General features: G+C 60.5%; 51 protein-coding genes (1 of these 51 running past the window's edge). 34 read left to right on the forward strand and 17 right to left on the reverse strand.

Going from position 1 to position 56,981, the window contains the following annotated elements; genetic code table 11:
- Positions 1-167: 167 nt before the first annotated feature.
- Entirely contained in the window at positions 168-1,514 is a 1,347-nt protein-coding gene (locus K0H48_RS29045) for an MFS transporter (RefSeq protein WP_219337694.1), read from the reverse strand.
- Positions 1,515-1,765: 251 nt separating this feature from the next.
- Between K0H48_RS29045 and K0H48_RS29050 the strand changes: the two genes are divergently transcribed.
- The 3 genes from K0H48_RS29050 (at position 1,766) to K0H48_RS29060 (ending at position 6,915) form a co-directional block, all read left to right on the forward strand.
- Positions 1,766-2,131, forward strand: coding sequence for a YkgJ family cysteine cluster protein (locus tag K0H48_RS29050; protein WP_138816404.1), 366 nt, complete (start codon positions 1,766-1,768; stop codon positions 2,129-2,131).
- A gap of 138 nt (positions 2,132-2,269) precedes the next feature.
- On the forward strand, positions 2,270-4,534 hold the full coding sequence (locus K0H48_RS29055) for a bifunctional diguanylate cyclase/phosphodiesterase (RefSeq protein WP_219337695.1): 2,265 nt from the start codon (positions 2,270-2,272) through the stop codon (positions 4,532-4,534).
- Positions 4,535-4,737: 203 nt separating this feature from the next.
- Positions 4,738-6,915 (forward strand): hypothetical protein, encoded by a 2,178-nt coding sequence (locus tag K0H48_RS29060; protein ID WP_219337696.1) that lies wholly within the window; start codon positions 4,738-4,740, stop codon positions 6,913-6,915.
- 303 nt (positions 6,916-7,218) lie between these two features.
- On the opposite strand, the gene K0H48_RS29065 is transcribed toward K0H48_RS29060, so the two are convergent.
- Positions 7,219-7,521, reverse strand: a complete 303-nt coding sequence (locus K0H48_RS29065; RefSeq protein WP_219337697.1) for a DUF2288 domain-containing protein — start codon at positions 7,519-7,521, stop codon at positions 7,219-7,221.
- A gap of 341 nt (positions 7,522-7,862) precedes the next feature.
- Here K0H48_RS29065 and K0H48_RS29070 point away from each other — a divergent pair, with 341 nt between their 5' ends.
- The 5 genes from K0H48_RS29070 (at position 7,863) to K0H48_RS29090 (ending at position 12,858) form a co-directional block, all read left to right on the forward strand.
- Complete coding sequence (locus K0H48_RS29070) at positions 7,863-8,990, forward strand: branched-chain amino acid ABC transporter substrate-binding protein (protein WP_219337698.1); 1,128 nt, start codon at positions 7,863-7,865, stop codon at positions 8,988-8,990.
- A 227-nt stretch (positions 8,991-9,217) separates the two neighbouring features.
- Positions 9,218-10,141, forward strand: coding sequence for a high-affinity branched-chain amino acid ABC transporter permease LivH (livH, locus tag K0H48_RS29075; protein ID WP_017479358.1), 924 nt, complete (start codon positions 9,218-9,220; stop codon positions 10,139-10,141).
- Positions 10,138-11,391 carry a high-affinity branched-chain amino acid ABC transporter permease LivM gene (locus K0H48_RS29080; protein ID WP_099548585.1) on the forward strand — a complete coding sequence of 418 codons (1,254 nt, stop codon included), beginning with the start codon at positions 10,138-10,140 and terminating at the stop codon, positions 11,389-11,391. Before livH ends, K0H48_RS29080 begins: the two co-directional genes overlap by 4 nt.
- Positions 11,388-12,155 carry a high-affinity branched-chain amino acid ABC transporter ATP-binding protein LivG gene (livG, locus tag K0H48_RS29085; RefSeq protein ID WP_003193538.1) on the forward strand — a complete coding sequence of 256 codons (768 nt, stop codon included), beginning with the start codon at positions 11,388-11,390 and terminating at the stop codon, positions 12,153-12,155. The genes K0H48_RS29080 and livG overlap by 4 nt, the downstream gene beginning before the upstream one ends.
- A 1-nt stretch (position 12,156) precedes the next feature.
- On the forward strand, positions 12,157-12,858 hold the full coding sequence (locus tag K0H48_RS29090; protein ID WP_017137209.1) for an ABC transporter ATP-binding protein: 702 nt from the start codon (positions 12,157-12,159) through the stop codon (positions 12,856-12,858).
- A 50-nt stretch (positions 12,859-12,908) separates the two neighbouring features.
- Here K0H48_RS29090 and K0H48_RS29095 read toward each other — a convergent pair whose 3' ends face one another.
- Positions 12,909-14,201, reverse strand: a complete 1,293-nt coding sequence (locus K0H48_RS29095; protein ID WP_219337699.1) for an MFS transporter — start codon at positions 14,199-14,201, stop codon at positions 12,909-12,911.
- Positions 14,202-14,426: 225 nt separating this feature from the next.
- Here K0H48_RS29095 and K0H48_RS29100 point away from each other — a divergent pair, with 225 nt between their 5' ends.
- The 4 genes from K0H48_RS29100 to K0H48_RS29115 are packed head-to-tail and all read left to right on the forward strand — an operon-like array spanning position 14,427 to position 16,901.
- A complete protein-coding gene (locus K0H48_RS29100) occupies positions 14,427-14,735 on the forward strand; it encodes a DUF2282 domain-containing protein (protein WP_200433455.1) in 309 nt (102 codons plus the stop codon).
- Positions 14,736-14,758: 23 nt separating this feature from the next.
- Positions 14,759-15,646 carry a DUF692 domain-containing protein gene (locus tag K0H48_RS29105; protein ID WP_219337700.1) on the forward strand — a complete coding sequence of 296 codons (888 nt, stop codon included), beginning with the start codon at positions 14,759-14,761 and terminating at the stop codon, positions 15,644-15,646.
- Entirely contained in the window at positions 15,643-16,419 is a 777-nt protein-coding gene (locus tag K0H48_RS29110; RefSeq protein WP_219337701.1) for a DNA-binding domain-containing protein, read from the forward strand. The genes K0H48_RS29105 and K0H48_RS29110 overlap by 4 nt, the downstream gene beginning before the upstream one ends.
- Positions 16,416-16,901 (forward strand): DoxX family protein, encoded by a 486-nt coding sequence (locus tag K0H48_RS29115; RefSeq protein WP_219337702.1) that lies wholly within the window; start codon positions 16,416-16,418, stop codon positions 16,899-16,901. Before K0H48_RS29110 ends, K0H48_RS29115 begins: the two co-directional genes overlap by 4 nt.
- Here the strand turns inward: K0H48_RS29115 and K0H48_RS29120 are convergent.
- The gene (locus tag K0H48_RS29120) at positions 16,892-17,806 is read right to left on the reverse strand and encodes a LysR family transcriptional regulator (RefSeq protein ID WP_056857487.1); all 915 of its coding nucleotides are present in this window, start codon (positions 17,804-17,806) and stop codon (positions 16,892-16,894) included. The two genes, K0H48_RS29115 and K0H48_RS29120, sit on opposite strands and share 10 nt — an antisense overlap.
- Positions 17,807-17,911: 105 nt before the next feature.
- Here K0H48_RS29120 and K0H48_RS29125 point away from each other — a divergent pair, with 105 nt between their 5' ends.
- Positions 17,912-18,511 (forward strand): short chain dehydrogenase, encoded by a 600-nt coding sequence (locus K0H48_RS29125; protein WP_219337703.1) that lies wholly within the window; start codon positions 17,912-17,914, stop codon positions 18,509-18,511.
- Here K0H48_RS29125 and K0H48_RS29130 read toward each other — a convergent pair.
- Positions 18,496-18,876, reverse strand: coding sequence for a hypothetical protein (locus K0H48_RS29130; RefSeq protein ID WP_219337704.1), 381 nt, complete (start codon positions 18,874-18,876; stop codon positions 18,496-18,498). The two genes, K0H48_RS29125 and K0H48_RS29130, sit on opposite strands and share 16 nt — an antisense overlap.
- Positions 18,877-19,058: 182 nt before the next feature.
- Between K0H48_RS29130 and K0H48_RS29135 the strand changes: the two genes are divergently transcribed.
- Positions 19,059-19,730, forward strand: coding sequence for a COG3650 family protein (locus tag K0H48_RS29135; RefSeq protein ID WP_138816415.1), 672 nt, complete (start codon positions 19,059-19,061; stop codon positions 19,728-19,730).
- Between the two features lie 106 nt (positions 19,731-19,836).
- Complete coding sequence (locus tag K0H48_RS29140) at positions 19,837-21,450, forward strand: NAD(P)/FAD-dependent oxidoreductase (protein WP_219337705.1); 1,614 nt, start codon at positions 19,837-19,839, stop codon at positions 21,448-21,450.
- A gap of 135 nt (positions 21,451-21,585) precedes the next feature.
- Here K0H48_RS29140 and K0H48_RS29145 read toward each other — a convergent pair whose 3' ends face one another.
- Positions 21,586-22,680, reverse strand: a complete 1,095-nt coding sequence (locus tag K0H48_RS29145) for a PLP-dependent cysteine synthase family protein (protein WP_219337706.1) — start codon at positions 22,678-22,680, stop codon at positions 21,586-21,588.
- 216 nt (positions 22,681-22,896) lie between these two features.
- Here K0H48_RS29145 and nhaA point away from each other — a divergent pair, with 216 nt between their 5' ends.
- Together nhaA and K0H48_RS29155 are read left to right on the forward strand one after the other, a co-directional pair.
- Entirely contained in the window at positions 22,897-24,072 is a 1,176-nt protein-coding gene (gene nhaA / locus K0H48_RS29150; protein ID WP_200433446.1) for a Na+/H+ antiporter NhaA, read from the forward strand.
- A 195-nt stretch (positions 24,073-24,267) separates the two neighbouring features.
- Positions 24,268-25,890, forward strand: coding sequence for a methyl-accepting chemotaxis protein (locus K0H48_RS29155; protein ID WP_219337707.1), 1,623 nt, complete (start codon positions 24,268-24,270; stop codon positions 25,888-25,890).
- A 708-nt stretch (positions 25,891-26,598) separates the two neighbouring features.
- Here the strand turns inward: K0H48_RS29155 and K0H48_RS29160 are convergent.
- The 6 genes from K0H48_RS29160 to dinG form a co-directional block, all read right to left on the reverse strand.
- Positions 26,599-27,063, reverse strand: a complete 465-nt coding sequence (locus K0H48_RS29160; RefSeq protein ID WP_010176704.1) for a glycine zipper 2TM domain-containing protein — start codon at positions 27,061-27,063, stop codon at positions 26,599-26,601.
- Positions 27,064-27,325: 262 nt separating this feature from the next.
- Entirely contained in the window at positions 27,326-27,973 is a 648-nt protein-coding gene (gene pdxH, locus K0H48_RS29165; protein ID WP_094950011.1) for a pyridoxamine 5'-phosphate oxidase, read from the reverse strand.
- A 27-nt stretch (positions 27,974-28,000) separates the two neighbouring features.
- Positions 28,001-29,161 carry an OmpA family protein gene (locus tag K0H48_RS29170; RefSeq protein WP_219337708.1) on the reverse strand — a complete coding sequence of 387 codons (1,161 nt, stop codon included), beginning with the start codon at positions 29,159-29,161 and terminating at the stop codon, positions 28,001-28,003.
- Between the two features lie 143 nt (positions 29,162-29,304).
- Positions 29,305-30,450, reverse strand: coding sequence for a serine hydrolase domain-containing protein (locus tag K0H48_RS29175; RefSeq protein ID WP_219337709.1), 1,146 nt, complete (start codon positions 30,448-30,450; stop codon positions 29,305-29,307).
- Between the two features lie 82 nt (positions 30,451-30,532).
- Positions 30,533-32,830, reverse strand: a complete 2,298-nt coding sequence (locus K0H48_RS29180) for a beta-galactosidase (protein ID WP_219337710.1) — start codon at positions 32,828-32,830, stop codon at positions 30,533-30,535.
- A 114-nt stretch (positions 32,831-32,944) separates the two neighbouring features.
- Complete coding sequence (gene dinG / locus K0H48_RS29185) at positions 32,945-35,089, reverse strand: ATP-dependent DNA helicase DinG (protein ID WP_138816424.1); 2,145 nt, start codon at positions 35,087-35,089, stop codon at positions 32,945-32,947.
- A 99-nt stretch (positions 35,090-35,188) separates the two neighbouring features.
- Between dinG and K0H48_RS29190 the strand changes: the two genes are divergently transcribed.
- Complete coding sequence (locus K0H48_RS29190) at positions 35,189-35,653, forward strand: CopD family protein (RefSeq protein ID WP_219337711.1); 465 nt, start codon at positions 35,189-35,191, stop codon at positions 35,651-35,653.
- A 189-nt stretch (positions 35,654-35,842) separates the two neighbouring features.
- Here K0H48_RS29190 and K0H48_RS29195 read toward each other — a convergent pair whose 3' ends face one another.
- The 3 genes from K0H48_RS29195 to K0H48_RS29205 all read right to left on the reverse strand — a co-directional run bounded on the left by K0H48_RS29195 (position 35,843) and on the right by K0H48_RS29205 (position 37,715).
- Positions 35,843-36,601: a collagen-like protein gene (locus K0H48_RS29195; protein ID WP_200434587.1), complete on the reverse strand. Its 759-nt coding sequence runs from the start codon at positions 36,599-36,601 to the stop codon at positions 35,843-35,845.
- The gene (locus K0H48_RS29200; protein WP_065929006.1) at positions 36,594-36,887 is read right to left on the reverse strand and encodes a DUF1145 domain-containing protein; all 294 of its coding nucleotides are present in this window, start codon (positions 36,885-36,887) and stop codon (positions 36,594-36,596) included. The genes K0H48_RS29195 and K0H48_RS29200 overlap by 8 nt, the downstream gene beginning before the upstream one ends.
- A gap of 132 nt (positions 36,888-37,019) precedes the next feature.
- Positions 37,020-37,715, reverse strand: coding sequence for an OmpA family protein (locus K0H48_RS29205; protein ID WP_219337712.1), 696 nt, complete (start codon positions 37,713-37,715; stop codon positions 37,020-37,022).
- A 190-nt stretch (positions 37,716-37,905) separates the two neighbouring features.
- Between K0H48_RS29205 and K0H48_RS29210 the strand changes: the two genes are divergently transcribed.
- The 4 genes from K0H48_RS29210 to K0H48_RS29225 are packed head-to-tail and all read left to right on the forward strand — an operon-like array spanning position 37,906 to position 39,590.
- A complete protein-coding gene (locus K0H48_RS29210) occupies positions 37,906-38,403 on the forward strand; it encodes a DUF6231 family protein (RefSeq protein WP_219337713.1) in 498 nt (165 codons plus the stop codon).
- A 4-nt stretch (positions 38,404-38,407) separates the two neighbouring features.
- Positions 38,408-38,878 carry a YchJ family protein gene (locus K0H48_RS29215; RefSeq protein WP_056857503.1) on the forward strand — a complete coding sequence of 157 codons (471 nt, stop codon included), beginning with the start codon at positions 38,408-38,410 and terminating at the stop codon, positions 38,876-38,878.
- A gap of 20 nt (positions 38,879-38,898) precedes the next feature.
- Positions 38,899-39,381, forward strand: coding sequence for an LEA type 2 family protein (locus K0H48_RS29220; RefSeq protein WP_219337714.1), 483 nt, complete (start codon positions 38,899-38,901; stop codon positions 39,379-39,381).
- Entirely contained in the window at positions 39,378-39,590 is a 213-nt protein-coding gene (locus tag K0H48_RS29225) for an SEC-C metal-binding domain-containing protein (RefSeq protein ID WP_017137184.1), read from the forward strand. The genes K0H48_RS29220 and K0H48_RS29225 overlap by 4 nt, the downstream gene beginning before the upstream one ends.
- A gap of 124 nt (positions 39,591-39,714) precedes the next feature.
- On the opposite strand, the gene K0H48_RS29230 is transcribed toward K0H48_RS29225, so the two are convergent.
- Together K0H48_RS29230 and K0H48_RS29235 are read right to left on the reverse strand one after the other, a co-directional pair.
- A complete protein-coding gene (locus K0H48_RS29230) occupies positions 39,715-41,100 on the reverse strand; it encodes an ATP-binding protein (RefSeq protein ID WP_219337715.1) in 1,386 nt (461 codons plus the stop codon).
- Positions 41,097-41,807 (reverse strand): response regulator, encoded by a 711-nt coding sequence (locus K0H48_RS29235; RefSeq protein WP_219337716.1) that lies wholly within the window; start codon positions 41,805-41,807, stop codon positions 41,097-41,099. The genes K0H48_RS29230 and K0H48_RS29235 overlap by 4 nt, the downstream gene beginning before the upstream one ends.
- Positions 41,808-42,004: 197 nt before the next feature.
- Here K0H48_RS29235 and K0H48_RS29240 point away from each other — a divergent pair, with 197 nt between their 5' ends.
- From K0H48_RS29240 to K0H48_RS29295, 12 genes are all read left to right on the forward strand, one after another.
- The gene (locus tag K0H48_RS29240; protein ID WP_219337717.1) at positions 42,005-44,389 is read left to right on the forward strand and encodes a TonB-dependent siderophore receptor; all 2,385 of its coding nucleotides are present in this window, start codon (positions 42,005-42,007) and stop codon (positions 44,387-44,389) included.
- Between the two features lie 25 nt (positions 44,390-44,414).
- On the forward strand, positions 44,415-45,530 hold the full coding sequence (locus K0H48_RS29245) for an ABC transporter substrate-binding protein (protein ID WP_219337718.1): 1,116 nt from the start codon (positions 44,415-44,417) through the stop codon (positions 45,528-45,530).
- A gap of 94 nt (positions 45,531-45,624) precedes the next feature.
- The gene (locus K0H48_RS29250) at positions 45,625-46,683 is read left to right on the forward strand and encodes an iron ABC transporter permease (RefSeq protein ID WP_017137179.1); all 1,059 of its coding nucleotides are present in this window, start codon (positions 45,625-45,627) and stop codon (positions 46,681-46,683) included.
- Entirely contained in the window at positions 46,680-47,465 is a 786-nt protein-coding gene (locus K0H48_RS29255) for an ABC transporter ATP-binding protein (RefSeq protein WP_219337719.1), read from the forward strand. The genes K0H48_RS29250 and K0H48_RS29255 overlap by 4 nt, the downstream gene beginning before the upstream one ends.
- Positions 47,466-47,558: 93 nt before the next feature.
- A complete protein-coding gene (locus K0H48_RS29260) occupies positions 47,559-48,203 on the forward strand; it encodes a glutathione binding-like protein (protein WP_219337720.1) in 645 nt (214 codons plus the stop codon).
- A 195-nt stretch (positions 48,204-48,398) separates the two neighbouring features.
- Positions 48,399-50,840 carry a penicillin acylase family protein gene (locus K0H48_RS29265; RefSeq protein WP_219337721.1) on the forward strand — a complete coding sequence of 814 codons (2,442 nt, stop codon included), beginning with the start codon at positions 48,399-48,401 and terminating at the stop codon, positions 50,838-50,840.
- A gap of 200 nt (positions 50,841-51,040) precedes the next feature.
- Positions 51,041-52,045 (forward strand): ligase-associated DNA damage response exonuclease, encoded by a 1,005-nt coding sequence (locus K0H48_RS29270; protein WP_219337722.1) that lies wholly within the window; start codon positions 51,041-51,043, stop codon positions 52,043-52,045.
- Positions 52,042-53,676 (forward strand): ATP-dependent DNA ligase, encoded by a 1,635-nt coding sequence (locus K0H48_RS29275; RefSeq protein ID WP_219337723.1) that lies wholly within the window; start codon positions 52,042-52,044, stop codon positions 53,674-53,676. Before K0H48_RS29270 ends, K0H48_RS29275 begins: the two co-directional genes overlap by 4 nt.
- Positions 53,677-53,986: 310 nt before the next feature.
- Entirely contained in the window at positions 53,987-54,766 is a 780-nt protein-coding gene (locus tag K0H48_RS29280) for a transporter substrate-binding domain-containing protein (RefSeq protein WP_138816434.1), read from the forward strand.
- 60 nt (positions 54,767-54,826) lie between these two features.
- Positions 54,827-55,555, forward strand: coding sequence for an ABC transporter permease (locus K0H48_RS29285; RefSeq protein WP_219337724.1), 729 nt, complete (start codon positions 54,827-54,829; stop codon positions 55,553-55,555).
- Complete coding sequence (locus K0H48_RS29290) at positions 55,552-56,262, forward strand: ABC transporter permease (protein WP_017137171.1); 711 nt, start codon at positions 55,552-55,554, stop codon at positions 56,260-56,262. Before K0H48_RS29285 ends, K0H48_RS29290 begins: the two co-directional genes overlap by 4 nt.
- Before the next feature lie 9 nt (positions 56,263-56,271).
- Positions 56,272-56,981, forward strand: the 5' portion of a protein-coding gene (locus K0H48_RS29295) for a succinylglutamate desuccinylase/aspartoacylase family protein (RefSeq protein WP_219337725.1). The gene runs 409 nt beyond the window's last position; only the first 710 of its 1,119 coding nucleotides appear in the window; the start codon lies at positions 56,272-56,274; the stop codon falls past the right edge of the window.

The following is a 56,981-nucleotide window of genomic DNA, read 5'->3' on the forward strand; positions in this document are numbered from 1 at the left end:
TTCGCAGCCCAACGCAGGGCAAGCCTGCTCGCCACAGGAGAAATTGGCTGCCTTTAAAAGTTGTGTTGATACCTATGCTCATCGCAGGCAAGCCAGCTCCCACATTTGAAGGTATTCACACATCAACATGTGGGAGCTGGCTTGCCTGCGATGGCGTCACCTCGGTCTCATGCTGTGGCCGCCCCAGCCGGTACCTCTACCGCCCCCAACCCATCCTTCATCTTCTTGGCATCGCGCACAAAACTGCGCGAGGCCTGGAACAGAAACAGCATGGTCAGGAACAGCGCCACCGGAATCAGGTACATGGCGTCGTGCAACCCCACCGCTTTATACGCCTCGGTCATCTGCGCAGCGCCATCGGCATACATCGCCGAATGGGCAAAATGATCGGACAAGCCGCCCACCACCACCGGCCCCATGCCACCGCCGAGCAAGTACAAGCCGGCAAAAAACAGCGCCATCGCCGTGGCGCGCAGGCGTGGCTCAACCACGTCCTGAATCGCCGTGTACACGCAGGTGTAGAAGTTATAGGCGAACAACCAGCCCACACTGAACAGCGCCACAAACACGCCAATCTCAATGCGTCCGGCATGCAAGGCCCAGGCAGTGGTGATGGTCGAGATAATCAAGCTGCACGCGGCAAACAGCAGCCGGCCGTTGGCGACCCGCTGATGGATCTTGTCGGCAATCCAGCCGCCCAGGGTCAGGCCCACCAGCCCGGTGATGCCGACGATCACGCCGGTGGCCACCGCCGCGTCCTGCAACGGCATCAGGAAGTAGCGCTGCAACATCGGCACCAGGAACGAGTTGCACGCATAAGTGGCGAAGTTAAAGCACAACCCGGCCAGCACCAGCCACAGGAAGGTCGGCACCGCCAGAACGCGACGAATCGGGCGATCGACGCGCTCTTGGGAGACTTGCACGGTTTCCGCTGCGCCGCGCTTGGGTTCCTTGATATAGAACATGAAGATCGCGAGGATCAGCCCCGGCACGGCGGCGATAAAGAACGGGGCGCGCCAGCTGTCGAACGCCTTGACCATCGCGCCAATGGTGAAAAACGCCAGCAGCAGGCCCAACGGCAGGCCCAGCATGAAGATGCCCATGGCCCGCGCGCGGCGGTGCGCGGGAAACAGGTCTCCGATCAGCGAATTGGCCGCCGGCGCATAGCTGGCTTCACCGATGCCGATGCCCATGCGCACCAGCAAAAAGGTCCAGAAGCTGCCGACCATGCCGTTGACCGCCGTCAGCCCGCTCCAGGCGAACAGGCCCCAACCCATCAATTTGCTGCGTGAACCGGTGTCGGCCAGGCGCCCGAGCGGCAGGCCAGCGATGGCGTAGACGATGGTGAAGGCGGTGCCGATGATGCCGAGCTGGAAGTCGCTCAAGTGCCATTCCATGCGGATTGGCTCGATGATGATGGCGGGAATGGTGCGGTCGAAGAAATTGAACAGGTTGGCGAGGAACAGCAGGAACAGAATGCGCCAGGCATTCGCCGCTTGGGTCGAGTTCTGCATGGGTCCGTCTCTTTTATTGTTATGAGAGCTGCGATGCCCGATGCATCCTGCCCGGTACCTGCAACATAATCAGGCCTGGCACACTTGTCTGTAATGATTCGTAAAGCTGATAGGGCATGATTTCACCCGCAACCGCGGGACTTTCCCTACGAAAATATAAGTTCTCGCCCCCCTTCCCAACCGCCATGGCACGGATAGAATGGCGAGCCTTCCGTAACACCCACATCCTACTTTTCTTATCGATGACGCCCATGTCCGAAGCCAGTCCGTGTCTGAGTTGCGGTGCCTGCTGTTCACACTTTCGCGTGTCTTTCTTCTGGGGCGAGTGCGCCTCATCGGGCGGCACGGTGCCCGATGACCTGGTGGTGCAGATCAACCCCACACGCGTGGCGATGATTGGTACCGACCAGAAACCCGCCAGGTGTTGCAGCCTTGAGGGTGAGGTCGGCAAGGGCACCCGTTGCACCATCTATGAACAACGCTCAAGCCCCTGCCGGGAGTTCGACGCGTCGTGGAGCCAGGGCGAGCAGAACGTCGACTGCGACAAGGCGCGCGCGGCCTTCGGCCTGCCGCCGTTAGAGGCACCTTTCGAATTGGACCTGCCGATCAGCGCTTAGCATCAAACGCTATGGCGGGCATGCCAAAATGGTTGAGAGCAAAGTGCCATTATCCCTGGCAAATCCCGCGAGGCTTCTATACTCGACTTCATAGGTCATCGCCGTAGGCTGTGACGTGACGCTATGATGGGGCTTGCTATGGAATGGCTGGGTCTGCATTTTTTTACCGACCTGCCAGAGAACGGGCATTTATTACTCAATTGCAGTCATAACCCGTTCCTGGTGCTACTGGCGTATCTGGTTGCTTGCGCGGCCGGCTTCGGCACGCTGGACATGGCTGAACGCGTCGGCCATGTCGAAGACCCTACTGCCCGCCGTCATTGGCGCTGGCTGGGAGCGGGATGCCTGGCAGGTGGCATCTGGTCGACCCACTTCATCAGCATGCTGGCCTTCCAGGCGCCTATCGCCATTCATTATGAATTGCTCATGACGTTTGCCTCGCTGGTGATCGCCTTGATCGCTTCGCTGTTCGCCATGCAAACCCTCAGTCATACCCATCTGCGTTTCCATCAATACCTGCTGGCGTCGGTGTGGATGGGCATCGGTATCGCGTTGATGCATTACGTCGGCATGTCGGCCATGCGCTCCCAGGCCGATGTGTATTTCGGGACAGACCTGTTCCTGGCCTCCGTGGCCATTGCCATCGGCGCCAGCCTGGCCGCGCTGTTGCTGTCGAGCTACCTGCGCAGTGGCTCCGGCGTGTTCCATCAGTTGCTCAAATACGCTGCCAGCCTGGTGCTGGGCGCCGGCATCCTCAGCATGCACTTCACCGGCATGGCCGCCATGCAAATGCTGGTGCCAACCGGCGCTGACCTGTCGTTACCGCTGGACAACAACCCGATTCAGCTGGGCCTGTCGGTGGCTGTGATCACCCTGCTGGTGATCGGCAGCAGTGTCAGCGCTGCCCTCGCCGACAAAAAACTGCAGCACAAGGAGCGCGACCTGCGCCGGGTCAATGCCCTGCTCAGCGAGCTGGACCAAGCCCGCGCCTCGCTGCAGCAAGTGGCGCACTTCGACGCGCTGACCAGCCTGCTCAACCGTCGTGGGTTCAACCAGATCTTTGCAGAAAAAGTCGCGGAAAAAACCGCCAGTCACGGCATGATGGCGGTGATTTTCCTCGATATCGACCACTTCAAGCGCATCAATGACAGCCTCGGCCACGATGCCGGCGACCAATTGCTCACCGTGCTGGCCGGGCATATCAAGGGGTCGGTACGCAGCCATGAAGATGTGGTCGCGCGGTTTGGCGGCGACGAGTTCTGCATCCTGATCAATATTCACCATCGCGACGAAGCGCGGCATCTGGCCCAGCGCATCATGCAAAAAATGAAAGAACCGATCGAACTGGCCGGGCGGCGCATGGTGATGACCACCAGCATTGGCATCAGCCTGTTCCCCGATGACGGGCTGACCTGCGAAGAGTTGCTTAAAACCGCTGACCTGGCGCTGTACCAGTCCAAGGATGCCGGTCGCAACAGCCTGAACTTCTTCAGCTCCAACCTCAAAACCCGCGCCTTCCTTGAGCTGCAACTGGAAGAGGAGTTGCGCGCCGCGCTGCGCGGCCGTAATGAATTGGTGCTGTTCTACCAGCCGATCTTCGACATGAAACTGGGTAAGGTCACTCGCCTGGAAGCGCTGGTGCGCTGGCAACATCCGCAACACGGGCTGCTGGCTCCCGACCGGTTTATCGGCATCGCCGAAAACAACGGGTTGATTGCCGAACTTGACCACTGGGTACTGCGTCAGGCCTGTCACGATTTGAGCCTGCTGTCTGACCGCGGCTACACCGAGCTGACTATGGCCGTGAACTGCTCGGCCTTGAACCTGGCCCGTGACGAACTGGCCGATGAGATCGAGGCCGCCCTGCGTTTTGCCGGGATCACCGCCAGCCGCCTGGAACTGGAAGTCACCGAAAACGCGCTGATGGGCAATATCAGCAGCACCCTGGCGCTGTTGCGCCAGATCCGTGCCTTGGGCGTTTCGCTGGCCATTGATGATTTCGGCACCGGGTATTCATCCCTGGCCTACCTCAAGCGCCTGCCACTCAACACCCTGAAGATCGACCGCTCGTTTATCCAGGACATCCCCAAGTCCACCGCCGATGTCGAGATTGTGCAGGCGATCATCGGCATGGCCCACACCCTGCACTTGCAGGTGGTCACCGAAGGCGTGGAAACCCAGGCGCAGTTTGAACTGCTGCTCAAACACGGCTGCGATTTTATCCAGGGTTACCTGCTCAGCCCGGCGGTGCCCTTGAGCGATGTGATGGGTGTGATCCAGGGCATCCAGATGCGTAACCCGCTTTACCCGTTCAGTGTCGAGGGGAATAAAGAGGCCCTCGCGCCGAAAGACCCCGGCGCAGGCCGTATCGGGCCGCCGTCCATTGTCAGGCCAATTCGCTGACGCCGAAATTTTGGCATTTAGCCATCATCCGCCTAAAGAACGCCGACGAACGGCCGATTCATCAGAGTCCGGCGGCGATTCCCCTTGGAAACCAAAGGTTAAACCCGAGCGCCCCGGACTCAGACGCACTGTAAAGTCGCGAACTCTCATTCAGTGATGGCGCCTGGATTTTTTGGGCCGTCCGTCCAGGTACATGGCGCCCAATGACTTCCAAAAATAATGCTGTCTCCGAGATCTGCGACGCACTGCCGACCGCTCCTGCCGAGAAACCCTCAAGCACCAAGTCATTGAGCAGCGCCCGACCGCTGTCTACCCAGCAATACCTGTACTTCACCGAAACCAATACCGACCGCATCCTCGATAACCTCGACGGCCTGCGCGACATGGTGTTCCCGCGCCCGCCCCAATCCGAAGGCGACGCTGATACGCGCAGCGAGCAGGAATTTCCCTCGGTGTGCCTGATCGGCCTGGGCCGCTGTGGTTCGAACATAGCGCTGGACGTGGCGGAGTTGGTGTACAACGCACGCAAGTTCTACCTCAATGAATTCAGCACCGAAGATAAATCGACAGACAAGGGCTACAGCCCCGCCCAATGGATCCGCAACAACCTGCGCCTGGGCGGCGGCAAGGCCACCAAGCCGGTGTTCCTGGTGGAACCGTTGGTGATGCTGGGCGACCTGGACAAGGACATTGCCGGGCGCATCCGCTTCTCGCGCAAGGGCGAAAAAAGCGGCTTCCTGCGCGACTACAGCAAGATGAAGATCATGGACCTCTCGGAGGTCCACGCCGGTGGCGCCGGTAACGCGCCGATCCTCGGCCAGTACCTGGCCAAGATCATCCTCAACAAAGACACCCAGCGCTTTTCCAGCCCCGACTGGAAGATGATTCACTCGTACCTGATCGATTCCTGCGGCATCAAGGCCAACCAGTCGCGCCTGTATTTTTCGATCTTCAGCGCCGGCGGTGGTACGGGGTCGGGCATGGCCTCGGAGTTCGGCCTGGCCCAGCAACACTCGTACATGAACAAGACCTTCGACACCAAGCCTGCTGACGAGCACGACAGCAAAAGCGGCCACGCCTTTGTGTTCGAGCCGATCTTCACCAGCGGCATTTGCGTGCTGCCGAATATCTCCGACCACCGCAGCGAAATGTCCGAGGCGCTGCACATTAACGCCGGGCGGTTGCTGTGCAAATACCTGTCGGAAGAATGGGATTTTTCATACAACTTCGACAACGAAGACAGCAGCGAAGCCAGTGTAAAAGGCCGCATCCGCCCATGGAACGCGATGATGCTGATCTCCAACGACATCATGCGTTATGCCGAAGAGAGCGATGACGGCAATATCCAGAACATTGACGTCAATGCCATGGAAAAACACGCCAACCAGTACATCTCCCAGCAGATTTTCAACATCCTCACCGCCCAGGCGGTGACCACCGACTACGACCAGAACTACTTCCGGCGCGCCGGCATCGATATCGGCGAAACCATCCGCCTGGATGCCAACGACCTGTTTATGAGCCTGGCCGGGCCGGTGGCGATTGCCTACGCCGAATCGGTGGTACCCGAAACCCCGGCGCCCTCGGGCGACAAGTTCAAGGTGTTCGATAAAGAGCCGCAGCGCCTGAATATCGACGACCTGTTTTTCCGCTCCATCGACCTGCCGCACTTCAATAAGGTCACCCAGGCCATCGAGGGCATCAGCCTGTTGCCGATCGAATCCAAGCGTTACAAGGCGTCCCTGGAGCAATACAAGAACTCCGGCTATGACGCGGCGGCGCTGCATGACCTGCACTTCTTCAAGAACTGCTCGTCGGTGGTCTCGATTGTGTCGCTGCCCAAGGATTACAAGCTGTCCTACATGGACCTCAACCGGCTCAAGACCCATCTCAACAGCCTGTTCCCCAATACCACGCTCAAGCGTTATGCACTGGTCATCGGCGCCTCGGCCAACTTGTCGCTGACCACCTTGATCGCCAAGAGCCCGTGCCTGTCGGATGATTTTTTGACCCTGATCGTGGCGTTTATCAAACGCTGCTTTGCGCGTAACCCGTACCGGTTCGACGAAACACTGGACAACTCGATCCTGGATTTCATCATCCATGAGGACTTCGATGAAGACCGCATCGACGAGCTGCTCAATGAGTTTGAAAACCCGGCGAAGATCCTCGATACCAACTGGTACGCGATCAAGCCGATGTATGAGAAGAAGTACCGCGAACTGATCAACGACAAGGACAAGTTTGTGTCGATCAACGATATTCGCCTGTCACGGGATTGCGTGAAGAAAGCGATCAAGTACCTGCGCGAGATTTACCGCCATCGGATTGGCAAGACCAAGGTTATTTCGTTGAATAACCATACTGGCAAGACCGCCTAGACCGAGTCGATCGTTCCCACGCTCTGCGTGGGAATACCGCCTTGGACGCTCTGCGTCCGCTCTTCGTGACGCAGAGCGTCACCGGATGCATTCCCACGCGGAGCGTGGGAACGATCTGCGGCTTTGCCACACCCGGAAACAATTCCCCCGATGTTCCACCCGCTTTAAAACTGTTCCCGTGACGCTTACGTCACCGTCACCTGTGACCTTTCTCTACGGCAAGATGCCATCACGGCGCCAGCGGTTACTCCGCTACACACTTGCCCGGCGAAAAAACACGCACCTTTATAGTGCAAGCCTTTCTTACGCCGCCCTTTCCTGGATCAGAATCCACGGCGAAACCACCACAGCCCACAGGCTTGGATCGCGCTCAACCAGGTCCAACGCCCGCGTCGCAGACACTTCGCCAAGGCTCCCTGCGGCCAGCCACCCAGCGACTTTGTCGCGGTTATCCTCGGCCATTCCTTCGGCTGCTTCGATCAAATCCAGACCGGCGTCGACCCACAATAGGGCACCCTTGGCAAAGAACGGTTCAAGCTCCTTCCAGGAAATTTCGGCGGTTTCACCGAGCAGCTTGGCATAGAGGGTGCTAGGTTCTTGCGTCATGGGAATTCACCTGAATAAAAAATCGGCGCAATCATAGCGTCAGGCGTCAGGCAGAAAAACCCAGTTGCAAATGAGGCACCGAACGAAAGTGTCAGGAAAGCCAAGGATTGCCTGAAACTCTGGCATCAGCCCGCCGCAATTCTGTCTTTTTCTTTCATTAAAGCGACACACCGAGGGTTTGCCCCCAGCAGCCAGCTTTTCAAGCGATGAACCGGCGCTCTACACTGTACCGGTACAGTTGCCAGGGCAATGCCGGGGGGATATCCGCGATATCTGATCCGGTTCTGCAGCTCACAAGGCCGCTAGAACTATAAAAAATACAACAGTAAGAGTGGAGCACTATGAATAAGGCTACTAAGCAGATTTCCAAACTGTTTGCCGCTATGGTCCTGGCTGGGGTTGCCGGCCATTCGTTCGCAGCCGACACCATCAAGATCGGTATCGCTGGCCCTAAAACAGGTCCAGTGACGCAATACGGCGACATGCAATTCATGGGTGCCAAGCAGGCAATCGCTGACATCAACGCCAAAGGCGGTGTCGACGGCAAAATGCTTGAAGCAAAAGAATACGACGATGCGTGCGATCCAAAACAAGCCGTTGCCGTAGCGAACAAAGTGGTCAACGACGGCGTCAAGTACGTAGTCGGTCACCTTTGCTCCAGCTCCACTCAGCCCGCGTCCGATATCTATGAAGACGAAGGCGTGATCATGATCACCCCGGCGGCTACCAGCCCGGAAATCACTTCCCGTGGCTACAAGCTGGTGTTCCGCACCATCGGCCTGGACAGCGCTCAAGGCCCAGCGGCCGGCAACTACATCGCCGACCACGTGAAGCCGAAAGTCGTCGCTGTTATCCACGACAAGCAGCAGTACGGTGAAGGCATCGCCACCGCCGTTAAACAGACCCTCGAGAAGAAAGGCGTGAAAGTCGCCCTGTTCGAAGGCATCAACGCGGGCGACAAAGACTTCGGCTCGCTGATCCAGAAGCTCAAGCAAGCCAACGTCGACTTCGTCTACTACGGCGGCTACCACCCAGAGCTGGGCCTGATCCTGCGCCAGGCCAAGGAAAAAGGCGTGAACGCCAAGTTCATGGGCCCGGAAGGCGTGGGTAACGACTCCATCTCGCAAATCGCCCAGGGCGCTTCCGAAGGCCTGCTGGTTACCCTGCCGAAATCCTTCGACACCGACCCGGCCAACAAGGCCATCGTTGAAGAGTTCACCAAGAACAAGCAGGACCCAACCGGTCCGTTCGTGTTCCCGGCGTACTCGGCTGTTGAAGTGATCGCCGGCGGTATCGCTGCCGCGAAGAGCGAAGACACCGCCAAAGTGGCTGCTGCCATCCACGCCGGCACCTTCAAGACCCCAACTGGCGATCTGAGCTTCGACGCCAAGGGCGACCTGAAGGACTTCAAATTCGTGGTCTACGAATGGCACTTCGGTAAACCAAAAACCGAAGTTTCCCCTCAGTAAGCCAGGCGTTACTGGTCCAACAAGCCCACTGTGAGAGCAGTGGGCTTTGTTTTACGAGGTTTATGGGCCTGTCACCCGCGATCCGGGCGCTGGCTCACCTGAAAATCTTAAAACCGTCACCAGCGGTTCGCTGGCAAACGCTTCGTGCAACCTGATCACAGAGCAGGGCACCGAGCCGGAAATGACTCCACCAGTGAAATGCGTATCGGGTTTTTAGGAGCGCTGTAATGCCTGAGATCTATCATTTTTTCCAAACGCTGGTTAACGGCATGACCGTTGGCAGCACCTATGCCTTGATAGCCATTGGCTACACAATGGTTTACGGCATCATTGGAATGATCAACTTCGCCCATGGCGAGGTGTACATGATTGGTTCCTACGTGGCCTTCATCGCCCTTGCCGGGCTGGCCATGCTGGGTATCCACTCCCTGCCGCTGTTGATGACCGCTGCGTTCCTGGCATCGATCGTCGTGACCAGTGCTTATGGCTACAGTATCGAACGCGTCGCCTACCGCCCCTTGCGTGGCAGCAACCGTTTGATCCCGCTGATTTCCGCCATCGGCATGTCGATTTTCCTGCAGAACACCGTATTGCTGTCCCAGGACTCCAAGGACAAGTCCATTCCCAACCTGATCCCGGGGAGCTTCTCCTTCGGCCCAGGTGGTGCACAAGAAGTGCTGATTTCGTACATGCAGGTGCTGGTTTTCGTCGTCACCCTGGTGGCGATGCTCGGCCTGACCCTGTTCATTTCCCGCTCCCGTCTGGGGCGCGCCTGCCGGGCCTGCGCCGAAGACATCAAGATGGCCAACCTGTTGGGCATCAACACCAACAACATCATCGCCCTGACCTTCGTGATCGGTGCTGCACTGGCGGCCGTTGCGGCGGTGCTGCTGAGCATGCAGTACGGCGTGATCAACCCCAACGCCGGTTTCCTGGTAGGGCTCAAGGCCTTTACTGCGGCGGTCTTGGGCGGCATCGGCAGTATTCCGGGCGCGATGCTCGGCGGGCTGGTGCTGGGTGTGGCTGAAGCCTTTGGCGCCGACGTGTTCGGCGACCAGTACAAGGACGTCGTGGCGTTCGGCCTGTTGGTTCTGGTGCTGTTGTTCCGTCCGACCGGCATTTTGGGCCGTCCGGAGGTTGAGAAAGTATGAGCAGATATCTTAAATCGGCGTTTTTCAGCGCCTTGCTGGTCTGGGCCGTGGCCTTTCCGGTACTCGGCCTCAAGCTGAGCATTGTCGGCATCAACCTGGAAGTGCATGGCACCGGTCCCGTGACCCTGACCATCATTGCCCTGTGCTCGGTGCTGATGTTCCTGCGCGTGCTGTTCACCCAGCAGGTCGGTGCGTTTTTCAAGGGTAACCGTGGCCCGTTGGTGTCGCCCAAGGTCAGCCAATTCCTGACCCTGCCGCGTACTCAGCGCTACATCATCATCGGTCTGATCGTGGCCGCGTTGATCTGGCCATTCTTCGGCTCGCGCGGCGCCGTCGACATCGCCACCCTGATCCTGATCTACGTGTTGCTGGGCCTGGGCCTGAACATCGTGGTGGGCCTGGCCGGTCTGCTCGACCTCGGTTATGTGGGCTTCTATGCCGTAGGTGCCTACACCTACGCGCTGCTCTCGCATTACCTGGGCTGGGGCTTCTGGATCTGCCTGCCACTGGCCGGCATGGCGGCGGCCACATTTGGCTTCCTGCTGGGCTTCCCGGTATTGCGCCTGCGCGGTGACTATCTGGCGATCGTGACCTTGGGCTTCGGTGAAATCATCCGGCTGTTCCTGCGTAACCTCACCGATATCACCGGTGGCCCCAACGGCATCAGCAGCATTCCCAAGCCAACGTTCTTCGGGCTGTCGTTCGACCGCACAGCAGCCGAAGGCATGCAGACCTTCCACGAATACTTCGGGATCGACTACAACCCCGTGAGCAAAGTGGTGTTCCTGTACCTGGTGGCGTTGTTGCTGGCATTGGCGGCACTGTTCGTGATCAACCGCCTGCTGCGCATGCCGATCGGTCGTGCGTGGGAAGCGTTGCGCGAAGATGAAATCGCCTGCCGTGCGCTGGGCATGAACCCGACCGTCATCAAACTCTCAGCCTTCACCCTCGGGGCAACCTTCGCCGGTTTCGCCGGCAGCTTCTTCGCCGCGCGCCAAGGCCTGGTGACCCCGGAGTCATTCACCTTTATCGAGTCGGCGATCATTCTCGCCATCGTGGTACTGGGTGGCATGGGCTCGCAGTTGGGCGTGATCCTGGCGGCGATCGTGATGATCCTGCTGCCGGAAATGATGCGTGAGTTCAGCGAATACCGCATGTTGATGTTCGGCGCCATGATGGTGCTGATGATGATCTGGCGTCCTCAAGGCCTGCTGCCCATGCAACGTCCACACATGGAGCTGCGCAAATGAGCCGCGAGATCCTGAAAGTCGAAAACTTGAGCATGCGCTTCGGCGGTTTGCTCGCGGTCAACGGCGTGGCCCTGACCGTCAAAGAGAAACAGGTTGTGGCGCTGATCGGCCCGAACGGCGCCGGCAAGACCACGGTGTTCAACTGCCTCACCGGTTTCTACAAGCCGAGCGGTGGCAGCATCCTGCTGGATGGCCAACCCATCCAGGGCCTGGCCGGTCACGAGATCGCCCGCAAGGGCGTGGTGCGTACCTTCCAGAACGTGCGCCTGTTCAAGGACATGACGGCGGTCGAAAACCTGTTGATCGCCCAGCACCGTCACTTGAACACCAACTTCTTTGCTGGCCTGTTCAAGACCCCGGCGTTCCGCAAGAGCGAGCGCGAGGCCATGGAATACGCGGCGTACTGGCTGGACAAGGTCAACCTCACCGAGTTTGCCAACCGCCCCGCCGGCACCCTGGCTTACGGCCAACAACGCCGACTGGAAATCGCCCGTTGCATGATGACCCGCCCGCGGATCCTGATGCTCGACGAACCGGCCGCCGGCCTGAACCCCAAGGAAACCGAAGACCTTAAGGCGCTGATCAGCGTGCTGCGTGAGGAAAACAACGCCACGGTGCTGTTGATTGAACACGACATGAAACTGGTCATGAGCATCTCCGACCATATCGTGGTGATCAACCAGGGCACGCCACTGGCCAACGGCACGCCGGAGCAGATCCGCGACAACCCGGAAGTGATCAAAGCCTATTTGGGGGAAGCGTAAAATGCTGCAATTCGAAAACGTTTCCACTTTCTACGGCAAGATCCAGGCGCTGCACAGCGTCAACGTGGAAGTGCGCCAAGGTGAAATCGTCACGCTGATCGGCGCCAACGGTGCCGGCAAATCGACCTTGCTGATGACCCTGTGCGGTTCACCGCAGGCCCACAGCGGCAGCATCCGCTACATGGGTGAAGAACTGGTAGGCCAGGCCTCCTCCGAGATCATGCGCAAGAGCATTGCCGTGGTGCCCGAAGGCCGTCGTGTGTTCTCGCGCCTGACCGTGGAAGAGAACCTGGCCATGGGCGGGTTCTTTACCGACAAGGGCGACTACCAAGAGCAGATGGACAAGGTGCTGCACCTGTTCCCGAGGCTCAAGGAACGCTTCAGCCAGCGCGGCGGCACCATGTCCGGCGGCGAGCAGCAAATGCTCGCCATCGGCCGGGCGCTGATGAGCAAGCCCAAGCTGTTGCTGCTCGACGAGCCTTCACTGGGCCTGGCACCGATCATCATCCAGCAGATCTTCGACATCATCGAACAACTGCGCAAGGACGGTGTGACGGTGTTCCTGGTGGAGCAGAACGCCAACCAGGCGCTGAAAATCGCCGACCGCGCCTACGTGCTGGAAAACGGCCGGGTGGTGATGCAGGGCACCGGGGAGCAGTTGCTCACGGATCCGAAAGTGCGTGAAGCCTATCTCGGTGGCTGAGCCATTGAGGTAAACAAAAACGGCCCTCGGGCCGTTTTTTTTATCGCCGCTTAAAGCGTCGCTACCAATTGCCCCTTGCTCGCGCGCTGGCCTGCCAGCATCAACGCCCCGCCCAATAGCAACAGGCCCGCCGCCAGGAAGATATACGCGCCGTACACATCCAGCGGCGCGTCGAAATAGCCTATGACGCGCTGCGCCATATTCAATGTCTGAGAACACACCAGCGTACCGGTCAACGAGGCGATGGCCAGTACCGGCGTGACCGTTGCGGACACACGCCCCATGTAGCCTTCAGGCACGGCTTCCTGAAGCATCGGCCCTTGCACAATCGCAAACACCGAGAAGAACAACCCACAGCTGAACATCAGCGTAAAGGCCAGGTAAAACGGCGGATGCAGCGAATACGCCAGGTAACTGAACCCCATGCACAGCAGCGCAAAGGTAAAGGCCTGACGCGTGCTCAATGACTTCAACAGCGGCCGGACCAGCACGGCAGCAATCAACCCGCCAACAGGGAACGCTGCGAGAATCAGGCCGTATTCATAAGGGCTCAAGCCCAAGGTTTTGAATGCGTACAAGGACAACGCGACGTTATTGACCCCCAGGGAAAACCCGTACAACGCGACACCGATCAACAACGTCCTGATCGAGGCGTGCCCCCAGGAAAACCGCAGCCCTGCGAGCACTCCATGCCAAAAGGGCAGCCGTTGTTGCTCGGCCAGCAAGGTCCGGCGCAGGCCCTGGGTAGACGCGATACACAGGGCCGAACAGGCAAAGGCCAGCACATTGATCAGCAGTGCCAGGGCGGGGCCCACCCAGACAAATAAGGCCGGCCCAAGGGACGCCGACAACACTGAAATGCCCGTCAGGGAAAACATTGCCTTGGCCGATGCTTCAACGCGTCGTGCCGAAGGGATGACCACTTGCATAATCGCCTGGCGTGACGGGTTGAAAAACTGTGCGGCCGTGCTGTTAACCAACAACAACAGTAGAACACCGAAGAGCACTTGCATCGGGTCCAGGCCGGCCAGCGAATAGATCACAAAAAAGATCAGGAAGTTGAGCACCCGAATCCCGTCCGCCGCGATCATCACGTACAGCGGCGTCATCCTGTCCACCCAAGCCCCGGCCAGTGGCGCTACCAGTACACGCGGTATAGCCGAAGCCGCCACCGCCAGGCCTACGGCCGTCGGCAAGAACGCACTGTCGTGAAACAAGTCAGTCACCAGCCACACAATGACGGTGCTCTCGAAAACGAACTCGCCAAACGATGAGAGGGCTTGCCCCAGCCACAGGAATGAGAAATTTCTGCTGATGAAAAAATCTGCAAAGCGCTTCTTCACAGCCAAAGCTCCTTATTGGTCTTGCGCACATTCGCCCAGTGCCAGGCATTGCGTGATCCTACAGCAAGCGCATACAGGGCTCGCGAACACTAAGACTCACGGCGCCATTTACTCGGCATCGAAAATTTATTTACTACCTGCTGTAACGCAACCTGATGCCCCAACTCTAGAGGGGTAAGCAAGCAAAAACGCTTCCTTACCCACCCTCACTGCTGGAGTTACACCATGACTACTAAATCCCGTTCGCTGTCCGCCGCTACCCTCGTTCTGGCCCTGGGTTCGGCCCTGAGCTTTTCCGCCCTGACCAACATGGCCCACGCTGACGAAGCGAAAATGGACAAGTGCTTTGGTGTCGCCGAAGCCGGCAAGAACGATTGCGCTGCAGGCGCCGGTACTACTTGCGCCGGCACCTCGAAAGTCAAAGACCAGGCCAACGCGTGGAAACTGGTCCCGGCCGGCACTTGCGGCAAGACCCCAAGCGCCACCTCGCCGACCGGTTTCGGCCAGGAAGCAGCCTTCACCGCCAAGTCCTGAAACCCTGCAAAACCTGAGTACTGATGATGACGCTTTTACCTCAGCACACGGTCTCACCGGCTCAGGTGCCCGGCCTCCCTTATCGGGCCGGGCTGGGGCTGAAGAACGAGCACTTTATTGAAGTGTTCGATACCTCGCCCGACATCGGTTTTTTTGAAGTGCACGCCGAAAACTACATGGTCGCCGGCGGCCCGTTTCATCACTACCTGGGTTTGATACGCGAACAGTACCCACTGTCATTGCATGGCGTGGGTCTGTCCATCGGCGGCGAAGGCCCGCTTAATCGTGAGCACCTGGCACGGTTGGCCACGCTGATCGAACGCTATCAACCCCACTCTTTTTCCGAACACCTGGCCTGGTCCAGCCACGGCCCGGTGTTCCTCAATGACTTGCTGCCGCTTGCCTACGACGCCGCGACCCTGCTCCGGGTGTGCGAGCACATCGATCAGGTACAAAGCACCCTCAAGCGGCCGATGCTGCTGGAGAACCCCTCGACTTACCTGCAGTTCCAGCGCTCGACCCTGGACGAGACGGACTTCATCAGCGAGATCATCCGGCGCACCGATTGCGGGCTGTTGCTGGACGTCAACAACGTCTATGTGTCGTGCATCAATCATCAGCGCGACCCACTGGCTTACCTCCATGCGCTGCCGTTGAAGGCCGTCGGTGAGATTCATCTGGCCGGTTTTGCCGAAGACACTGACAACCTGGGCGACCGCCTGCTGATCGATGACCATGGCGCGCCCATCGATAACGCGGTGTGGCAGCTCTATGAACAGGTACTCAAACACACCGGCCCCGTCGCCACGCTGATCGAGCGAGACAACCAGGTGCCCGCCTTCAGCGTGTTGCACGCCGAAGCCCAACACGCCGACTGGCATCTGTCACAGGCGAAGGTATTGAAGCTATGAGCGATCAAGCTGCATTTGCCGGCGCCTTGCTCGATTCCGACCAGGCCTGCCCCGATGGGTTGTTCAGCAGCAACGGCGCCGACCCGGCCAGCCGATTTGCGGTGTATCGAAACAATGTCCACAGCTCGCTGATCAACGCGCTCGCCGCCGCTTACCCGGTGACGCTGCAATTGGTGGGCGAAGAGTTTTTCCGCGCGATGGCCAGCCTGTACGTGCAAGCCAGCCCGCCCGACAGCCAATTGATCAGCGAGTACGGCAGCACCTTTGCCGCGTTCATCCAGGCATTCGAGCCCGCTGCAAGCGTGCCTTACCTGGCGGACGTCGCACGCCTGGAACGCCTGCGGGTGCGTGCTTATCACGCCGCAGACAGCCAGCCACTGAATCAACAGGCCATCCTTGAACATCTACAAGGTCCCGTCGACCTGGGGCAACTACGCCTGCACCTGCATCCGTCCCTGGCCACCATGCATTCGCCCTACGCCGTGGTTGCGGTATGGGCCGCGCACCAGACCGAGGGTGCCATCGCCACTTTGAACCCCTGGAACGCCCAAAGTGCACTGGTGTTGCGCCAGGGCCTGGCGGTCAAAGTCTTCGCCATCGACAGCGGTTCGGTGGCGTTTATTAACAGCCTCAATCAGGGGGCAGGCCTGGAAATGGCGGTGGAGCACGCGCTTGAAGCGTCGGCCGAATTCGACCTCAACCACTGCCTGACGCTGCTGATCAGCCACGACGCCATCACTCATTTACACACAGAACAAAAGGAATCGCCATGAACACTTCGCCTGCTTGCCTGGTAAAACGGGTCATCGCGCTGTTCGAAAAAATCCCCTACAGCCTGATCGCCTTTCTCGCACGGTTTTCCATTGCGGCGGTGTTCTGGAAGTCCGGCCAGACCAAGGTCGAAGGTTTTGCCATTGATATCATCAACGGCACCTTCCAATTCGGCGAACCCAAGCTTGCGGCTTCGACCCTGCCGCTGTTTCGCAGCGAGTACCACGTGCCGTTGTTGTCGCCGGAAGTGGCCGCGCACATGGCGGCATTTGCCGAGCACTTTTTCCCGGTGCTGATCCTGGTGGGTTTTGCCACGCGCTTTTCGGCCCTGGCGCTGATCGGCATGACCTTGACCATTCAGCTGTTCGTCTACCCGGAAGCCTATCCCACACACGGCACCTGGATCGCGTTGCTGCTGCTGTTGGTGGCCAAAGGCCCAGGCTGCCTGTCGATCGATCACCTGATCGCGCGCCGCTACCGCTGAAGGCGATCCAGGGCTTCGCCGCTGCGTCTGAACCAGTCCACCAGGTAGTCGGCCAATACTTGGGTTCGGCGCGGCAGGCCACCTTGATAAGGATGCACCAGGTACATCGGCATGCTGCGCGTTTGATAATCACGCAGCAGCCAGCGCAAGCGCCCGTCGGCCAGTTCCGCCGGTAACACGTAGGACGGCAGTCGGGCGATGCCGGCGCCCACCAAGGCGGCTTTTTTCAACAGGTTGTAGTGGTTGGAAGCGAAGGTACCGCTGACCCGTACCCGCAGCAGTTCATGTTGCTGGTGGTACAGCCATTCTTCACGCCCGCTGTAGTGGCTGTTGAGCAGGCAGGTGTGCGCAGCCAGATCCGCAGGCGTCAGCGGTTCGCCATGCTGCTCCAGGTAGGCCGGGCTGGCGCAGGTCATTTCATGCCAGGCCAGCAGCGGCTTGGCCACCAGCCGCTCGTTGTCCATCGCCCCCATACGCACGCCCAAATCGAAGCCATCACGCGCCAGATCGCGGTAACTGTTGTTCAGTTCCAGCTCGATCTGCACCTGTGGGTATTGCTGGGTGAACTCCAGCAACAGGCCATCAAAGAAGGTTTCTCCCAGCGACACCGGCACCGTCATACGCACTGGCCCAGCCAGATCGTCCTTGAGCCGCGCCAACGCCTGACGGGCGCGCTCCACCTGGGCCACCAGCGCCTGAGCCTGGGGCAACAACGCCGCGCCGGCGGCGGTCAGGCTGAGTTTGCGCGTGGTGCGGTGCAATAACACCACCGAAAACTGCGCTTCCAATTGGCTGATGCGCTTGGACAATTGGCCCTTGCTGCAGCCCAATTGCTCCGCCGCCAAGGTAAAACTGCCCGCCTCGATCAGCACGGCAAAGGCCGCCAGGTCATCCATTTCGCTCATGGATTGTTTCCATTTGAAAACCAAAGGTTGCCTATTAGCACGTTTATTCGTTTAAAAAGCCACCCTAGACTGAAACCTCACTTAATCCCCTGGAGGAACAGCACGATGAAAATCCTATTGATTGGTGCCAGCGGCACGGTCGGCTCAGCGGTCAAGGCGGAACTGGCGCAGCGTCACGAGGTGATCAGCATCGGCCGTAGCGGCGGCGACTTCCAGGTGGATATCAGCGACAGCGCGTCGATCCGCAACCTCTTCGAGCAGACCGGCAAGTTCGACGCACTGGTCTGCGCGGCAGGCAGTGTTAATTTCGTGGCATTGGGTGACATGAGCGAAGCCGACTTCGAACTGGGCTTGCGTGACAAGTTGATGGGCCAGGTCAACCTGCTGTTGATCGGCCGCGAATACGCCAACGACGGTGCTTCGTTCACCTTTACCAGCGGCATTCTTAACCGCGATCCGATCCGCACCGGTGCCTCTGCCGCATTGGTCAACGGCGCATTGGACGCCTTCGTCAAGGCGGCGGCGATCGAATTGCCGCGCGGCTTGCGCATCAACTCGGTAAGCCCGACCGTCCTGCTCGAAGCCATGGGCAGCTACGCCCCGTACTTCCGTGGCTACAAACCGGCGCCAGGCGCAGATGTGGCGCTGGCCTACGCGAAAAGTGTCGAAGGCTTGCAGACCGGTCAGACCTACATCGTGGGTTGAGTGGCGCTTGCCTCACGTGAGAACTGAGACATCCACTCGATCACCAGCGCACGCGGGGCAACAAAACTGAGCTGCCCACCCATCTCACTTTGAACCATGGCCGTACTGAGCTGATAACCGTCGACGTAAAGTGTCATGTACTTCTTGTAGGTAAGCAACGAGAGGGATCTTGTTCTTGCCTTCGCCTCAGGAGTTAATGTGACATTCACTGCAACATAGGCCGGATCAGGGTTTTCGGCCTTTTTCAGCGTCACCGAGATGTCGGTAAAGTCACTGGCTGAGGAGAGTACGAGCCGGACGGGCTCGTCTGACAATGCAGCGCCTGCCCAGAGTAAAAGAACGCAAATACTCCATTTGATACTCATCACGGTCCCCTACCAAAAACGTCGACACTCTCACGGTTCTCCAACCTTCACTATAGGAAACATCCCTATTAGTAACGCCTGCGCTGCCATCGTCCAGGGAACAGATTATTCAAACTGTGTCCCGAGCTTGTGATGCGGCGCCACCCTGCGTAACGTGACGGCACTTGTTTGGAGACCCGATAATGCGCGCCGCCCGTACCCTTGCTCTGTTTGCCCTGCTGCCCCTGTTCACCGCTTGCCAGATGTTCGAGAGCGAACCGGCCAAACCGTCTACCGTCGGGTTGACCCGCATGCAGGGTGAACTGACGGCGGTGGGCGGCAAACTGTTGTTCCAGCCATGCGGCGACAAACGCAACTACGTGGTCAACGACACCGGCGGCACCAGCGTGCTGCAGGAAGCCGCGTCCCTGGCTGGCCAGCAAGGCGTGCTGTTTGCCGATTTGCGTGGCAAGTTCTCCGGGGTGGCCAGCGGCACCCAGGGTTCGGTCGACCTGCAACAGTTGTATCGCGTAGAACGCTCGACTTCGGCCTGCAACGACCCGGACTTCAAACGCATGATCTTGCGGGCCAACGGCCATAAACCGGCCTGGGCGATGAACGTTACCGGCAAAGGCATGGTGCTGGAGCGCGAAGGCCAGCCGCCACTGGCGGTGCCGTTTGTCGAAGAGCAACTGGGTGACGGCCGTTTCAACCTGATGACCGAAGCCAATAACCAGCACATCGAACTGTGGGTAGCCCCACAGCGCTGCATCGATGCCGTCAGCGGCAGCTTGCAGCACATGACCGCCGAGCTGCGGGTCAATGGTCAGGTGCAGCGTGGTTGTGCGTCATTCGGCGGCTCGCGGGACGACTGATTCGGCCTTGGGCTGTTTTAACATGACGGGAATCAGCCTTTGGGGCTTATAATCGCCGGTTTGCAAAACAGCCGGCATCGAAGCCCGCCGCCTACCGGATACCGTCATGTTACGAATCACCGAACTCAAGCTGCCCATCGACCATCCCGAAGAAGACCTGCGGCCTGCCATCGTGCAGCGCCTGGGCATCGCCAGTGATGACCTGCTCGATTTCACCCTGTTCAAACGCAGCTACGACGCGCGCAAGAAATCGTCGGAGCTGTGCTTCATCTACACCATCGATCTGAACGTAAAGGGTGAAGCCGCCCTGCTGCTCAAGTTCGCCGATGACCGCAACATCAACCCGGCACCGGACGTCAGCTACAAAGTAGTAGGCCAGGCGCCGCAAGGCCTGGTTGAACGGCCGATCGTGGTGGGTTTTGGTCCCTGCGGCATTTTCGCCGGGTTGTTGCTTGCGCAGATGGGCTTCAAGCCGATCATCCTCGAACGCGGCAAGGAAGTACGCGCGCGCACCAAGGACACCTGGGGCCTGTGGCGCAAAAGTGTGCTCAACCCCGAGTCCAACGTGCAATTTGGCGAGGGCGGCGCCGGAACCTTTTCCGACGGCAAACTTTACAGCCAGATCAAGGACCCGAAATTCCACGGTCGCAAAGTGCTGCACGAGTTCGTCAAGGCTGGCGCGCCGGAAGAAATCCTCTACGTCAGCAAGCCGCACATCGGCACCTTCCGCCTGACCGGCGTGGTGGAAAACATGCGCGAGCAGATCATCGCCCTCGGCGGTGAAGTGCGTTTTGAACAGCGCGTCACAGATGTGCTGATCGAAGACGGCCAGTTGAACGGCGTGGTCGTCGACGGCGGCGAGCAGATCCTCTCCAGGCACGTGATCCTGGCCCTGGGCCACAGCGCCCGCGATACCTTCCGCATGCTGCACAGCCGAGGCGTGTACATGGAGGCCAAGCCGTTCTCGGTGGGTTTCCGTATCGAACACCCGCAGTCACTGATCGACGCGGCGCGCCTGGGCAAATACGCCGGGCACCCGAAACTGGGCGCCGCCGACTACAAACTGGTACACCACGCCAAGAACGGCCGTTCGGTCTACAGCTTCTGCATGTGCCCGGGCGGCACCGTGGTGGCGGCGACTTCCGAGCCGAACCGCGTGGTCACCAATGGCATGAGCCAATACTCGCGCAACGAGCGCAACGCCAACTCCGGCATCGTGGTCGGCATCACGCCTGAGGTGGATTACCCGGGCGGCCCGCTGGCCGGTATCGAGTTGCAGGAGCGCCTGGAGTCCCACGCCTACATCCTCGGCGGCAGCAACTACGAGGCGCCGGCGCAGCTGGTGGGCGACTTCATCGCCGGCAAGCCATCCACGGCCATTGGCAGTGTGGAACCGTCGTACAAACCAGGGGTGGCCCTGGGCGACCTGGCCCTGGCGCTGCCGGACTTCGCCATCGAGGCGATTCGTGAAGCGCTGCCGGCGTTCGAGAAGCAGATCAAAGGCTACTCGCTGCACGATGCGGTACTGACCGGTATCGAAACCCGTACTTCATCGCCGCTGCGCATCACCCGTAACGAATCGATGCAAAGCCTGAACGTGAAAGGCCTGTTCCCGGCCGGTGAAGGCGCCGGTTACGCCGGTGGCATCCTGTCGGCGGGCGTTGACGGGATTCGGATTGCCGAGGCGTTGGCGCGGGATATGCTGGGTATTGAGGCTTAAGCACTTCTTACAGCCAACCCGGATCAAATGTGGGGGAGCTGGCTTGCCTGCGAAGGCGGTGGTTCAGTCGATAAGTTCGGCGACTGACACTCCGTTATCGCAGGCAAGCCAGCTCCCACATTAGTTTATGGTGTGTCAAATGTTCGCGCGCAGGACGCTGGCAGGCAACGGCTCACCCTTCTCGACACTGGCCGCAACCGCTGCAATCAAGCCACTAAGCTCATACCCCTGTTCCGCCAACCACGCCTGATCGTAGTACGTGTTCGCATACCGCTCACCCCCATCACACAAGATCGCCACGATCGACCCCGACTCACCCGCCGCTTTCATCTGCAGCGCCGCGACCAAAGCGCCGATCAGGTTAGTCCCGCTGGAACCGCCTACCCGTCGCCCCAACCGCTCGGCCAGGTAATGCATGGCCGCCAATGACAGCGCATCCGGCACCTTGACCATCGCATCAATCACCTTGGGCAAAAACGACGCCTCGACCCGTGGCCGGCCGATGCCTTCGATGCGTGAACCGCACTCCAGACGCAAACTGGCATCGCCCGTCTGGTAGTAGTCAAAAAACACCGAACGCTCGGCATCGGCACACAGCACGCGGGTGCAATGCTGGCGGTAACGCACATAGCGGCCCAGGGTCGCCGTGGTGCCGCCGGTGCCAGGGCTGGAAATCAACCAGCTCGGCTCCGGGTAATGCTCAAAGCGCATCTGCTGGAAAATCGACTCGGCGATGTTGTTGTTTGCTCGCCAGTCCGTCGCGCGCTCGGCGTAGGTGAACTGGTCCATGAAATGACCGCCACTTTCCTTCGCCAAGCGTTCGGACTCGGTGTAGATCTGCGTCGGATCCTTTACCAGATGGCTCTTGCCACCATAGAAGGCAATCTGGTCGATCTTCGCCTGGGACGTGGTGGCCGGCATCACCGCGATAAAGGGCAGGCCAAGCAAGCGCGCGAAGTACGCCTCCGACACCGCGGTAGACCCACTGGACGCTTCGATCACCGGCGCACCCGGCTTGAGCCAGCCATTACACAGTGCATACAAAAACAGCGAACGCGCCAGCCGATGTTTGAGGCTGCCGGTGGGGTGGCTGGACTCATCCTTGAAGTACAACTCGATACCCGGCAGCCCCGGCAATGGCAGAGGGATGAGGTGCGTGTCGGCGCTGCGCTGGAAGTCCGCTTCGATGATGCGGATGGCTTCGCGAGCCCAGGTACGGTGGTCATTCATGAGGTGAGTCTCTGAGGGTTTCAACCCCGATTTTAGGGGGTTTCCTACACTACACACAGATACAGTGACGACTCAATTAGACACACAATTGCTAGGCTTTGGCGCAACGCCGATCTCGCCCGTTGCTTATAACAAATAAGAATATAACTTTTGTTTTAACAACTAACGGTACGGGTTAGGGTACCCACCTATTGAACCTGGATTGGAGAGCATCCCTTGCCTCTGCGTAGCACTTTCACCCGTTTCTTCCAGCTGGAAGCCGCCAGCGGTCTGTTATTGATCGCCGCTGCCGCTTTGGCGCTGATCATCAATAACTCACCGTTGGCGCACCTCTATGGCGCCTTCCTCGATACGCCGGTAGTGGCGCAGGTTGGCGCTCTGCAAATCGCCAAGCCAGCGCTGCTGTGGATCAATGATGGCCTGATGGCGCTGTTCTTCCTATTGATCGGCCTGGAGGTCAAACGCGAGTTGCTCGACGGTCACCTGTCCAAGCCATCGCAAGTGGTATTGCCGGGCGCGGCCGCGATTGGCGGCATGGTAGTGCCGGCCCTCATCTACTGGGCACTGAACAAGGACAACCCGGCCGCACTCGCGGGCTGGGCAATCCCGATGGCCACCGATATCGCCTTCGCACTCGGTGTCCTGGCCCTGCTTGGCAAACGTGTGCCGGTGTCACTCAAGCTGTTCCTGATGACCTTGGCCATCATTGATGACCTGGGCGCTATCATCGTCATCGCGGTGTTCTACTCCGCCGAACTGTCGAATGCAGCCTTGGCGGGCGCAGCTACGTGCCTGGTCGCCTTGATCGCGATGAACCGCCTGGGCGTGGTCAAACTCGGCCCGTATATGATCATCGGCTTGATCCTGTGGGTCTGCGTGCTCAAGAGTGGTGTGCACGCCACCCTGGCCGGGGTGACCTTGGCGTTCTGCATTCCACTGCGCACCAAAAATGCCGAACCCTCGCCACTGCTGACCCTGGAGCACGCCCTGCACCCTTGGGTGGCCTACGCTATCCTGCCGTTGTTCGCCTTCGCCAACGCTGGCGTGTCGCTGACCGGGGTCACCCTGGACAGCTTCACTCACCACGTGCCCATGGGCATCGCCGCCGGCCTGCTGATCGGCAAGACCATCGGCGTGTTCGGCCTTACCTGGCTGGCCATCAAAACCGGCATCGCCAGCCTGCCCAGCGGCGCCAATTGGGGCCAGGTGCTGGGTGTGGCGATCCTGTGCGGCATCGGCTTCACCATGAGCCTGTTTGTCGGCTCCCTGGCGTTTGTGCCGGGCGCCAGTGAGTTCGCGGGTGAGGACCGAATGGGCATCCTGACCGGGTCGATTCTGGCAGCCTGCATTGGCTATGCGGTCACAGCGCTGGCGAGTCGCAAGAAAGCCTGAACGCTCTGAATGCCCCACAAAAACCCCAACCGGTTAGCCAGTTGGGGTTTTTCTTTTGGCGAAGATGACACTTTCGCGCGACGCCTAAAGACTTTGCCCAGGCCGCCGACTAAGGATTGTGGCGATCCGCCTGCCCCGCCTGGGGCATCCGCCCGACACAGCTCTTCAACGCGTTCCCAGCCCGAGCGAAAACCCATGTTCCTGAGAAATATAAGAATTGCGGCCAGAGCCTTCATCGGCTTCGCTGCCATTGCGTCGCTGAGTGTGTTTCTCGGCCTGTTTGCGCTCAAGCAGATCGGCGAAGTGCAGTCCCAGGCTGCCGACATCCAAAACAACTGGATGCAGCGCGTAAGAATCCTGGCCCTGGCCAATGCCTCGCTGGATCGTTTTCGCTTGGGGGAAATGGCGCACATCCTGTCCGCAAGCGACGCCGACATGCAGACCTACGAGGACAAATCCGCGGGTCGCCTGAAAAGCGTCAAGGAGCAACTGGCTCAATATGCAGCGCTGCTGCGCACGCCGGAGGAAAAATCGCGTCTGGACGTGTTCAACCAAAGCCTGGAAGGGTACGCCAAGAACCACACCGAGATGCTCAAACGCTCGCGTTCAGGCGACAAGGCGGGCGCCCGTGACTTTCTCAACAGCATTCGAGAAAGCTATGAGCAGATGACCAAGAACTTCGATCAGTTGATCGACCTCGCCAACAAGGGCGCAGAACTGGCCGGCCAGACTTCCGTGGCCGCGTACCAGCATGCCGTGGGCGGTATCGCCCTCGTCATCGTGCTGGTGAGTGGCGGCACAGTGCTGGTGGCCTGGCTGCTGACCCGCAGCATTACCGGCCCCATCATTGAAGCGGTACGGGTGGCTGAAACCATCGCCAAGGGTGATCTCACCCAGCCCATCAACCCGACCGGCAACGACGAAGCCACGCGCCTGTTGCGGGCACAAGAGACCATGCGCAACAACCTGGTGCAGACACTGCGGCAAATAACCGGCTCGTCGAGCCAACTGGCAGCCGCGGCCGAAGAACTGAACGCGGTCACCGCCGAGGGTAGCCGCGACCTGCAACAGCAACATGGCGAGATCGAGCAGGCCGCCACCGCCGTCACCGAGATGACCACTGCCATTGAAGAGGTTGCCCGCAATGCCGCCACCACCTCCGACCTGTCCCAGGAGTCGCGCAGCATCGCCTTGAAAGGCCAACAGCGCATGCTCGAGGCGCTCACCTCCATCCAGGCCCTGACCCGTGGCGTGCAAGTCAGCTCCGACCAGGTAGGCGGCTTGGCCGAGCAGGCCAAAGGCATCGGCAAGGTACTCGACGTTATCCGCACCATTGCCGAGCAGACCAATTTGCTGGCATTGAACGCAGCCATCGAAGCGGCTCGCGCCGGTGATGCCGGCCGCGGTTTTGCCGTGGTCGCCGACGAAGTACGCGCCCTCGCCCATCGCACCGCGCAATCGACCCAAGAAATCGAACAGATGATTGGCAGCATCCAGACCAACACCGCCAGCACCGTCAACACCATGCTCGACAGCAGCATCATGACCCGGCAAACCATTGGCCTGGCCGAACTGGCGCAGCAAGCGCTGGCGGATATTCTTGCCGCCAATGACGAGATCAACAACCGCAACCTGGTGATTACCACGGCGGCGGCCGAGCAAGCTGACGTCGCCCGGGCGGTGGATCGCAACTTGCTGAACATTCAACAGCTGTCGATTCAATCCGCTGAGGGCTCGACTCAGACCACCGCCGCTTCGCAATCGCTTGCCAGCCTGGCGCATGAGTTGAACACGATGGTGAAGCACTTTCAGGTGTGAAGTGATTGCGTGAGAACCAAAAGGCCGCCTCGGTTTCAGCCGAGGCGGCCCCACTTCTCAGACCTTACAAGTCATCGAAGCTGTCCCGTAGAAATACCCATACGTGATAAACACGCACAGCATTCACTACGAGGTTCCACGTACGTCGTGCAAACTTAGACATACTCGGCCCTCCATTAAGTTGGGCCTTACCTCCAGCTCACTTACCGGAACACGTGGGCCTTTGGATGCACGTCAGTGCTCCTGTGAGGCGGGCTGGGTTTATGGTCCTCGTGCATGACTCCGGCACGGATTACTAGCCCGTGGCAGTCGGTCCAAAATTCGCGCGCTAACCCAGCCAACCTGCTTCACGACGAGTGCAGAACGAGGGCGATACTAGCTCAGCCCCCCATGCCAAGGTGTGACAAGCAACGACTTATCGCCCAGCAAGTTGTTGCTGTTTTTTACTGTTCTAAATTCACAGAATTGGCGACTAAATCTTTGAAAATTCCTGTCGGTTGTCCTTGCATAAAGTTCCAAAGCGGCAGTAGTATCGCCAACACGTCAGTGCTCCTCGTGAGAACGCAACCCCAGCCGTAAACCGGGGTTGCAATAAAAACCGCCCTACTAAGGCGGTTTTTTATTGCCTGCGATTTTTCAAAATTCCGCAGGCAACAAAAAACCCCAACCAGTCACCCGGTTGGGGTTTTGCGTTTCTACAACCAGCGCTTAGCGCGTTACTCGGCTGGTGCCGTTAACCGTCATGATGCGCACGCGGTCGCCGATGCGGAAGACTTCGTTAGGGTCAACGGCCTGCACGTAGGCGCGCATGCTGCCGTCGTCTTCGCGAACGGTCACTTCAACACCCTGGGTACGGGTCAAGCCTTCTTCAGCAGCGGAGCCCAGCAGGCCACCCGCAACAGCGCCGATTACGCCCGTGACGATACTGCCACGGCCACCGCCGATCGCGCTGCCGCCAACGCCGCCGACCACTGCACCGGCAACACCGCCGATTGGGGTCTTGGTGCCTTCGATTTTTACCGGACGCAGGGATTCAATGGTGCCCATGCGCACGGTCTGTACACGACGCGCCTCGTCACGGGAGTACGAGTCGCCGGTCAGACTCGAGGCGCAGCCACCCAACAGCAACGACAGGGTGGTAAAGCAGGCAACTAGTAAAACGGACTTACGCATAGCATCAACTCCAAAGGACAGGTATTCATTAGACGCCGCTGCTTGGCGCCTGTCACGGCAAGCACGCCAGAAAATTGCTTTCATTCAGCCTTAGTACAGACTGCCAGCACCAGAAAACTCGACGAACGGTAGCTCTGACTCTGGTCCCAAAATCAACTGGAAGCGCTCTTCATTGTAGTCACGCAAACAAAAACGCCGAAGCCTCTGTGTAGAGACTTCGGCGTGATGATCAACATTCAGCTGGAATGACGAAAGGTGAAGCTCAGGGCGCCAGGCGCTCGCGCGTCCATTCACCTGCTTGCAGGCGATAGTTCAGGCGGTCATGCAGGCGACTGGCGCGGCCTTGCCAGAACTCGATGCGCTCGGGCAGCAATCGATAGCCACCCCAGTGCTCCGGGCAGTCGGGTTGGGTATCGCTGAAGCGCTGTTCGGTGGCCTTGAGCAAATCCTGCAGCTCTTCACGGTCCCGGATAACCTGGCTTTGCGGCGAAGCCCAGGCCCCAAGACGGCTACCCAGCGGCCGGACCTGATAATAGGCATCCGACTCTTCAGGCGTGACCTTGACCACCCGCCCTTCGATGCGCACCTGGCGCTCCAGGGTCGGCCAGAAAAAGGTCATGGCCGCGAAAGGCCGTGCCGCGAGTTGTTCACCCTTGGCACTCTGATAGTTGGTAAAAAAGGTAAAACCCTGTGCATCCAAGCCCTTGAGCAACAGGATGCGACAGTGCGGGCGACCGTCCTGGTCGACCGTGGCCAAGGTCATGGCATTGGCCTCCACCGGTGGCTGCTCGGTTTTCACCGCGTCGCCGAACCACTGGTGGAACAACGCAAACGGCTCGCCTGGGGCCTGGGCCTCGCTCAAACCGTCCCGTGTATAGTCACGGCGCATATCGGCCAGTGCCTGGGTCATGCGGTTTTATCCTTGTGTTTCAACGGATCAGTTTTTCGCCTGGTCGTTTGCCGCGGGCGCGTCGGCCTTCGGTGCAGCTTTCTTCGCGGCCGGCTTGGCAGCGGCTTTTTTCGCAGCGGGTTTGGCGGCGGCTTTCTTGGCCGGGGCCTTTTTCGCCGGGGCGGCTTTTTTCGCTGCCGGGGCCGGTACTGGGGCCGGCGCAGTTTGCACCGCGACCATGTCGGCGACCGGTGTTTTGCCCGAGTTGTACTTGCTCAGCAGCGCCAGCATAGTTGTACGCTGAGTGAACATGATTTCCATGCGACGGTTCAGCGCACGCCCCTGATTGCTGTCGTTGGCGGCACGCGGCATAAGGTCGCCCATACCACGCAGCATCAAGCGATCCTGCTTCAAGCCACTGAGGCTGAAGATAGAGGCGATGGATTGCGCACGCTCCTTGGTCAACGCCTGGCTGGCCGGGGCGGTACCTGTGGCATCAACATGACCCAGGACCAGAACCGCAGTCTTGGGGTCAGCTTCAACAGCTTTGGCGACACGTGTGAACGGGCCAAGAGTGACAGGCAGCAGCATTGCTGGGCGTTTCGGATTGTAGGAGCCGTCCACCGGGGCAATCACGACCAGTACGTTGTCACGACGCTCCAGTTGCAGGTTGCTGTCCTTGATGGCGGCGCGCAGACGCGGCTCATAGTCGTCCAGCCAGGCCTGGGTGATTTTCGGGTCAGGCATCTGCACGTTGGTCACATCGACCTTGGCCAGTGGTTTTGGCTTGCTTTCGAACGGCCACCACCATTTGGTTTCGGTGTCGGTCTTGGCTACAGCAGGCGCGGCGTCCGGGGTGGCAGCTGGGGTTGCGGCCTTGAGGTCGGCTTTCAGGTCGGCCTTGGCATCCGCCGCCTTTTCGTCGGCGCTCTTGGAGGAGAACGGCCACCAGCTGGAACCTGTGTCAGCCTTGGCTGCCGGGGCAGGTGCTGGAGCAGCAGCTGCGGCCGCAACCGGCGCGGCAGGCTTGGCGCCAGGGGCAGGTGTGGCATCCGGCTTGGCGTCGGTTTGGGTCACTGCGTCCTTGGTAGCAGCCTTGTCAGATCCAAATGACCACCAATGCCCACCTTCGGCATCATTTTGTGGAGTTTGCGCGCAACCAGTAATAGTGAGGCACAGCGCCAGTGCCAAGGACTTGTTCGATAACATGGGATATCCACAAAATGAGAAAAAACCGGAGGGTCTTGATGACCCGTTAAACAGACGCTTACAGAACATTAAAGTTACAAAATTTCGTTCAGCGCCTTCTTATAGTTGCCTTTGTAACAAAAAAATGTGAAACAGCAAGCTCTTTACAGACAGTCGGCCAATATTCCGACCAACTTCTGTGCACGCGGGTCCATAAGTACGTAAGGCCCCAGTGTATTAGTCACGAAACCAAATGCTACATCATGCTCCGGGTCGGCAAACCCCACCGAACCCCCGGCGCCAGGATGCCCAAACGCACGCGGGCCAAGGCCAAAGGTAGCGTTGGGCAGTTGCGGTTGATCCAGCATGCAACCCAAACCAAAACGGGTTTGGGTCAATAAGGTTTTGTCTGGCCCGATACTGTGTTCGCGGGTCAATTGTTCGAGCATGTCGCTCTCGAGCAAACTACCGTCCAACAATCCGCTATAAAAACCCGCCAGGCTGCGCGCATTACCGTGACCATTTGCCGCTGGCTGCTGCATCCGCCGCCATTCAGGCTTATTAGTGCTGGTCAGAATAGACGGTGGATTGGCAAATGCACGCGTGGTCATGGCATTAGGTTCGCGCATCATTACTTGAAGTAACCGTTGCGCGTCTTCATCGCCCATATTGCCTTTGCTGCGCGCTATATGCGCAACCCGATAAAACTCTTCGTCCGCCAACCCGACATGGAAGTCCAGGCCCAAGGGCCGCGCGACCCGCGCCACAATCGACTCGCCCGGCCCGCGCCCGTCGGCGCGGCGCAGCAACTCGCCGACCAGCCAGCCATAAGTGATGGCCTCGTAGCCGTGCCCTTCGCCCGGCGTCCACCACGGGGCTTCGGCCGCCAGGGTGTCGACCATTAACGGCCAGTCATACAGGGCTTCGGTGGGCAGCATCTGGCGAATCGCCGGCAGCCCGGCCTGATGGCAGAGCAACTGGCGCAGCGTGATGGTTTCTTTACCCGCCGCAGCAAACTCGGGCCAGTAGTCGGCAACCGGCGCATCCAGTTTCAGCTTGCCTTCGGCGACCAGCTGCAGGGCCGTGACGGCGGTGAAGGTCTTGGTGCAGGAGAACAGATTGACGATGGTGTCGCTGTGCCAGGCCTCGGCACCGTCCTTATCGGCGGTACCGGCCCACAGGTCGACAACGGTTTCGCCGCCGATCTGGATACACAGCCCGGCACCACGCTCCTGCGGGTCATCGAACAACGCGGCAAAGGCTTCACGTACCGCTTCGAACTGGAGCTCGTAATGACCCTGAATCTGCACCTAAGCCGCCTTGGAAAACACCGTAAGAAGTGGCCGACATTGTTCCAGTCATTGCAGGTTTTGTGAACCCGTCAATGATGAATCAATGGCCATTTCCAGCGTGTCCACCCGCATGCCCGGCGCCCTGCCCTGCGCCTTTGCCTTCTTGCCCGGACTTGCCGCCTTCGTTCTCGCGAACCTTGCTCGCCGCCTTGGCTTTTTCGGCCTCCTTGCCCAGTTGGTCGACCGCCGCCAGGTTGCTTTTACGCACGCTGTCGACAAAGCCCTGGAACGGCACGTCGGTGATACCCACCAGCCCGAAGTGGCCATTCTCGCCATCCAACAGGCGCCCGGTGACCGGCTGGTCCAGGTACTGGAACCAATGCACGCCGACAATCGATGGCTCAGCCATAGCCTGCTTGAGGAAGTTGCTGTACGCCGCGCCACGGTCTTCTTCACGGGCCAACTGCGTCACGCCGCCCCAGAACGGGCCACGGTCGGCCGAGCCGAAGTTGAATTCGGTGATCAGCACCGGTTTGTCCAGCGCGCGCAAGGCAGCAAAGTCATAACCCTCCTGCGGCTTGAGGGTGTACATGTTGAAACTCAGCACGTCGCAATACTGCGCGCAGGACGCCACGGCCTCCGGCGTGCTGACGGCGTACCGACCACCCAGCAGCAGCTGGTTGGGCGCGTGCCATTTCAACGAATCGGAGATGGTCTTGAAGTAGGCATCAGCGAAAGTCTTCTGGAAATATTTGAAGTCGGCTTCGATTTCCGGGTGCTCAGGGCTCGGCATCGGCGGCTCAAAGCCTGGGTCTTCCATCAGCTCCCAACCCGCCAGATGGATGCCCCAGGCTTTCGACAGGCCTTCTTCGTTACGGTACTTGTCGCGCAGTTGTTTGAGGAACGCGCGCTTGGCCGGTACGTCGGTGGTCATGCGCAGCGTGCCGTAGGCCAGGGCGTAACGGGATTTTGGATCATCGCCGGGGCCGGCCCAGGCCAGCTCGTTGTCGGCAAAGTAGCCGATCAGCCATGGGTCATCACGGTGATCGCGGGCGGCAATGGCCACGGCGCGTTCTGTGGCCATGGCAAAGCGCGGGTCGAACGGGTCGGGCATGCCGCCCCACCAGTCGGTGCCGGTGCTGATGCTGGCGTAGTCACCGACAATCGACAGCGGCAAGGTGTAGGGCACGCGGTCCGCGCTGGCCAGACCCTCATCGCTCCAGTTGCCCACGGTGTTGAAGCCCCAGGCTTGCAGGCGGTCGAGGGTGTGGCTGACCCAGCGCTTCTGGTCGAAACCTTCGCCGCCGTAGGTACGCTGCAGGTTGGCGCCGTAGAAATCGTACCAACGCCCTACATTGAAGCCACGGCCCTGATCGGCACCGTTGCCGCCTCGGTTATCGCCACTGCCGTAATACTTGTCGAACGGTTCACCGGCCTTGGGCAACGCGGCGAACATCCACTCGCGGCCGGCCACGTAGGTCTGGTTGTTGTCCGGTGCCACCGTGTTAACGCCCAGCGAATAAAACGGATGGCCTTGCGGCGTCACCAGGTACCAGCGGCCGTCGCGCTTCTCGGTGCGGAAAAAGCCACTGGCGTCGAACGCCGGGCCTTTGTTCCAGCCACCGTATGGGTCCAGGGCAGATTTATCACGCTCCGCCAGCCAACCCTTGAGCTGTTGCTGCTCCTTGGCCGCTGCGGCTTTGAGCTGCTCGTCCGTGCTGACCTTTTCCGGCCAGCGCGCACGGGTGGACTGGCCATAGGCGTCCACCAGTTCGCTGTAGGCCGCCTTCAGCACCGGCTCGCTGTCCTGCACGCCAAAACGCTCAAGCAAAATGCTTTGGGCGGCGTTGGGCTTGAGCATCGACAGCGTCACCGAGGCCACCTGGCTGCGGTCGACCTCACCGGCGCTGGCGGCCAGCAATACACGCTGGCCGTCCACGGTGATCGGCATCGGCGGACCGGCCTTCATGCCCTGGCTCAGCGGCGAGTTGGCTTGCAACGGGATCAACAGGGTCTGGGCCGGACCGGCCGGCAGGTCGATGCGGCTGACCAGGGTCTTGCCGTCAGCGCTCTGCACTTTGACATACAAGGTCAGCGCCCAATCCATGGCGCTCTGGATGCGCAGGCTCATGGCGCCGGATTGCGACCAGTCCCACACGCCAGTCTGCGGGCTGAGCACCAGGCTCGGTTCGGCCGCCGGGTTGAAGGTGATGCGGCGCAACACCTCGCCTTCGGGGGTTTGTTCGGCGTTGTATTGCGGCAGGCTGGCGTCCTGAGTCGCCACCTTGACCACATCGGCAGGCCGGACGAAGTTGAACAGCGTTTGTTGCCCGGCAGGCGCGGCCATCAAGGGCGCAGCGAACAACAGGGCAAAAAGAGCAGGCAGCGTGCGAATCATACGAACAAGGTTCTCCCAATCGGCCGATAACTGGCCTGATGACATAAAGCGTAGGCAGTGAGATAGACCACGAAGTGGGCGAATTCGCCCACAGTGGCTTAAGAAATTAGCGGCTTAAGAAATTTCGCGCCTGAAGGGCGGCAAGGCATTAAGGATAGCTTTGCCATAGCGCTGCGTGACCAAGCGGCGGTCGAGCAAGGTGATGGTGCCCCGGTCTTCCTCGGTGCGCAGCAAGCGACCGCAGGCCTGGACCAGCTTCAAGGACGCATCCGGCACCGAGATTTCCATGAACGGGTTACCGCCCCGTGCTTCGATCCACTCAGCCAAGGCCGCCTCGACCGGATCATCCGGCACCGAGAACGGGATCTTGGCAATCACCACGTGCTCGCAATAGGCGCCGGGCAAGTCCACGCCTTCGGCAAAACTGGCCAGGCCGAACAGCACGCTGGAATCACCGCCATCAACCCGGGCCTTGTGCTTGTTGAGGGTTTCCTGCTTGGACAGGTTGCCCTGGATAAACACCTGCTTGCGCCAGTCGCGGTCGAGGCCGTCGAACACGTCCTGCATCTGTTTGCGCGACGAGAACAGCACCAGTGTGCCGCGCGAGCCTTCGACCAATTCGGGCAGGTCGCGGATGATCGCAGCGGTGTGTGCTGGCGCATCCCGCGGGTCGGCCTTGAGGTCCGGCACCCGCAGCACGCCGGCATCGGCGTGGTGGAACGGGCTCGGCACCACGGCCGTCACGGCTTTTTTCGGCAGCCCGGCGCGCATGCGGAAACGGTCGAAGGTGCCCAGGGCCGTCAGCGTGGCCGAGGTCACCAGGCAGCCATAGGCCACGTTCCACAGGTTACGGCGCAGCATTTCGGCGGCGAGGATGGGACTTGCATTGACTTCGATATCAAACAGCGCACCGCTTTCGGAGAGGGTGAGCCAACGCGCCATCGGCGGGTTGTCTTCCGGGTCTTCGACGGTGAAGGCGGTCCACAGCTCCCAGTTGCCCTGGGAGCGCGACAACAGGCTGCCGAACAGTGGGTACCATTCCTCGGCCTGGTTGCTGGCGATGCCAATATTGACCTCGCCGTCCATGCCTTCCTTGAGCAAGTCGGTGAGGCGTGTGAACAGGTCGGTCAGGCGCGAAAAACCCTTCTTAAGCTCAATGCCCATTTCACGCATATGTTCGGGGATCAGCCCGCCGACAAACCGGTGGCGCGGCCGCTCACGGCCCTCCACGTCTTCACCGGGCTTGAAGTCGGCGACCTGCTCGCAGGCACTGAACATGAACTGCTGCTGGGTCTTGATCTCGCGCGCCAGCTCCGGCACCTGTTCGATCAGCTTGCCCAAGTCGCCGGGCAGCGGGTGCTGGGCCAGCAACTTGGTGAGGTTCTTGGCGGTGGTTTCCAGCCAATCGGCCGTGGAACGCAGGCGCGTGTAATGGGCGAAGTGGCCGATGGCCTTGTCCGGCAGGTGGTGGCCTTCGTCGAATACATAGAGGGTGTCGCGCGGGTCGGGCAATACCGCGCCGCCGCCCAGGGCCAGGTCGGCCAGTACCATGTCGTGGTTGGTGACGATCACGTCGACCTTGCCCATGCCTTCGCGGGCCTTGTAGAAGGCGCACTGGCCGAAGTTGGGGCAATGACGGTTGGTGCACTGACTGTGGTCGGTGGTCAGGCGTGCCCAGTCCGAGTCCTCCAGGGCGGTGGGCCAGCTGTCGCGGTCGCCGTCCCATTTGTTGCCGGCCAGCTTCTCGATCATGCTGGTAAACAGCTTCTGGCTGACTTCATCCACCTCGATCTTGAAGCCTTCTTCTTCGAACAACGAGGCAGTGGCGGTTTGCGCGTGGCCTTCCTGCAGCAACACATCGAGCTTGGACAGGCACATGTAGCGCCCACGCCCCTTGGCCAGGGCAAAGGTGAAGTTCAGGCCGCTGTTGCGCATCAGGTCGGGCAGGTCTTTGTAGACGATCTGCTCCTGCAGGGCGACGGTCGCGGTAGCGATCACCAGGCGCTTGCCGGCGGCCTTGGCGGTGGGGATCGCGGCCAGGCTATAGGCCACGGTCTTGCCGGTGCCGGTGCCGGCCTCGACGGCCACAATCGCAGGGTCGCCACTGCGCCGCCCTTCGTCGTCGGTGTCGATATCCCCGAGGACCTTGGCCACTTCGGCGATCATCAGGCGTTGGCCGTAGCGCGGTTTCAAGCTCTTGGCTTCGAGAAAACGCGAATAGGCGCCCTGGATCGTGGTTTTGAGTTCAGTGCTGATCATGGATAGTCGGGCGCAAAAAACGCTGGATAAATTTTCAGTGGTTCGGATCGGCCGCTATCATACCCCGCTAATTAATCCCGCGCAGAACGGAGTACCACAATGACCGCGTTTAGCCTCGCTTACACCCTGCATGTACTGGCCGCCCTGGTTTGGGTCGGCGGTATGTTTTTCGCCTGGATGATCCTGCGCCCCGCCGCCATGGCGGCACTTGACGGCCCTGCCCGGCTCAAGCTGTGGGCCAATGTGTTTCAACGTTTTTTTGTGTGGGTCTGGGTCGCAGTACTGATTTTGCCGATCAGCGGCATCGGCCTGTTGCAGCTGCGCTTCAGTGGCTTTGAGACCGCGCCGCGTTATGTGCAGGTGATGATGGGTTTGTATCTGGTGATGACGGCGCTGTTTATCCGCATCCAGGCGTTGAAGTTCCCGGAACTGCGCACGGCGGTGGCGGCTGAAGATTGGCCGGCGGGCGCGGTTGCGCTAGGGCAGATCCGCAAATTGGTGGGGATTAATTTGATTGTGGGGTTGGTGGTGGTGGCGATTGCTTCGGCGCGACCGATGTTCTGACCCACTTCAGTGACAAGCAAGCTTGCTGTGGTGGGCGGGCTTGCTGTGGCGAGCGGGCTTGCCCCGCGTTGGGCTGCGCAGCAGCCCCAATGAAAGTCACTGCGGTTTTTCAGACAAATCGTGGCGTCTGGTTTTTGGGCTGCTGCGCAGCCCAACGCAGGGCAAGCCTGCTCGCCACAAAAGCCAGGATTAGAGCCGCTGAATGGTCACAGCCCCAGCAGGCCCAGCTGGCCCCGGCTGCCCTTCCAGCCCTGGCCGGCCCTTATCACCACCATCGGCGCGGTACACCAGGCAACCCTTGGACTGCCCGCCTTTACCCGGCTTGCCCGCCGTACCGGCCAAGCCTCCCGGCCCGCCGTCGACCCACACCTTGATCTGCTCAGCGGGGAAGCTCTGTGGCAGCTCAACCCGCACAGTCGCACCCGAGGCGCCCGGCAGGCCATCACCGCCGTTATCGCCATTGGCGCCACGCCCGGCCGAACCCCAGGTGCAACCTGGGTCCACGCCGTTGGCGCCATCCAGGCCGGCATACCCTTGGGCACCGGCGCCGCCACGGGCGTCCACCGACAGCTCATCGGCGGTCAGCGCGTTAATGCGCAGCACCAGGTCACGCCCGGCCTTGGCTGGTTTTTCGTGGGTGCCTGGGGCACCGCGTGAAGTAATCTGGCTGCCATGCTCCAGTTGCGCATTACGCACCTGCAATTGCAGCGCGGTATTGCCGGGGGCGATGGTGATGCGCGCCTCGCGGCCCAGGTGCAACTCATCCACCGTCACTTGGCTGATGGTCGCCGGCACCAGCAAGGTGCCGTAGTCCGCCACATCCAAACGCTCCAGTTGCAACACGCTGGTGCTGCTGGGCAGGCGCATCAACGAGTTGGTTTCAACACTGACGCTCTGCGCCAGGGCAACGGGGCTGACCAACAGGGCCAACAGAAAAACCTTATGCATGATTGGCCTCCTTGTTCGTTTCATTAACCGTTGCAGGCGCCGACAGGCCCCGCACATGGAACATCCCCACCAGCAGAATCTGCAAGCGGTCACGCCAAGGGTGGGCACGGTGTTTCACGCTGCTGTTGAACAACAGCAATTCGAGCAGGTGGGTAAGCAACAACAGACTGCCGGCCAGGCTGACCAACAGGTGAAACGGATTGGTCAGCGGCCGGAACAGGTTGACCAGCACCACCACCCAGAACAACAACGTCAGAAACTTCCCCAGCCCCCAAAACACCTTCATCCCGCATGCCCCTGCCTATTATTCTTTGGGCGCACAGTACCGACTTCTACAGGCGATTTGCCAGTGAAGGATGAAAAAACTTGCAAAGGGTCGCCGGCAATGCCCCTGCGGTGCCCGCAGGGGCAAGGGCTGTCAGCGGTTGATCTGGATTTCCACGCGACGGTTCAACGCACGCCCCTCAGCGGTTTTGTTGTCGGCCACTGGGTGGCTTTCGCCGGCACCGGTCACCGAGACAAAGTTGCTGCGAGGCACACCGGAGCTGACCAGGTAATCCGTCACCGAGTGGGCGCGTTTGTCCGAGAGCTTCTGGTTGTAGGCATCTTTACCGACGCTATCGGTATGCCCGCTGACCCGCAACTGCGCGCTTGGAGCTTCTTGTTTCAGGCGAGTGGCGATGGTGTCGAGCTTGGTTTTGTCCGCGGCCGTCAGCTTGGCGGAGTCAAACTGGAAGTGCACATCGCGAATCACGATGGTCTCTTCCTTGACCACCACCACTTCCTCAACCACGGCGGCCGGCGGTGCGGGTGGGCAACCATTGGCATCCACCTGCACGCCTTTGGGTGTGCCCGGGCACTTGTCGCGGCTGTCCGGCACACCGTCACCATCTTCGTCGCCGTCGCCATGCACCCAGCAATAGGCGCCGGCCATACCGCCGATCAATAACGCACCCGCGCCAGCATAGGCCGAGCTTTCAGTGGCGCCAATCGCGGCGCCTGTCACACCACCGACTGCTGCACAGGTGGGCCAATCGGTTTTTTGCAACCCTGCGCAACCTGTCAATACTCCGGTTAGCAGAACCAAGGGTAGAGCTGTCCGCATGATGCTCATGTGATTTCTCCTGAGGGTATCGGCGGGGGCCGACAGGTGGAGTAAAGACCGCTCTTTTCATCTGCGCCAGTACGCCACACCCCCGGTTTCATTGAGGATCGCCGCACTTGCAGGACTTTTCGCTGCCGCCCGCTCTAGGCCCGCACGCTCAGCCGCGCTAGTCTCTAGGGTTCTGATGTGAGGATCTGTGATGACCGCTGGTATTTCTTCCCGTACACCCCAGCAAGCCCTGGCCGCTTTGCTCGATTTGCACCAGCCCAAACGCTTGTTGTTGTTGGGCGCCAGCCAGTTTCCGGCGCTGGAGGCATTCCAGGTCGAGCACCCCGACACCGTCGTGGCCATCGCCCCGCCCGGGCCGTTGCCGGCAGAACTCGCGGCGCAGCGTTTTGACCTGGCGCTGGTGGTCGACTGCCTGGAGCACCTGTCAAAACCGCAAGGCCTGACCTTGCTCGGCGGCATTCGCAACCTTAATAGCAGCCGCATTGCAGTGCTGGTGGACCTGGGCGCCTGCGGCTGGAAGGACACCGACTTCTTTTCCCTGGCCCTGCAAGCCGGCGAGCGTTTCCAGCGCGACGAGCAGGTACTGACACTCTTTACCTATGATCTGCTTGACTACAAACAGGTGCCCGACTGGCTCAACGCCCGTTTCTGGGCCAACCCGGAAAATTTTGGAAAGTATTGGTGGTAACCCGATGAGTACATCCATTTGCCCCTGCGGCAGCGGCAACCTGTTGGATGCCTGCTGCGGCCACTATCACGCTGGCCACCCCGCGCCCTGCGCCACCGCGCTGATGCGTTCGCGTTACAGCGCCTATGTACTGGGCCTGGTGGACTACCTGGTGGCCACTACCTTGCCCGCGCAGCAAGCCGGCCTGGACCGCAACGCGATCAGCGCCTGGAGCGCGCAGAGCACCTGGCTGGGCCTGGAGGTGGAAAGTTCGGAAGTGTTCGGCGGCCAGCCGGAACACGCATTCGTGACCTTTACTGCGCGCTGGCATGACAGCACCGGCGAGCACAGCCACCGTGAGCAGTCTTCTTTCGTACAGAATGACGGCCGCTGGTACTTCATCGACCCAACGGTTGAGGTGAAGGCCGGGCGCAATGATGTATGTTTGTGCGGCAGCGGGCAGAAATTCAAGAAGTGCTGTTCCAGCTACCTCTAACCACCCACAGGGAAAACGCCATGCTTCGGATGTACAGCTTGATGCTGGCGTTGACCCTGAGCCTCAGCGGTTGCGCGTCGTGGTTTGAAGACGATGCGCCTACGCCCCACGTCGCTCTGGTGAAAGTCGAGGTGGTGCGGGCCAAGCTGCTGGAGCAGAAATTCAAACTGTGGTTTCGCGTGGACAACCGCGACGACGCCGACCTCACGGTGCGCGGTTTGATCTACAAGGTCAGCCTGGGCGGTTTTGTGCTCACCGAAGGCGAATCCAATGAATGGCTGACCATACCGCCACGCAGCCATGGTTTTTTTCGGGTGAAGGTGCGCACCAACCTCTGGCCGCAGATTCGTGACGTGGTGCAAATGCTCAAAAACCCGACCAAGCCCGTGCCCTATCGCCTGGAAGGCGAACTGAAAACCGGATTATTCATCGGTAATGACGTGCAGGTCGCCCACAATGGCGAGATAATCCCCGGCGATTTTATTCCGGAGCGACATCGATGACTCAGCAACCCCATGTCCATGGTCCTGACTGCAACCACGATCACGATCAGCATGATCACGGCCATGATCACGACCACGGCCATGTCCACGGCCCGAACTGCGGCCACGCTCACCAGGAGCCGGTGCGCAATGCGTTGAAGGACGTGGGTCGCAACGATCCGTGCCCGTGCGGCAGTGAGAAGAAATTCAAGAAGTGCCACGGGGCGTAAACGCTCAATACGGTCAATGTGGGAGCTGGCTTGCCTGCGATGGCGGTGGGTCAGCTGACACAGGTATAACTGTCGGACCGCTATCGCAGGCAAGCCAGCTCCCACATTTGCTCCGCATTTCAGATCAGAGCTTTCTCTGGAACTGCAACACCACCTCCAATCCCCCACCCTCGCGATTACTCAAACTCAACCGCCCCTCATGCGCCCGCGCAATCGTGTGTGCAATGCTCAGCCCTAGCCCGTAACCGCCCGTGTCGGCGTTGCGTGAGCCTTCGATGCGGTAAAACGGCTCCATCACCTGCTCCAACTGCTCCTGGGGAATCCCCGGGCCACGGTCGCTGATGACGATTTTCAAGCTGTCCGCCTGATCCTCAACCCGCACCACCACTTCTCGGCCATAGCGCACCGCATTTTCCAGCAGGTTCTGCACGCAACGCTTGAGGCTGCGCGCATAGCCCGGCAGCGGTTGCCGGGCGCGACCGACAATGGTCAGGCTTTCGCCCACATCTTCAAGGTCGGCCTGCAGGCTTTGCAGCAAGGCATTGATGTCGATGTTCTGGCGCGTCTCGTTGATTTCGCCGCTGCTGACAAAATCCAGGGTGCTGGAGACCATGTGTTCCATTTCTTCCAGGTCGCTGCGAAAACGCTCCTTGGTGCGCGTGTCTTCGAGCATCTCGGTGCGCAGGCGCAGGCGTGTGATCGGCGAGCGCAAGTCGTGGGAAATCGCCGCCAGAAAGCGCGTGCGCTCGGCGATGTTGGCGATCAGCCGTTGCTGCATCGCATTAAACGCCTGGGCCGCGCGGCGCACTTCGGTGGGGCCGTCCAAGGATAACGGCGGGCGCTGGATATCACGGCCCAGGGCTTCGGCGGCCTTGGCCAAGGCATTGAGTGGGCGGATGGCCAGGCGCACCGCCACCAGCGCAATGATCACCAGCACCAGCACGCGCAGCAAATAAATGCGCATCACATAGTCGAACAGCAAATCCAGCGGCGACGTGCTGGTCCAGCCCTGCTCCTCACTGGCGTCCACCTGCAACCAGCGCCCATCGGGCAGGCGCAGGTCAATCAGGAACTGCCCGACTACCGGCTTGGAGCTGAGCAAAGTCGAAAGCCCGGCGCTTTGCCCTTCGCCATCGACCAAGGACAGGCGCAACAACATCAGGGTTTGGGAATAACCGGTTTTCTCCGACAGCACCTGCTTGATCAGCCGCTCGGTGGGCCGGTCGCTGTCGGTCAGCGTGCTCGGCGTGTTGCTGGCCTGATCGCTTAAGGTCAGCTGAAAGTGCGGCGTATTGAGCAGCTTGATCAACTGGTCGGCCTGTTGCGGGTCGCTGTGTACCAGGCGCACCACGTCTGCCAGGCGCGTGGCGATCAGCCGTGCAGGAATTTCCAGCACCTGGCCATGCCGACGGTCGTACCAGATGCTGCTGGTCAGCGCCTGGGCCGCGAGCATGCCGCTGACCAGAATCAGCACCAACCGCCCGAACAGCGAACGCGGCAGCAGTCTCACGAGCCCAGCACCACATCATCGGCGGTGAGCATGTAACCCTCGTTGCGCACCGTTTTGATCAGCCCCGCCGGCAACTGCGAGCGCAGGCGGCTGACGCACACGTCAATGGAGCGGTCGAACGGCGTGCTGTCCTTGTCGAACACATGGTTAAGCAAAAAGTCGCGACTCAAGGGCCTGTTGGGGTGTTGCAACAGCAGGCGCAGCACGCGGTAATCCGAGTTGCCCAGGCTCACCACCACGCCCTCGGGCGTGAGCAATTGTCGCGCCCGTGTGTCGAGCTGCCAGCCGGCAAAACGAATACTCGGCGCCTCGTCCAACCGTGCGCGGTCCGGAAAGCTCTGCACCCGGCGCAGCACCACCTTGATCCGCACCAGCAATTCACGCGGGTCGAACGGCTTGGGCAGGTAGTCGTCGGCACCGATTTCCAGGCCGACGATACGGTCGATCAACGAGCCTTTGGCGGTGAGCATCACCACCGGCGTGTTGGAGCTCACGCGCAGTTCGCGGCACAGGCTCAAGCCGTCTTCGCCGGGCAGCATCAGGTCGAGCACGATCAGGTCGATCACATTCAGCGCCAGACGGCGGCGCATTTCCTTGCCGTCGGCGGCGGTGGACACTTGAAAACCGGCGTCGCTCAAGTAGTCGCAGAGCAACTGACGGATTTGCGGGTCATCATCAACGATCAGCAGGTGGTCAAGCTTGGCCATGGGCAGTCAATCCGAAAACTCAAAACGCAGGAGATAGCCGAAAGTTCATCCAGCGATACACGCAAATGTAATGGAATGTTGTGGGAAACCATAATCACGCATCAGCGATACAAAGCCAGGGCATGGCAGGCGGAATCGCTCTTTAGACTACCGAACCTAAATGAGAGTAATTGTAATTTAGACTCGGATCATCACCTATGTCATTGCCCACGCCCCAACGCCACACGCTGCACACCACCCTGGCACCGATGTTCGGTTTCCTCGCTGCCGGCAGTGTTGCGCCGACCGCCTGGGCCGATGCGCCAGCCGCCACAGCCAATGACTCGGTGGTGAGCCTGCCGCAAATCAAGGTCGACGGCCAGGAAGCTACCTCCACCTTCAAAGTCGACCGCGTGACCTCGGCCAAAATCAGCCAGCCGCTGCTCGACGCCCCGCAAAGCGTGACCATCGTGCCGCAGCAGGTGCTCAAAGAACAGAACGCGCAGACCTTGCAGGAGGTGTTGCGCAACGTGCCCGGCATCACCTTCATGTCTGGCGAAGGCAACCTGGGCTGGGGCGACCTGTTTTCGATTCGCGGGTTTTCCTCCGAGCAGAGCCTGACCGTCGACGGCGTGCGCGACGCCGGCATGTCCACACGCACCGACACCTTCAACCTGCAACAGGCCGAAGTGTTCAAGGGCACCGGCTCGATCGAGTCGGGCGTTTCCGCCGTGGGCGGCAGCGTCAACCTGGTGAGTAAAGAAGCGCACCTGGGCGATGCCAACAAGGTGTCCGCCGGGCTCGGCACCGACAGCTACCGTCGCCTCACCGCCGACATCAATAAACAGCTGACCGACACCACCGCCGTGCGCATCAACCTGATGAAGCACTACAACCAAGTGGCCGACCGCGACGACGTGGACTACGACCGCTGGGGCATCGCCACCTCGTTCGGCTTCGGCCTGGGCACCGACACGCGCTTTTTCGTCGACACCTTCTACCAGAAAGACACCAACACCCCGGACGGCGGCGTGCCGATCCAGCGCGGCACCGACGGCCACCGTATGCCCGGCGTCAAACGCTCCAACTGGTACGGCGACTCCAGCCTTTATACGCAAGAGAACGAAACCACCTCGCTGACCGCTCGCTTCGAGCATGACTTTGACTGGAACGACGCCCACCTGCGCAACCAGACCCGCTGGGAACGCAGCGACAACTTCGCTGTGCTGTCGCCAGCACGCTTCTTCGCCGCCGGTGCCAATGGCAAAAAAACCTGCACGGGCGCCCGCTGTGCGACCTTGGGCTACACCGGTGTAGGGCCAATCAGCCAAGTACCGGGCAGCACGGTGAATGCCTACACCGACTATGTAAACAACAGCAACACCGGCTACGGCATCCTGCGTGGCAGCGACTTTGGCTTGTCCAAGCGCTACACCATCCTGGATAACCAAACCGATTTCAGCTTCACGTTCAACACCGGCAGCCTGCAGCACGCCGTGGTCAGCGGCCTGGAGTTCTATCACGAGACGTATGGCGGCCTGAAACGCAACGCCGAAGTGCCGGCCGGCGACATGTTCTTCAACATGAACGACCCCAGCCACAGCTTCGCCAGCACCTACGTGACCAAAGGCGAAGGCGACCCGCGCTCGGTGATCGATAACGCCGGCATCTACGCGGGCGACACCGTCACCCTCAACGAGCAATGGCAAGTGCTCGGCTCGCTGCGCTACGACAACTGGCGCGCACAAACCAGCCAGCGCGGCCAGGCCGACATCAGCAGCACCGACGGCGCGGTGAGCGGTCGCGTCGGCGCGGTGTACAAGCCATTGCCGAACGGCAGCATCTACGTGTCCTACAGCGAGGCGGCGCAACCGTCGGCGCTGGGCGCGTCCACCAACAACCAGATCTACGGCGCGTCCACCACCAGCAACTACAGCCCGGCCAAGTCGAAAACCTACGAGGTCGGCACCAAGTGGGACATTGCCCACGACATGCTCAATGTCACGGCGGCGATCTTCCGCACCGAACTGGACAACGCCTGGGAATACCAAGACGGCGAATCCGCCCCGGTACGCGCCTTGCCCGCCAAGCGTGTGGACGGTATCGAACTCGGCCTGCAAGGCAACATCACCCCGCGCTGGACCGCCTACACCGGCTTCTCGGCGCTCAAAAGCACGCAGACCAAAGGCATCAACAAGGGCGCGGAAGCCAAGAACGTCCCCGACCTGACCGCCAACCTGTGGACCACCTACGCCGTCACCGACGCCCTGAGCCTCAGCTACGGCGAGCAATACGTGGGCCGTCGACGCTACAGCGACAACACGTATGTCGGCGGTTTGAACAACAACAGCAGCTATGCCAACGGCCCGTCCGGCGTGTATGCGATCTACACCCGCGACCACGAAAAAGCCCCGGGTTACTGGCTGAGCAACCTGGCGGCGCAATACAAGGTGAACAAGGACACCACGGTCAACCTCAACCTCAACAACGTGTTCAACAAGTTCTATTACAGCCAGGTCGGCGCGTCCCTTGACGGCTTCCAGCTCTACGGCATCCCAGGTGCCGGTCGCACGCTCACCGCCAGTGTCGATTATGAATTCTGATCGCCCCTCACCCGGAGTCCTTTCCATGTTCAAACCTCGTAACGTGCTCAAGCTCGGCGTGCTGTGCGCCGCGCTGGTCCTCGGCCACGCCGAAACGGCCGCTGCCCATGAAGTCACCGACGTGTTGGGCCGCAAGGTCGACGTCAAAGACGACGTCAAACGTGTGGTACTCGGCGAAGGCCGCTTGATTTCGGCGTTTGCCTTGCTCGACAGGGACGCGCCGTTCCAACGCATCGTCGGCTGGCAGAATGATTTGAAGCTGCTGGACCAGCACACTTACAACGCCTATGTGGCGAAGTTTCCGACGGTCAAAGACATCCCGTTGATCGGCCAGGCGTCGGAGCAGAGTGTCAGCGCTGAGGAAATTCTCTCGCTGAAACCGGATCTGGCGGTGTTCAGCATTTCGGGCCACGGCCCGACCGAACACAGCGCGGTGGCAGACGTGCTGGCCAAAGCCGGCATCCCGGTGTTGTTCGTCGACTTTCGCATCAACCCGGTGCAGGGCACTCACACCAGCATGAACGCGCTGGGCCAGGCCTTGGGCCGTGAAGCCCAGGCCAAGGCGTTCCTGGGTTTCTATGACCAGCACATCAAGGCCATCACCGACGCCGTTGCCACCTTGCCTGCCGGCCCACGCCCGAGTGTGTTCCTCGAACTGCTCGCCGGTGCCTGGCAGGCGCCTGGGCACACCACCGGCAAAAGCGGCATGGGTGAAGTGATCAAACTGGTCGGCGGGCGCAATGTCGCCGCCGGTGTGGTGCCGGGTGCTCTGGGGGATATCAGTGTTGAATACGCGCTCAAGGCCGACCCGGATGTATACGTGGCCACCGGCAATCACAAACCGGGGCTGATTCTCGGCGCTGGCGTGAGCACCGATGAAGCCCGCGAGGCATTTGATCATGTGCTGGCGCGGCCGGAGTTCGCCAACCTTCGCGCCATCCGCGAGGGCAATGCCCACGGCCTGTGGCATGACTTCTACAACTCGCCTTACAACCTGCTGGCGATTGAGGTATTGGCCAAATGGGTACACCCGGAACTGTTCGCCAAACTTGATCCGCAGGCCACCATGGAACAGATCAACCAGCAGTTCCTGGGGATGCCATTGCAGGGTGCTTATTGGATTGACGCCAAAACCAAGTAACCCCTGGCGCCCTGCACAAATGCAGTCAGTGTGGGAGCAGGCAAGCCAGCTCCCACATTTGGATTTTCGTTGTTTTCAATAGTGTGTGAGCCCCATGACCACTCAAACCCTCGACCTTGCCAGCGCCACTCACGGCTATCGCCGCTTGCTGGCCCGGCGTGCCTGGCTGTTGGCGCTGCTGGGCATCGCGCTGGTCTGCGCCATTCTGGTGGACCTGGCCAGCGGCCCGTCGGGCATGGGCCTGTTGGCGTTGCTCGACGGCATCCTGCATCCGTCGCACCTGAGCGCCACCGACCAGGTGATCATCTGGAACGTGCGCCTGCCCTACGCGCTGATGGCGGTGCTGGTGGGTTGCGCGCTGTCGCTGGCCGGGGCCGAGATGCAGGCGATCCTCAATAACCCGTTGGCCAGCCCGTTTACGCTGGGCGTGTCCTCGGCAGCGGCCTTGGGCGCTTCGTTGGTCATCGTGTTTCCGGTGACCACGTTGTGGGTGTCGGCCAACACTGCGATTTCCATCTCGGCGTTTATCTTTGCCGCCGCCTCGGTGTTTTTGCTGCAAGCCATGTCACGCCTGCGCGGTGCGGGCGTGGAAAGCCTGGTGCTATTCGGCATCGCGCTGGTGTTCAGTTGCAACGCCGTGGTGGCCTTGCTGCAACTGGTGGCCACCGAAGATGTGTTGCAACAGTTGGTGTTCTGGACCTTGGGCAGCGTGACCCGCGCGAACTGGGACAAGCTCGGCATCCTCGCCTTTGTGGTTGCCGTGGTGCTGCCGTTTTCCTTCGCCGCCGCGCCGCGCCTGACCCTGCTGCGCATGGGCGAAGATCGCGCACAAAGCTTTGGCGTGGACGTGAAGCGCCTGCGGTTTTTCTCGTTGCTGCGTATCAGCCTGCTGTCGGCCACTGCCGTGGCGTTTGTCGGCACTATCGGTTTTATCGGCTTGGTGGGGCCGCATATAGCGCGGATTCTGGTGGGTGAAGACCAGCGTTTCCTGCTGCCCGCCAGTGCGTTGACCGGCGCGTTGCTGCTGGCGCTGTCGTCGATTGCCAGCAAACTGATCATGCCCGGCGTGATTGTGCCGGTGGGCATCGTCACCGCCTTGGTAGGCGTACCGATTTTTGTGGTGTTGGTGTTCAAGCGTGGGAGGCAGTTATGAGTGCGGGGTTATCGGTACACAACGCCACTATCCGCTACGGGCGTCGGCAGATCGTGCATGACCTGAGCTTGCCGACCCTGCCCCACGGCAGCCTCACCGCCTTGATCGGCCCCAACGGCGCGGGCAAATCCACGCTGCTGCGGGCCATCGCCGGGCTGGAAAAGATGCAAGGCGTGGTAAGGCTGGGTGACCTCGATCTGTCAGCCATGTCGGTGGCCGAGCGTGCGCGACGCGTGACTTACATGCCGCAAAACCTGCCGCCGGGCCTGAGCCTCAGCGTGATGGAAAGCGTGATCGCGGCGCTGCGTGTGGCCAATGTGGACGGCATTCCACTGTCCAGCGAAGCCTGCCTGCGCGAAGCCTTCGAAGCGTTGCAGCGTATCGGCATAGCGCATTTGGCCGATCAACTGTTAAGCACCTTGTCTGGCGGCCAGCGCCAATTGGTCAGCCTTGCGCAGCTGATTGCGCGGCGCCCGCAAGTAATGCTGCTCGACGAACCCACCAGCGCCCTGGACCTCAATTACCAATTGAAAGTCATGGACTGCGTGCGCGCGCTGGTGCGCGAACACAACTTGATCGCCGTGGTGGTGCTGCACGACATCAACCTGGCTGCACGTTTCGCCGACCATATTGCCGTGCTGCGCCAGGGCCGGTTATACGCCAGCGGCGTGGCAGATGAAGTGCTCGACCCGGTGTTGTTTGCCGAGGTCTATGGCGTACAGGTGCGCATTGAGCGTTGCTCGCAGCAGTCATTGCAGGTGTTGGTCGATGGGGCGGTGTGATGTGCTTCTAAGGTTAGACGTAAATATTTGATTGAATTATTGCCCCTTGATCATCACCTATAGAGACAGGCATTCGCTCATTTGGAGAGCTTCATGATCGACCTGTACTACTGGACCACCCCCAACGGTCACAAAGTATCGCTGTTCCTGGAAGAAGCCGGTCTGCCCTACACGGTGCACCCGATCAACATCGGCCAGGGCGACCAGTTCAAGCCGGACTTCTTGAAGATCGCTCCCAACAACCGCATCCCGGCCATCGTCGATCACAGCCCGACCGACGGCGGCGCGCCGATTTCGCTGTTCGAATCCGGCGCGATCCTGCTGTACCTCGCGGAAAAAACCGGCCAATTCATTCCAAAAGACCTGCGTGGCCGCCAGGAAGCGCTGCAGTGGCTGTTCTGGCAAATGGGCGGGCTGGGGCCGATGGCGGGTCAGAATCATCACTTCAGCCAGTTCGCACCGGAAAAGATTCCTTACGCGATCAAGCGCTACGTCGACGAAACCGCGCGCCTGTACGGCGTGTTGGAGCGACGCCTGGCGGATCGCGCGTTCGTGGCGGGCGAGGACTACAGCATCGCCGACATGGCCATCTACCCGTGGATTGTTTCCCACAAGTGGCAGAGCCAGCGTCTGGAGGATTTCCCCCACGTGCAGCGTTGGTTCAACAGCATCAAGGAACGGCCAGCGACGGTTCGGGCGTATGAACTGGTGCAGAAAGTGAATCCGCCAAAATCCTGATCGGCTGAAGATCGTTCCCACGCTCCGCGTGGGAATGCCGCCCCGGACGCTCCGCGTCCCCCCCCTAAAAGCGTGACGCAGAGCGTCACAAAATGCATTCCAACGCAGAGCGTGGGAACGATCCTGCTTGCGTCGTTTCGCCGCGCTCACTAACGTAGCGCCTTTAATGACGCTACCCCCCGCAGGAGCTTTGCCATGGCCTCGCCAGCCCTCTCACACTTTATCCCCCGGTTCGGCGTTGCCGCGGCAGTGGCCAGTGCTTTAAGCCTGGCCGGTTGCCAGCTCCAGAACACCCAGGACACCGTGCCGCCGGTGGCCGGTGTGCAACCGATCAAAGGCCTGGCACAGAATGTGTCGGTGCGCCGCAATGCCCAGGGCATGCCGTTGATCGAAAGCAACACCTTCCATGACGCGCTGTTCAGCCTCGGTTATGTACACGCCAGCGACCGCATCACGCAGATGGTCACTTTGCGCCTGCTGGCTCAAGGCCGCCTGGCGGAGATGTCCGGGCCGCAAGTGCTGGATGTCGACCGCTTCATGCGCGCGGTCAACCTGAAAAAAAGCGCCGGTGAGCTGTACAACGCTTCGTCGCCGCGCCTCAAGCGCTTCTTTGAAGTGTATACCCGAGGCGTCAACGCCTACTTGTTCCGCTACCGCGACAAGCTGCCGCCGGACCTGGCCCAGACCGGCTACAAGCCCGAGTACTGGAAGCCGGAAGATTCGGCGCTGCTGTTCTGCCTGCTGAATTTCAGCGAGTCGAGCAACTTGCAGGAAGAACTCTCGTCGCTGGTGCTGGCGCAGAAAGTCGGGGCCGATAAGCTCGCCTGGCTGACGCCGAGTGCGCCGGACGAGCCGATCCCGATGGATGAAGCCGACAAGCTCAAGGGCCTGAACCTCGGTCAGATCACCGGCCTTGCGGGGCTCGAAAGCATCGGCCAGCAGTTGAACAGCCTCAATGCGTTGGCGGTTACCACCTCCAACAACTGGGCCATCGGCCCGCAACGCAGCCGCAGTGGCAAAAGCCTGCTGGCCAGCGACCTGACAGCCCAGCCACAAGCGCCGTCGCCGTGGAACTACGTGCAGATCCGTGCGCCGAAATACCAGGCGGTCGGCGTCTCGATTGCCGGTTTGCCGACCCTGCTGTCCGGCTTCAACGGCAAAGTGGCGTGGAGCATGAGTGCGGTCAAAGGCGACACCCAGGACTTGTTCCTGGAGAAGGTCAAACGCCAAGGCAGCGCGTTGTACTACGAGAACAACGGCAAATGGCTACCGGCCGCCGTGCGTAACGAAACCTACTTCGCCAAGGGCCAGCGGCCGATTCGCGAAGTGGTGTACGAAACCCGCCACGGCGCCCTGCTCAACAGCAGCCAGGCGCTCACCACCGGGTTCGGCCTGGCCCTGCAAACCGCCGACCTCAAGGACGACAAGAGCCTGGACGCGTTCTTCGACCTGTCCCGCGCCCAAAGCGCCGGCAAGGCTTCGGACGCGACCCGGGAAGTCCGTGCCATCGCCCTCAACATGATCTTTGCCGACGCCAGCAGCATTGGCTGGCAAGTCACCGGCCGCTTCCCCAACCGCCGCGAAGGCGAAGGCTTGCTGCCCTCGCCGGGCTGGGACGCGCGCTTTGACTGGGACGGCTATGCCGACGCGATGCTGCACCCTTACGATCAAGACCCGGCCCAAGGCTGGATCGGCACGGCCAACCAGCGCACCGCGCCACGCGGTTATGGCATGCAGTTGTCCAACTCCTGGGACGCCCCGGAGCGCAGCGAGCGCCTGGCGCAACTGGCCAACGCCGGCAAGCATGACAGCCGCAGCATGATCGCCATGCAGTACGACCAGACCACCACGTTCGCCGCCAAGCTCAAGACCATGTTCCAGGCGCCGGGTATGGCCCAGCCACTGAAACAGGCAATCGATGCGCTGCCGGCAGCCGAAGCCGTGAAGGCCCGCGAAGCACTCAATCGCTTGATGGCGTTTGATGGACGCCTGGCACCGACCTCCGCCGACGCCGCGATCTATGAGCTGTTCCTGCAGGAAAGCACCAAACAGATCTTCCTCGACGAACTCGGCCCGGAAACCAGCGCCAGCTGGAAAGCCTTTGTCAGCAACGCCAACCTGTCCTACTCCGCCAACGCCGATCACCTGCTGGGCCGTGAAGACAGCCCCTTCTGGGACGACGTGCGCACCGCGCAAAAAGAAGACAAACCGGCGATCCTCGCCCGCAGCCTTGCCGCCGCCATCACCGCTGGCGACAGCCAATTGGGTGGCGATCACAAGGCCTGGCAGTGGGGCAAACTGCACACCACCACCTGGAAAAACACCAATGGCCAGGTGATCCGCGGCCCGTTTGCCAGTGGCGGCGACCACAACACCCTGAACCCGGCGCCGTACAGCTGGGGGCAGGATTTTGTCACCACCCAAGTGCCGGCGCTGCGCATGATCGTCGACTTCAGCCAAGTCGAACCGATGATGGGTCAGGGTGGCATCGGCCAATCCGGCAACCCGGCCAGCCCGAATTATGCGAATGGCGTCGATGCGTCGCTCAAGGCGCAATACCTGAGCTTCCCGATGCAGCCGCAGAACTTTGACAAGGTGTATGGAAAAACCCGCTTGACCCTCACACCCGGCAAGTAATCCGGTTCTCGCTGAAGGAACCGGATCACAATGTGGGAGCTGGCTTGCCTGCGATGAGGCCGTATCAGTCACTGATCAAGTGGCTGATGCACCGCCATCGCAGGCAAGCCAGCTCCCACATTTGGATTGCATGCATTCAAATAGAACTTCTGCGTTGCGCTTTGCCTCCTAACTGATAAGCCCACTGCCCCGGCACGCCCATGGACCTTGTCATCGCCCGCCCCGAAGGCCTCTATTGTACTGCGGGAGATTTCTACATCGACCCTTGGCGCCCGGTGGACCGCGCCGTCATCACCCACGCCCACGGCGACCACGCCCGCACCGGCAACCAGCATTACCTGGCCGCCGCTCCCGGCGAAGGTATCCTGCGTTCGCGACTGGGCCAGGACATCAACCTGCAAACCCTGGCCTACGGCGAAAAACTCCTCCATCACGGCGTCACCCTGAGTTTCCACCCTGCCGGGCATGTACTCGGTTCCGCGCAGGTGCGCCTGGAATACCAAGGCGAAGTCTGGGTAGCCTCCGGCGACTACAAAGTCGAACCCGACGGTACCTGTGCGCCCTTTGAGCCGGTGCGTTGCCACACCTTCATCACCGAATCCACCTTCGGCCTGCCGATTTACCGCTGGCAGCCCCAGGCGCAGATTTTTGCCGGGATCAATGACTGGTGGCAGGCCAATATCGCGGTCGGCAAGGCCAGCGTGTTGTTCTGTTACTCCTTTGGCAAAGCCCAGCGCATCCTGCATGGCATCGACGCCAGCATCGGCCCGATCCTCAGCCATGGCGCGGTGGAGCCGCTGAACCGCGTGTACCGCGAGGCCGGCATTTATATCCCCGAAACCCTGTATGCCGGTGACTTCAAAAAGACTGACCCATTGCTGCGCCAGGCACTGATCATTGCGCCGCCGTCCGCCGGTGGCAGCAGTTGGATCAAGCGCTTCGGCGACTACAGCGACGCCTTCGCCAGCGGCTGGATGCGCCTGCGTGGCACGCGCCGGCGGCGCGGTGTGGACCGAGGCTTTGTGCTCTCGGACCACGCCGATTGGCCCGGATTGCTATGGGCCATCGAACAGACCGGCGCCGAACGAGTGATGGTCACCCATGGTTCTGTCGGCGTTTTGGTGCGTCATCTGCGCGAAAAGGGCCTGGACGCCCAGGGCTTCACCACCGAATACGGCGATGACGAAGAAGAGGCCACGGCATGAAAGCCTTCGCCGAGCTGTACGCCAACCTTGACGCCACCACCTCCAGCAACGCCAAGCTGGCGGCTTTGCAAGCCTACTTCCGTCAGGCTCCACCCGAAGATGCGGCCTGGGCGGTGTATTTCCTCTCCGGCGGCCGGCCTCGGCAATTGGTGCCAAGCCGTTTACTGCGCGATATGGCCACCGAAGCGTCAGGCATAGAAGCTTGGTTATTCGAAGAGAGTTACCAGTCGGTGGGCGACCTGGCCGAGACCATTTCACTGTTGTTGCCCGAATCCTCCTACACCTCGGAGGACGGGTTGGCGGTGTGGCTGGAAGACAAGTTGCTGCCGCTGCGTGGCTTGCCACCGCTGGAATTGGCCGAACGCCTGCCCGCGTTGTGGGCGCAGTTGGATCAACCGAGCCTGATGGTGTGCATCAAATTGATCACCGGCAGTTTTCGTGTCGGCGTGTCCAAACTGCTGGTCACCCGCGCCCTCGCCGCCATGGCCGACCTGGACAGCAAACGTGTGGCACAACGGTTGGTGGGCTACACCGACCTTTCCAATCGCCCTACGGCCGAAGGCTACCTCAAGCTGATCGCCGCCGAATCGTCTGACGAGCATGCGCAACGCGGCGGGCAGCCGTATCCGTTTTTTCTGGCCCATGGGCTGGCGCAACCGGTGGAGCAGTTCGACACCCTGCTCGGCGCGCCCGCCGACTGGCAGGTGGAATGGAAGTGGGATGGCATTCGCGCGCAGCTGGTCAAGCGCGAGGGGCGGTTGTGGGTCTGGTCGCGCGGTGAAGAGCTGGTCACCGAGCGCTTCCCCGAACTGCACAACTTGGTCAGCGGCCTGCCGGATGGCACGGTGATCGATGGCGAAATCGTGGTGTGGAAGGACGCGGTGCAACCCTTCGCCCTACTGCAACAGCGCATTGGCCGTAAAACCTTGAGCAAAAAAATCCTCGACGATGCGCCAGTGGCTGTCCTCGCCTACGACTTGCTGGAATATCAGGGCGACGACTGGCGCAATCACACCCAGGCCGAGCGCCGCGCCCAGCTTGAGCAGGTGATTGCGCAGTGCGACCAGCCCGTGCTGTTGCCGTCACCGTTGCTGACAGGCGCGAGCTGGAAGGACCTGGCTGAGCAACGCGAAGATTCTCGCCGCCTGGGCGTGGAAGGCATGATGCTAAAAGCCCGCGACGGCTTGTACGGCGTGGGCCGCACCAAGGACATGGGCGTCTGGTGGAAGTGGAAGGTCGACCCGTTCAGCGTTGATGCGGTGTTGATCTACGCCCAGCGCGGCCATGGCCGGCGCGCCAGTTTGTATAGCGATTACACCTTCGCAGTATGGGACGGCCCGCCCGGCTCTGAGCGCACGCTGGTGCCCTTCGCCAAGGCTTATTCAGGGCTGACGGACGAAGAAATGCGCAAGGTCGACGCCATTGTGCGCAAGACCACAGTGGAGAAGTTCGGCCCGGTCAGCAGTGTGACGCCGAGCATGGTGTTTGAGCTGGGGTTTGAGGGGATTGCGCTGTCGAAGCGGCATAAGAGCGGGATTGCGGTGCGGTTTCCCAGAATGCTGCGGTGGCGGCAGGACAAGACAGTTGAGGAAGCCGACAACCTCGGGACCTTGCAGGACTTGTTGACCTGACATAACCCCCCTGTGGGAGCGGGCTTGCTCGCGAAGGCGGTGGGTCAGCCAACTCACCTGTCACTGACCCACCGCATTCGCGAGCAAGCCCGCTCCCACACTTTGATTTTCATTTGCTTCAAAATGGTGCGCTGAATTTTCCATGCCCATTTTCGGGCATCTCCTACACTCCCATCGCCCTTATCCCACCTTTTAAAACAATCATTCGGAACTATGGTGCAGAAATTGCTACTTGTGATCCGTCTGACACCGCTCAGTAACAGTCCTAATCGCGCCACAAGCGCTTATCTTGGTTTTTAGGGATTACATAATGAAAAAAGCATTGCTGACCCTTTCTGCACTGGCTCTGTGCATGGCTGCTGGTACCGCGCTGGCCAAGGAATACAAGGAATTGCGTTTTGGTGTCGATCCTTCCTACGCGCCATTCGAGTCCAAGGCGGCCGACGGCAGCCTGGTAGGCTTCGATATCGACCTGGGCAATGCGATCTGTGCCGAGCTGAAAGTGAAGTGCAAGTGGGTTGAAAGCGACTTCGACGGCATGATTCCAGGCCTGAACGCCAACAAGTTCGACGGCGTGATTTCCTCGATGACTGTGACCGAAGCCCGTGAAAAGGCGATCGATTTCTCCAACGAGCTGTTCTCCGGCCCGACCTCCCTGGTGTTCAAAAAGGGCGCGAACTACTCCACGCCTGAGTCCCTCAAGGGCAAATCGGTTGGCTACGAGCAAGGCACCATCCAGGAAGCCTACGCCAAGGCCGTGCTGGACAAAGCCGGTGTGACCACCAAGGCCTACGCCAACCAGGACCAGGTGTATGCCGACCTGACCTCGGGCCGCCTGGACGCTTCCGTGCAGGACATGCTGCAAGCCGAACTGGGCTTTTTGAAGTCGCCGGCCGGCGCTGACTACGAAGTCAGCAAGGCCATCGACGACCCACTGCTGCCATCGAAAACTGCGGTCGGTATCAAAAAAGGTAACAAAGACCTCAAGGCTCTGCTCGATAAAGGTATCAAAGCGTTACACGATGATGGCACCTACGCCACCATCCAGAAGAAACACTTCGGCGACCTGAACCTCTACAGCGGTAAATAACACCCCGGCGCCCACCGGTTTGCGGTGGGCGCTTTTTTATCGCCATTAGGTCCTGAATTCATGTTTGAAGATCTTTTGCAAACCCTGGGGCTGGGTGCCTTCAGCTTGAAGGGGTTCGGCCCGCTGTTGCTGCAAGGTACGTGGATGACCGTGAAACTGTCGGTCGCCTCCCTGGCCGTCAGTGTCCTGCTGGGCCTGCTCGGCGCCAGCGCCAAACTGTCCAGCGTCAGCCTGATTCGCATCCCCGCCCAGCTCTACACCACCTTGATTCGCGGCGTGCCCGACCTGGTGCTGATGCTGCTGATTTTCTACAGCCTGCAAATCTGGCTGACCGGTTTTACCGACTTTATGGAATGGGACTACATCGAAATCGACCCATTCAGCGCCGGGGTCATCACCCTGGGCTTCATCTATGGTGCCTACTTCACCGAGACCTTTCGCGGCGCGATCCTCGCCGTACCACGTGGCCAGCTCGAAGCGGCGACCGCCTACGGGCTCACGCGCGGGCAGCGGTTTCGCTTCGTGACCTTCCCGCAGATGATGCGCTTTGCCTTGCCGGGCATCGGCAACAACTGGATGGTGATGCTCAAGGCCACCGCGCTGGTGTCGATCATCGGTCTGGCGGACCTGGTCAAGGCCGCGCAGGATGCGGGCAAGAGCACCTATCAACTGTTCTATTTCCTGGTGCTCGCCGCGTTGATCTACCTGCTGATCACCAGCGCATCCAACGTTGTCCTGCGCTGGCTTGAGCGCCGCTACTCCGCTGGGTCCCGGGAGGCCGTGCGATGATCGAACTTATCCAGCAATACTGGCGGCCCTTCCTTTATAGCGACGGCCAGCACATCACCGGGCTGGCGATGACCATGTGGCTGCTCAGCGCGGCGCTGGTGATCGGCTTTCTAGTCTCGATCCCGCTGTCCATCGCCCGCGTTTCGCGCAAACGCTCCATACGCTGGCCGGTGCAGTTCTACACCTACCTGTTTCGTGGCACGCCGCTGTATATCCAACTGCTGATTTGCTACACCGGCATCTACAGCATTGCCGCCGTAAGGGCGCAGCCGGTGCTGGATGCGTTCTTTCGCGATGCGATGAACTGCACCATTCTGGCTTTCGCACTCAACACTTGTGCGTACACCACGGAAATTTTCGCCGGTGCGATCCGCAGCATGGCCCACGGCGAAGTCGAAGCGGCCAAGGCTTACGGCCTCAGTGGTTGGAAGCTGTATGCCTACGTGATCATGCCCTCGGCCCTACGCCGCTCGCTGCCCTACTACAGCAACGAAGTAATCCTGATGCTGCATTCGACCACGGTGGCGTTTACCGCGACGGTGCCGGACATTCTCAAGGTAGCGCGGGACGCCAACTCAGCCACCTACATGACCTTTCAATCATTCGGCATCGCCGCGCTGATCTACCTGACCGTGACCTTCGCGCTGGTCGGGCTGTTTCGTCTGGCGGAGCGCCGCTGGCTGGCCTTTCTCGGGCCGAGCCACTAAGGAGTCGCGATGCGTCATCAGGTACATGATCTGCTCGCGCCGGTGCCCGGCACGGCGCGGCAGGTTCACAGTTTCCACTTCGGCCCGGAACAGGCTGAGGGCAAGGTTTACATCCAGTCATCACTGCATGCCGATGAGCTGCCGGGCATGCTGGTGGCCTGGCACCTGAAGCTGCGCCTGGCAGAGCTGGCAGCGGCCGGGCGCCTGCGCAGCGAGATCGTGCTGGTGCCCATCGCCAATCCGGTGGGGCTTGAGCAGGTGTTGATGGACATTCCGCTGGGCCGTTACGAGCTGGAAAGCGGGCAGAACTTCAACCGCCTGTTTGTCGATCTCAGTGAGGCAGTCGGCAATCAGGTCGAAGACCTGCTGGGGGATGATCCCACGCACAACGTCGAGCTTATTCGCGACGCCCTGAGCCTGGCCCTCGCGGCGCAAACGCCTGCTACCCAGCTGCAATCCCAGCGCCTGGTGCTGCAACGCCTGGCCTGCGATGCCGACATGGTGCTGGACCTGCATTGCGACTTCGAAGCCGTTGCGCACCTGTACACCACGCCCGAGGCTTGGCCGCAGGTGGAGCCGCTGGCGCGCTATATCGGCTCGGAAGCCAACTTGCTGGCGACCGACTCCGGCGGGCAGTCGTTCGACGAATGTTTCACCCTGGTGTGGTGGCAGTTGCAGCAGCGTTTCGGTGAGCGCTTCCCGATCCCGATGGGCAGTTT

It is taken from the genome of Pseudomonas sp. Xaverov 259, assembly GCF_019352915.1.
GTDB lineage: Bacteria > Pseudomonadota > Gammaproteobacteria > Pseudomonadales > Pseudomonadaceae > Aquipseudomonas.

What these genes read in the sequence shown, in the direction of transcription:
- K0H48_RS29045 (WP_219337694.1), bottom strand. Translation starts at nt 1,514, where the DNA reads ATGCAGAACTCGACCCAAGCGGCGAATGCCTGGCGCATTCTGTTCCTG.
- K0H48_RS29050 (WP_138816404.1), top strand. Translation starts at nt 1,766, where the DNA reads ATGTCCGAAGCCAGTCCGTGTCTGAGTTGCGGTGCCTGCTGTTCACAC.
- K0H48_RS29055 (WP_219337695.1), top strand. Translation starts at nt 2,270, where the DNA reads ATGGAATGGCTGGGTCTGCATTTTTTTACCGACCTGCCAGAGAACGGG.
- K0H48_RS29060 (WP_219337696.1), top strand. Translation starts at nt 4,738, where the DNA reads ATGACTTCCAAAAATAATGCTGTCTCCGAGATCTGCGACGCACTGCCG.
- K0H48_RS29065 (WP_219337697.1), bottom strand. Translation starts at nt 7,521, where the DNA reads ATGACGCAAGAACCTAGCACCCTCTATGCCAAGCTGCTCGGTGAAACC.
- K0H48_RS29070 (WP_219337698.1), top strand. Translation starts at nt 7,863, where the DNA reads ATGAATAAGGCTACTAAGCAGATTTCCAAACTGTTTGCCGCTATGGTC.
- livH (WP_017479358.1), top strand. Translation starts at nt 9,218, where the DNA reads ATGCCTGAGATCTATCATTTTTTCCAAACGCTGGTTAACGGCATGACC.
- K0H48_RS29080 (WP_099548585.1), top strand. Translation starts at nt 10,138, where the DNA reads ATGAGCAGATATCTTAAATCGGCGTTTTTCAGCGCCTTGCTGGTCTGG.
- livG (WP_003193538.1), top strand. Translation starts at nt 11,388, where the DNA reads ATGAGCCGCGAGATCCTGAAAGTCGAAAACTTGAGCATGCGCTTCGGC.
- K0H48_RS29090 (WP_017137209.1), top strand. Translation starts at nt 12,157, where the DNA reads ATGCTGCAATTCGAAAACGTTTCCACTTTCTACGGCAAGATCCAGGCG.
- K0H48_RS29100 (WP_200433455.1), top strand. Translation starts at nt 14,427, where the DNA reads ATGACTACTAAATCCCGTTCGCTGTCCGCCGCTACCCTCGTTCTGGCC.
- K0H48_RS29105 (WP_219337700.1), top strand. Translation starts at nt 14,759, where the DNA reads ATGATGACGCTTTTACCTCAGCACACGGTCTCACCGGCTCAGGTGCCC.
- K0H48_RS29110 (WP_219337701.1), top strand. Translation starts at nt 15,643, where the DNA reads ATGAGCGATCAAGCTGCATTTGCCGGCGCCTTGCTCGATTCCGACCAG.
- K0H48_RS29115 (WP_219337702.1), top strand. Translation starts at nt 16,416, where the DNA reads ATGAACACTTCGCCTGCTTGCCTGGTAAAACGGGTCATCGCGCTGTTC.
- K0H48_RS29120 (WP_056857487.1), bottom strand. Translation starts at nt 17,806, where the DNA reads ATGAGCGAAATGGATGACCTGGCGGCCTTTGCCGTGCTGATCGAGGCG.
- K0H48_RS29125 (WP_219337703.1), top strand. Translation starts at nt 17,912, where the DNA reads ATGAAAATCCTATTGATTGGTGCCAGCGGCACGGTCGGCTCAGCGGTC.
- K0H48_RS29130 (WP_219337704.1), bottom strand. Translation starts at nt 18,876, where the DNA reads ATGAGTATCAAATGGAGTATTTGCGTTCTTTTACTCTGGGCAGGCGCT.
- K0H48_RS29135 (WP_138816415.1), top strand. Translation starts at nt 19,059, where the DNA reads ATGCGCGCCGCCCGTACCCTTGCTCTGTTTGCCCTGCTGCCCCTGTTC.
- K0H48_RS29140 (WP_219337705.1), top strand. Translation starts at nt 19,837, where the DNA reads ATGTTACGAATCACCGAACTCAAGCTGCCCATCGACCATCCCGAAGAA.
- K0H48_RS29145 (WP_219337706.1), bottom strand. Translation starts at nt 22,680, where the DNA reads ATGAATGACCACCGTACCTGGGCTCGCGAAGCCATCCGCATCATCGAA.
- K0H48_RS29155 (WP_219337707.1), top strand. Translation starts at nt 24,268, where the DNA reads ATGTTCCTGAGAAATATAAGAATTGCGGCCAGAGCCTTCATCGGCTTC.
- K0H48_RS29160 (WP_010176704.1), bottom strand. Translation starts at nt 27,063, where the DNA reads ATGCGTAAGTCCGTTTTACTAGTTGCCTGCTTTACCACCCTGTCGTTG.
- pdxH (WP_094950011.1), bottom strand. Translation starts at nt 27,973, where the DNA reads ATGACCCAGGCACTGGCCGATATGCGCCGTGACTATACACGGGACGGT.
- K0H48_RS29170 (WP_219337708.1), bottom strand. Translation starts at nt 29,161, where the DNA reads ATGTTATCGAACAAGTCCTTGGCACTGGCGCTGTGCCTCACTATTACT.
- K0H48_RS29180 (WP_219337710.1), bottom strand. Translation starts at nt 32,830, where the DNA reads ATGATTCGCACGCTGCCTGCTCTTTTTGCCCTGTTGTTCGCTGCGCCC.
- dinG (WP_138816424.1), bottom strand. Translation starts at nt 35,089, where the DNA reads ATGATCAGCACTGAACTCAAAACCACGATCCAGGGCGCCTATTCGCGT.
- K0H48_RS29190 (WP_219337711.1), top strand. Translation starts at nt 35,189, where the DNA reads ATGACCGCGTTTAGCCTCGCTTACACCCTGCATGTACTGGCCGCCCTG.
- K0H48_RS29195 (WP_200434587.1), bottom strand. Translation starts at nt 36,601, where the DNA reads ATGCATAAGGTTTTTCTGTTGGCCCTGTTGGTCAGCCCCGTTGCCCTG.
- K0H48_RS29200 (WP_065929006.1), bottom strand. Translation starts at nt 36,887, where the DNA reads ATGAAGGTGTTTTGGGGGCTGGGGAAGTTTCTGACGTTGTTGTTCTGG.
- K0H48_RS29205 (WP_219337712.1), bottom strand. Translation starts at nt 37,715, where the DNA reads ATGAGCATCATGCGGACAGCTCTACCCTTGGTTCTGCTAACCGGAGTA.
- K0H48_RS29210 (WP_219337713.1), top strand. Translation starts at nt 37,906, where the DNA reads ATGACCGCTGGTATTTCTTCCCGTACACCCCAGCAAGCCCTGGCCGCT.
- K0H48_RS29215 (WP_056857503.1), top strand. Translation starts at nt 38,408, where the DNA reads ATGAGTACATCCATTTGCCCCTGCGGCAGCGGCAACCTGTTGGATGCC.
- K0H48_RS29220 (WP_219337714.1), top strand. Translation starts at nt 38,899, where the DNA reads ATGCTTCGGATGTACAGCTTGATGCTGGCGTTGACCCTGAGCCTCAGC.
- K0H48_RS29225 (WP_017137184.1), top strand. Translation starts at nt 39,378, where the DNA reads ATGACTCAGCAACCCCATGTCCATGGTCCTGACTGCAACCACGATCAC.
- K0H48_RS29235 (WP_219337716.1), bottom strand. Translation starts at nt 41,807, where the DNA reads ATGGCCAAGCTTGACCACCTGCTGATCGTTGATGATGACCCGCAAATC.
- K0H48_RS29240 (WP_219337717.1), top strand. Translation starts at nt 42,005, where the DNA reads ATGTCATTGCCCACGCCCCAACGCCACACGCTGCACACCACCCTGGCA.
- K0H48_RS29245 (WP_219337718.1), top strand. Translation starts at nt 44,415, where the DNA reads ATGTTCAAACCTCGTAACGTGCTCAAGCTCGGCGTGCTGTGCGCCGCG.
- K0H48_RS29250 (WP_017137179.1), top strand. Translation starts at nt 45,625, where the DNA reads ATGACCACTCAAACCCTCGACCTTGCCAGCGCCACTCACGGCTATCGC.
- K0H48_RS29255 (WP_219337719.1), top strand. Translation starts at nt 46,680, where the DNA reads ATGAGTGCGGGGTTATCGGTACACAACGCCACTATCCGCTACGGGCGT.
- K0H48_RS29260 (WP_219337720.1), top strand. Translation starts at nt 47,559, where the DNA reads ATGATCGACCTGTACTACTGGACCACCCCCAACGGTCACAAAGTATCG.
- K0H48_RS29265 (WP_219337721.1), top strand. Translation starts at nt 48,399, where the DNA reads ATGGCCTCGCCAGCCCTCTCACACTTTATCCCCCGGTTCGGCGTTGCC.
- K0H48_RS29270 (WP_219337722.1), top strand. Translation starts at nt 51,041, where the DNA reads ATGGACCTTGTCATCGCCCGCCCCGAAGGCCTCTATTGTACTGCGGGA.
- K0H48_RS29275 (WP_219337723.1), top strand. Translation starts at nt 52,042, where the DNA reads ATGAAAGCCTTCGCCGAGCTGTACGCCAACCTTGACGCCACCACCTCC.
- K0H48_RS29280 (WP_138816434.1), top strand. Translation starts at nt 53,987, where the DNA reads ATGAAAAAAGCATTGCTGACCCTTTCTGCACTGGCTCTGTGCATGGCT.
- K0H48_RS29285 (WP_219337724.1), top strand. Translation starts at nt 54,827, where the DNA reads ATGTTTGAAGATCTTTTGCAAACCCTGGGGCTGGGTGCCTTCAGCTTG.
- K0H48_RS29290 (WP_017137171.1), top strand. Translation starts at nt 55,552, where the DNA reads ATGATCGAACTTATCCAGCAATACTGGCGGCCCTTCCTTTATAGCGAC.